At 61.9% G+C, this 57,211-nt stretch carries 49 protein-coding genes and 5 pseudogenes (1 of these 54 cut by a window edge); 30 read left to right on the forward strand and 24 right to left on the reverse strand.

The features are described 5' to 3' along the window. Positions 1 to 442: pseudogene (locus X738_RS88690) on the reverse strand (integrase); the annotation flags it as partial. A 297-nt stretch (positions 443 to 739) separates the two neighbouring features. Between X738_RS88690 and trpS the strand changes: the two are divergent. The 3 genes from trpS to X738_RS45625 all read left to right on the forward strand — a co-directional run bounded on the left by trpS (position 740) and on the right by X738_RS45625 (position 3,374). Continuing rightward, complete coding sequence (gene trpS, locus X738_RS45615) at positions 740 to 1,822, forward strand: tryptophan--tRNA ligase (RefSeq protein WP_023796708.1); 1,083 nt, start codon at positions 740 to 742, stop codon at positions 1,820 to 1,822. 88 nt (positions 1,823 to 1,910) lie between these two features. Further along, the gene (locus tag X738_RS45620) at positions 1,911 to 2,402 is read left to right on the forward strand and encodes a universal stress protein (RefSeq protein ID WP_023796709.1); all 492 of its coding nucleotides are present in this window, start codon (positions 1,911 to 1,913) and stop codon (positions 2,400 to 2,402) included. 402 nt (positions 2,403 to 2,804) lie between these two features. Continuing rightward, positions 2,805 to 3,374, forward strand: a complete 570-nt coding sequence (locus tag X738_RS45625; protein ID WP_023796710.1) for a NifU family protein — start codon at positions 2,805 to 2,807, stop codon at positions 3,372 to 3,374. Between the two features lie 110 nt (positions 3,375 to 3,484). Here the strand turns inward: X738_RS45625 and X738_RS45630 are convergent, their stop codons facing one another. Then, complete coding sequence (locus tag X738_RS45630; RefSeq protein WP_023796711.1) at positions 3,485 to 4,102, reverse strand: L,D-transpeptidase; 618 nt, start codon at positions 4,100 to 4,102, stop codon at positions 3,485 to 3,487. A gap of 226 nt (positions 4,103 to 4,328) precedes the next feature. On the opposite strand from X738_RS45630, the gene cueR reads away from it, so the two are divergent. Next, positions 4,329 to 4,751: a Cu(I)-responsive transcriptional regulator gene (gene cueR / locus X738_RS45635; RefSeq protein WP_023796712.1), complete on the forward strand. Its 423-nt coding sequence runs from the start codon at positions 4,329 to 4,331 to the stop codon at positions 4,749 to 4,751. 39 nt (positions 4,752 to 4,790) lie between these two features. Here the strand turns inward: cueR and X738_RS45640 are convergent, their stop codons facing one another. Then, the gene (locus X738_RS45640) at positions 4,791 to 4,973 is read right to left on the reverse strand and encodes a hypothetical protein (RefSeq protein ID WP_306454924.1); all 183 of its coding nucleotides are present in this window, start codon (positions 4,971 to 4,973) and stop codon (positions 4,791 to 4,793) included. A gap of 1,059 nt (positions 4,974 to 6,032) precedes the next feature. On the opposite strand from X738_RS45640, the gene X738_RS45645 reads away from it, so the two are divergent. After that, a complete protein-coding gene (locus tag X738_RS45645) occupies positions 6,033 to 6,533 on the forward strand; it encodes an MmcB family DNA repair protein (RefSeq protein WP_023796715.1) in 501 nt (166 codons plus the stop codon). A gap of 225 nt (positions 6,534 to 6,758) precedes the next feature. Here X738_RS45645 and nhaA read toward each other — a convergent pair whose 3' ends face one another. The 4 genes and pseudogenes from nhaA to hrpB all read right to left on the reverse strand — a co-directional run bounded on the left by nhaA (position 6,759) and on the right by hrpB (position 12,689). Further along, positions 6,759 to 7,955, reverse strand: a complete 1,197-nt coding sequence (nhaA, locus tag X738_RS45650; RefSeq protein ID WP_023796716.1) for a Na+/H+ antiporter NhaA — start codon at positions 7,953 to 7,955, stop codon at positions 6,759 to 6,761. A gap of 129 nt (positions 7,956 to 8,084) precedes the next feature. Then, positions 8,085 to 8,648, reverse strand: coding sequence for an ActR/PrrA/RegA family redox response regulator transcription factor (locus X738_RS45655; protein WP_023796717.1), 564 nt, complete (start codon positions 8,646 to 8,648; stop codon positions 8,085 to 8,087). Positions 8,649 to 8,711: 63 nt separating this feature from the next. Beyond that, complete coding sequence (locus X738_RS45660; protein ID WP_023796718.1) at positions 8,712 to 10,037, reverse strand: ActS/PrrB/RegB family redox-sensitive histidine kinase; 1,326 nt, start codon at positions 10,035 to 10,037, stop codon at positions 8,712 to 8,714. 32 nt (positions 10,038 to 10,069) lie between these two features. Then, a pseudogene (hrpB, locus tag X738_RS45665) lies at positions 10,070 to 12,689 on the reverse strand (ATP-dependent helicase HrpB). Positions 12,690 to 13,093: 404 nt separating this feature from the next. On the opposite strand from hrpB, the gene X738_RS45670 reads away from it, so the two are divergent. The 15 genes and pseudogenes from X738_RS45670 (at position 13,094) to X738_RS45730 (ending at position 26,519) form a co-directional block, all read left to right on the forward strand. Then, a complete protein-coding gene (locus X738_RS45670; protein ID WP_023796720.1) occupies positions 13,094 to 14,425 on the forward strand; it encodes an ABC transporter substrate-binding protein in 1,332 nt (443 codons plus the stop codon). Positions 14,426 to 14,551: 126 nt separating this feature from the next. After that, a pseudogene (locus X738_RS82035) lies at positions 14,552 to 15,389 on the forward strand (carbohydrate ABC transporter permease). Continuing rightward, positions 15,386 to 16,153, forward strand: a pseudogene (locus tag X738_RS45675) (carbohydrate ABC transporter permease); the annotation flags it as partial. The pseudogenes X738_RS82035 and X738_RS45675, both read left to right, overlap by 4 nt. A 15-nt stretch (positions 16,154 to 16,168) precedes the next feature. Beyond that, positions 16,169 to 16,438: pseudogene (locus X738_RS84445) on the forward strand (carbohydrate ABC transporter permease); the annotation flags it as partial. Then, positions 16,435 to 16,641 (forward strand): hypothetical protein, encoded by a 207-nt coding sequence (locus X738_RS45680; protein WP_027151572.1) that lies wholly within the window; start codon positions 16,435 to 16,437, stop codon positions 16,639 to 16,641. The pseudogene X738_RS84445 and the gene X738_RS45680, both read left to right, overlap by 4 nt. Positions 16,642 to 16,644: 3 nt before the next feature. Next, positions 16,645 to 17,757 carry an ABC transporter ATP-binding protein gene (locus X738_RS45685; protein ID WP_023796723.1) on the forward strand — a complete coding sequence of 371 codons (1,113 nt, stop codon included), beginning with the start codon at positions 16,645 to 16,647 and terminating at the stop codon, positions 17,755 to 17,757. Next, positions 17,750 to 18,769, forward strand: coding sequence for an ABC transporter ATP-binding protein (locus tag X738_RS45690; protein ID WP_023796724.1), 1,020 nt, complete (start codon positions 17,750 to 17,752; stop codon positions 18,767 to 18,769). The genes X738_RS45685 and X738_RS45690 overlap by 8 nt, the downstream gene beginning before the upstream one ends. Positions 18,770 to 18,852: 83 nt before the next feature. After that, positions 18,853 to 19,455: a dihydroxyacetone kinase subunit DhaL gene (dhaL, locus tag X738_RS45695; protein ID WP_023796725.1), complete on the forward strand. Its 603-nt coding sequence runs from the start codon at positions 18,853 to 18,855 to the stop codon at positions 19,453 to 19,455. Next, positions 19,452 to 19,841, forward strand: a complete 390-nt coding sequence (gene dhaM / locus X738_RS45700) for a dihydroxyacetone kinase phosphoryl donor subunit DhaM (protein WP_023796726.1) — start codon at positions 19,452 to 19,454, stop codon at positions 19,839 to 19,841. The genes dhaL and dhaM overlap by 4 nt, the downstream gene beginning before the upstream one ends. A 21-nt stretch (positions 19,842 to 19,862) precedes the next feature. Continuing rightward, entirely contained in the window at positions 19,863 to 20,165 is a 303-nt protein-coding gene (locus X738_RS45705) for an HPr family phosphocarrier protein (protein WP_023796727.1), read from the forward strand. After that, the gene (gene ptsP, locus X738_RS45710; protein WP_023796728.1) at positions 20,149 to 21,735 is read left to right on the forward strand and encodes a phosphoenolpyruvate--protein phosphotransferase; all 1,587 of its coding nucleotides are present in this window, start codon (positions 20,149 to 20,151) and stop codon (positions 21,733 to 21,735) included. Before X738_RS45705 ends, ptsP begins: the two co-directional genes overlap by 17 nt. Positions 21,736 to 21,743: 8 nt before the next feature. Then, complete coding sequence (locus X738_RS45715; protein WP_023796729.1) at positions 21,744 to 22,175, forward strand: hypothetical protein; 432 nt, start codon at positions 21,744 to 21,746, stop codon at positions 22,173 to 22,175. A 35-nt stretch (positions 22,176 to 22,210) separates the two neighbouring features. After that, positions 22,211 to 23,197, forward strand: a complete 987-nt coding sequence (gene dhaK / locus X738_RS45720) for a dihydroxyacetone kinase subunit DhaK (protein WP_023796730.1) — start codon at positions 22,211 to 22,213, stop codon at positions 23,195 to 23,197. A 197-nt stretch (positions 23,198 to 23,394) separates the two neighbouring features. Further along, positions 23,395 to 25,302 (forward strand): propionyl-CoA synthetase, encoded by a 1,908-nt coding sequence (locus X738_RS45725; RefSeq protein ID WP_023796731.1) that lies wholly within the window; start codon positions 23,395 to 23,397, stop codon positions 25,300 to 25,302. Positions 25,303 to 25,436: 134 nt separating this feature from the next. Next, entirely contained in the window at positions 25,437 to 26,519 is a 1,083-nt protein-coding gene (locus tag X738_RS45730; RefSeq protein ID WP_023796732.1) for an acyltransferase family protein, read from the forward strand. A gap of 298 nt (positions 26,520 to 26,817) precedes the next feature. On the opposite strand, the gene X738_RS45735 is transcribed toward X738_RS45730, so the two are convergent. The 6 genes from X738_RS45735 to X738_RS45760 all read right to left on the reverse strand — a co-directional run bounded on the left by X738_RS45735 (position 26,818) and on the right by X738_RS45760 (position 34,504). Then, on the reverse strand, positions 26,818 to 29,199 hold the full coding sequence (locus X738_RS45735) for a polysaccharide biosynthesis tyrosine autokinase (protein WP_023796733.1): 2,382 nt from the start codon (positions 29,197 to 29,199) through the stop codon (positions 26,818 to 26,820). Between the two features lie 251 nt (positions 29,200 to 29,450). Further along, positions 29,451 to 30,347, reverse strand: coding sequence for a UTP--glucose-1-phosphate uridylyltransferase (locus tag X738_RS45740; RefSeq protein WP_023796734.1), 897 nt, complete (start codon positions 30,345 to 30,347; stop codon positions 29,451 to 29,453). A 58-nt stretch (positions 30,348 to 30,405) separates the two neighbouring features. Further along, the gene (locus X738_RS45745) at positions 30,406 to 31,374 is read right to left on the reverse strand and encodes a glycosyltransferase family 2 protein (RefSeq protein WP_023796735.1); all 969 of its coding nucleotides are present in this window, start codon (positions 31,372 to 31,374) and stop codon (positions 30,406 to 30,408) included. Then, entirely contained in the window at positions 31,364 to 32,314 is a 951-nt protein-coding gene (locus X738_RS45750; protein ID WP_023796736.1) for a glycosyltransferase, read from the reverse strand. Before X738_RS45750 ends, X738_RS45745 begins: the two co-directional genes overlap by 11 nt. Further along, positions 32,314 to 33,309, reverse strand: coding sequence for a glycosyltransferase family 2 protein (locus tag X738_RS45755; RefSeq protein ID WP_031253983.1), 996 nt, complete (start codon positions 33,307 to 33,309; stop codon positions 32,314 to 32,316). Before X738_RS45755 ends, X738_RS45750 begins: the two co-directional genes overlap by 1 nt. Positions 33,310 to 33,334: 25 nt before the next feature. Next, entirely contained in the window at positions 33,335 to 34,504 is a 1,170-nt protein-coding gene (locus X738_RS45760) for a glycosyl transferase family 1 (protein ID WP_023796738.1), read from the reverse strand. A 234-nt stretch (positions 34,505 to 34,738) separates the two neighbouring features. On the opposite strand from X738_RS45760, the gene X738_RS45765 reads away from it, so the two are divergent. Together X738_RS45765 and X738_RS45770 are read left to right on the forward strand one after the other, a co-directional pair. Beyond that, entirely contained in the window at positions 34,739 to 36,235 is a 1,497-nt protein-coding gene (locus X738_RS45765; RefSeq protein ID WP_023796739.1) for a lipopolysaccharide biosynthesis protein, read from the forward strand. A 38-nt stretch (positions 36,236 to 36,273) separates the two neighbouring features. Then, complete coding sequence (locus X738_RS45770) at positions 36,274 to 37,296, forward strand: phosphoribosyltransferase family protein (RefSeq protein ID WP_023796740.1); 1,023 nt, start codon at positions 36,274 to 36,276, stop codon at positions 37,294 to 37,296. 125 nt (positions 37,297 to 37,421) lie between these two features. On the opposite strand, the gene X738_RS45775 is transcribed toward X738_RS45770, so the two are convergent. From X738_RS45775 to X738_RS45810, 8 genes are all read right to left on the reverse strand, one after another. Beyond that, positions 37,422 to 38,501 (reverse strand): glycosyltransferase, encoded by a 1,080-nt coding sequence (locus X738_RS45775; RefSeq protein WP_023796741.1) that lies wholly within the window; start codon positions 38,499 to 38,501, stop codon positions 37,422 to 37,424. Between the two features lie 80 nt (positions 38,502 to 38,581). Next, positions 38,582 to 39,031 (reverse strand): hypothetical protein, encoded by a 450-nt coding sequence (locus X738_RS45780; RefSeq protein WP_023796742.1) that lies wholly within the window; start codon positions 39,029 to 39,031, stop codon positions 38,582 to 38,584. Beyond that, positions 39,028 to 40,488 (reverse strand): GMC oxidoreductase, encoded by a 1,461-nt coding sequence (locus X738_RS45785; protein ID WP_023796743.1) that lies wholly within the window; start codon positions 40,486 to 40,488, stop codon positions 39,028 to 39,030. Before X738_RS45785 ends, X738_RS45780 begins: the two co-directional genes overlap by 4 nt. 90 nt (positions 40,489 to 40,578) lie before the next feature. Further along, positions 40,579 to 41,910 carry a UDP-glucose dehydrogenase family protein gene (locus X738_RS45790; RefSeq protein WP_023796744.1) on the reverse strand — a complete coding sequence of 444 codons (1,332 nt, stop codon included), beginning with the start codon at positions 41,908 to 41,910 and terminating at the stop codon, positions 40,579 to 40,581. Between the two features lie 61 nt (positions 41,911 to 41,971). Next, entirely contained in the window at positions 41,972 to 42,841 is an 870-nt protein-coding gene (locus X738_RS45795; protein WP_023796745.1) for a family 16 glycosylhydrolase, read from the reverse strand. Between the two features lie 145 nt (positions 42,842 to 42,986). Continuing rightward, on the reverse strand, positions 42,987 to 43,385 hold the full coding sequence (locus X738_RS45800) for a hypothetical protein (protein WP_023796746.1): 399 nt from the start codon (positions 43,383 to 43,385) through the stop codon (positions 42,987 to 42,989). Between the two features lie 266 nt (positions 43,386 to 43,651). Further along, entirely contained in the window at positions 43,652 to 44,665 is a 1,014-nt protein-coding gene (locus tag X738_RS45805) for a glycosyltransferase family 2 protein (RefSeq protein WP_023796747.1), read from the reverse strand. A 411-nt stretch (positions 44,666 to 45,076) separates the two neighbouring features. Next, a complete protein-coding gene (locus X738_RS45810) occupies positions 45,077 to 45,397 on the reverse strand; it encodes an exopolysaccharide production repressor exox (RefSeq protein WP_245277567.1) in 321 nt (106 codons plus the stop codon). On the opposite strand from X738_RS45810, the gene X738_RS84450 reads away from it, so the two are divergent. The 4 genes from X738_RS84450 (at position 45,390) to X738_RS45825 (ending at position 48,975) form a co-directional block, all read left to right on the forward strand. Further along, positions 45,390 to 45,959 carry a hypothetical protein gene (locus tag X738_RS84450; RefSeq protein WP_156942538.1) on the forward strand — a complete coding sequence of 190 codons (570 nt, stop codon included), beginning with the start codon at positions 45,390 to 45,392 and terminating at the stop codon, positions 45,957 to 45,959. The two genes, X738_RS45810 and X738_RS84450, sit on opposite strands and share 8 nt — an antisense overlap. Further along, positions 45,956 to 46,630 carry a sugar transferase gene (locus X738_RS45815; RefSeq protein ID WP_023796749.1) on the forward strand — a complete coding sequence of 225 codons (675 nt, stop codon included), beginning with the start codon at positions 45,956 to 45,958 and terminating at the stop codon, positions 46,628 to 46,630. The genes X738_RS84450 and X738_RS45815 overlap by 4 nt, the downstream gene beginning before the upstream one ends. 173 nt (positions 46,631 to 46,803) lie before the next feature. Beyond that, positions 46,804 to 48,012, forward strand: a complete 1,209-nt coding sequence (locus tag X738_RS45820) for a polysaccharide biosynthesis/export family protein (RefSeq protein WP_084833596.1) — start codon at positions 46,804 to 46,806, stop codon at positions 48,010 to 48,012. A gap of 204 nt (positions 48,013 to 48,216) precedes the next feature. Beyond that, positions 48,217 to 48,975: a class I SAM-dependent methyltransferase gene (locus X738_RS45825; RefSeq protein WP_031253988.1), complete on the forward strand. Its 759-nt coding sequence runs from the start codon at positions 48,217 to 48,219 to the stop codon at positions 48,973 to 48,975. Between the two features lie 135 nt (positions 48,976 to 49,110). Here the strand turns inward: X738_RS45825 and X738_RS45830 are convergent, their stop codons facing one another. Next, a complete protein-coding gene (locus X738_RS45830; RefSeq protein WP_023796752.1) occupies positions 49,111 to 50,373 on the reverse strand; it encodes an O-antigen ligase family protein in 1,263 nt (420 codons plus the stop codon). Between the two features lie 458 nt (positions 50,374 to 50,831). On the opposite strand from X738_RS45830, the gene X738_RS45835 reads away from it, so the two are divergent. The 3 genes from X738_RS45835 (at position 50,832) to X738_RS45845 (ending at position 54,121) form a co-directional block, all read left to right on the forward strand. Next, positions 50,832 to 51,761, forward strand: coding sequence for a TIR domain-containing protein (locus tag X738_RS45835; protein ID WP_023796753.1), 930 nt, complete (start codon positions 50,832 to 50,834; stop codon positions 51,759 to 51,761). Between the two features lie 209 nt (positions 51,762 to 51,970). Then, positions 51,971 to 52,723, forward strand: a complete 753-nt coding sequence (locus X738_RS45840) for an SDR family NAD(P)-dependent oxidoreductase (protein ID WP_023796755.1) — start codon at positions 51,971 to 51,973, stop codon at positions 52,721 to 52,723. 51 nt (positions 52,724 to 52,774) lie between these two features. Next, a complete protein-coding gene (locus tag X738_RS45845) occupies positions 52,775 to 54,121 on the forward strand; it encodes a glucoamylase family protein (protein WP_023796756.1) in 1,347 nt (448 codons plus the stop codon). 181 nt (positions 54,122 to 54,302) lie between these two features. On the opposite strand, the gene X738_RS45850 is transcribed toward X738_RS45845, so the two are convergent. Beyond that, positions 54,303 to 55,739, reverse strand: a complete 1,437-nt coding sequence (locus X738_RS45850; RefSeq protein WP_031253994.1) for an aldehyde dehydrogenase family protein — start codon at positions 55,737 to 55,739, stop codon at positions 54,303 to 54,305. A 262-nt stretch (positions 55,740 to 56,001) separates the two neighbouring features. On the opposite strand from X738_RS45850, the gene X738_RS45855 reads away from it, so the two are divergent. Beyond that, positions 56,002 to 57,033, forward strand: a complete 1,032-nt coding sequence (locus X738_RS45855) for a hydroxyacid dehydrogenase (RefSeq protein ID WP_023796759.1) — start codon at positions 56,002 to 56,004, stop codon at positions 57,031 to 57,033. 29 nt (positions 57,034 to 57,062) lie between these two features. Here X738_RS45855 and X738_RS45860 read toward each other — a convergent pair whose 3' ends face one another. Beyond that, positions 57,063 to 57,211, reverse strand: the final stretch of a protein-coding gene (locus tag X738_RS45860) for a hypothetical protein (protein ID WP_023796760.1). It continues 337 nt past the right edge of the window; 149 of the gene's 486 nt are visible here — the last part of the coding sequence; its start codon lies beyond the right edge, outside the window — the gene reads right to left on this strand; it ends in the stop codon at positions 57,063 to 57,065.

Genomic DNA, 57,211 nt, shown 5'->3' on the forward strand with positions numbered 1-57,211 from the left:
CCGACAGCGGCGTCAGCCCGGTGACGCCGGCCGACGCGAAAGGCGAGCCATTGTCGCTTCTGAACCGATCCGGCAGGCCATGTTCCTCAACAGCCGCTCGAACACCGGCCAAGCCTCGTCGTCCGCCGTCGAGCCCGTCGCTTCGAGCGCCAAAAGGTAGCGGCACGACGCATCCATCACCGTCAACGGTTCGCAGCGCCACCCGTCACGGGTGCGGAACCAGCCCTTGTGGNGTCGAGGCCGACGGCCAGGCCAACTCGGGAGCGGTGCGCTTGAGCCGCGCCATGATCTTCTTCGGCCCCCACAGCGGGTGTGCCTCCTTCGCCGCAACGATCCGCTCCACCAGATCCACCGCCGTCGCCCGGCCATGATTGAGCGGCGCCCGCGGCCGGTCATGCAGNCCATCGCCGGTCCTCCCGGCGAAGGAGAAAACTGTCACCCATGCAATCAGTCCATTCTGTTACCTATCTATCCGGTTCGGACAGACGGGTCTTTCTCCCCGTCACTATACGGGGAGAAATGCCCGGCAGGGCAATGAGGGGCAGCGCCGACCTGTCAAGCCGAGACAGGCGCTATAGGCGCAGCGCCAACAACATCGAACAAGCAATCCGACCTGAAGCAATCGCTCTGCTGCGATCGCCTACAGCCCCTTGATCGTCTACTCGCTCTCGTCCATAAGCGCGCCGTCGCAAGACTTTCGCCGCGCGCGAAACGGCCCTCCACAAGCCAGGGAAGCACCATGACCGACGCCAATCAGCCCGCCTTCAAGCCCCTCGTTTTTTCCGGCGTCCAGCCGACCGGCAATCTGCACCTCGGCAACTATCTCGGCGCCATCAAGAAATTCGTCGCCCTGCAGGACACCTCCGATTGCATCTATTGCGTCGTCGACCTGCATTCGCTGACCGCGCAGCTTGTCCATGAGGATCTCAAGGACCAGACGCGCGCGATCACCGCGGCGTTTCTCGCCTCCGGCATCGACCCGAAGAAGCACATCGTCTTCAACCAGTCGCGGGTCATGCAGCACGCCGAGCTTGCCTGGATCTTCAATTGCGTCGCCCGCATCGGCTGGATGAACCGGATGACGCAGTTCAAGGACAAGGCCGGCAAGGATCGCGAGAACGCCTCTCTTGGGCTGCTTGCCTATCCGAGCCTGATGGCTGCCGACATCCTCGTCTACCGCGCCACCCATGTGCCGGTCGGCGACGACCAGAAGCAGCATCTGGAGCTGACACGCGACATCGCGCAAAAATTCAACAACGACTTTTCCGACCGCATTGCCGGCCTTGGCGTCGGGGTCGAGATGAAGGTCGGCGAGGAGACCGTGAACGGTTATTTGCCGCTGACCGAACCGATCATCGGCGGACCGGCGGCGCGTATCATGTCGCTACGCGACGGCTCGAAGAAGATGTCGAAGTCGGATCCGTCGGACCTGTCGCGCATCAATCTGACCGACGATGCCGACAGCATCTCGAAGAAGATCCGCAAGGCCAAGACCGACCCGGAGGCGTTGCCTGGCGAATTGGACGGCCTGGCCGGCCGGCCGGAAGCCGAAAACCTGGTCGGCATCTATGCGGGTCTCGCCGAGATATCGAAGGAGGCAGTGCTGAAAGAGTTCGGCGGCCAGCAGTTTTCGGTATTCAAGCCGGCGCTGGCCGACCTTGCCGTGGAAAAGCTGGCGCCGGTCGCCGGCGAAATGCGCCGCATTTCCGACGACCGCGCCTATGTCGACGCGGTGCTCAGGGATGGCGGCGAGCGGGCCGGCCTGCTGGCCGAGGCGACGATGAAGACCGTGCGCGACATCATCGGCCTGCTGCAGGGTTAATCTGCAGCCAATATCGCTACATCCGCCGGTCGCTTGCGGCCGGGCTGTGGCGGTGGCAGATTGCGACCGAAACCATTTGAGGTAGAATATGGTCTCCAAACGCCTCAGCCGCGAAGCCGGCCATCGCCGCAAGTTTTTGGCGATCATCGACGACACGCCCGAATGCGAAAGGGCCGTCGTCTACGCCTCGAAGCGCGCGCAGAGCACCAGCGGCGTGCTGGTGCTGCTCTATGTGATCGAGCCGGACGATTTCCAGCATTGGCTGGGTGTCGAGAAGATCATGCGCGAGGAGGCCACCGCCACCGCGCGCGCCGCACTGGACAGCTATGCCAACAAGGTGCGCCAGAAGCTCGGCATCGAGCCGGAACTGGTGGTGCGCGAAGGCAAGCCGACGGAAGAGATCCACAAATTGATCGAGGAGGACCAGGATATCGCCATCCTCGTGCTGGCCGCCGGCGCCGGCAAGGAGGGGCCGGGCCCGCTGGTCGGCGCGGTCGCCGGCAAGGGCGCCGCCTTCCCGATCCCGGTGACAGTGGTGCCGCAGAACCTGTCAGACGAAGAAATCGACAGCCTGGCCTAAGGTGTGCTGATATTCAGGTGAGGCCGGCCTGCAAACGGCGGCTTCCTGTGCTTACTACAGCGCCGCGCGCCTTGTAGGGCGCGCAAAGGACGCTGTAGAACTCTGATTTTGCGCATGACCTTCCGAAATCAAATTCGATTTCGGAGTCATGCGCGGGCTCACGTACCCAAAAGTACGCTCCGCTCCGGTTCTCGGAAACCGTCATTTTGGTCGCTTCGCGCCCGTCTTCGACTCCGGCTCGGCCTGAGCTGAATCTCAACACACCTCAAAGTAGTTTTAGAAGACCGCAAAAACATTCTCCCAGCCAGCCGTTCCGGCGATGGCTTTCGCTTGAATGTCCTGCCGATAAGGCCTATTTAGAATTATTCCAAACTATATGCCCGAACGGGCTCGGAGACGCCCATGTTCATCCAGACCGAATCGACGCCAAATCCGGCGACATTGAAGTTCCTGCCCGGCAAGGAAGTGCTTGTCGAAGGCACCGCCGATTTCCGCGATGCCGACAGCGCTGCCGCGGCTTCGCCGCTGGCCGGCCGGCTGTTCGAGATCCCCGGCGTGACCGGCGTCTTCTTCGGCTATGATTTCGTCACCGTGACCAAGGACGGCCCCGACTGGCAGCATCTGAAGCCGGCGATCCTCGGCGCCATCATGGAGCACTTCATGTCCGGCGCGCCGGTCATGGCCAGGGCCGGCCCCGCCGCCGAGACCAGCCAGACCGGCGAATTCTACGACAAGGCCGACGAGGAACTGGTCATCACCATCAAGGAACTGCTCGACACGCGGGTGCGTCCGGCCGTCGCCCAGGACGGTGGCGACATCACCTTCCGCGGCTTCGAGAACGGCACCGTGTTCCTGCACATGAAGGGCGCCTGCGCCGGCTGCCCGTCGTCGACGGCGACGCTGAAGCACGGCATCCAGAACCTGCTCCGGCATTTTGTGCCCGAGGTGCAGCAGGTCGAACAGGTCTCTTAAGATCAAAGGACGTCAATTCGCCCCTTCGCGCGACACAAAAAACCGGGCCAAATTGCCCGGTTTTTTGTTTTGGGACGTCAGTTGTTGCCTAGACGGTCCGCGTATGAGCTCTAGAGAACGATGACCTTGGCGCCGACGGAGGTGCGGTCGTAAAGGTCGATGATGTCCTGGTTCATCAGCCGAATGCAGCCCGACGACATCGCTTTGCCGATCGAGTTCCACTCCGGGCTGCCATGCAGGCGGTAGCCTGAATCGCCGCCCTTGTTGAACAGATACAGGGCGCGCGCGCCGAGCGGGTTGGTCAATCCGGGGTCCATGCCCCCGGCAAATTTGGCGAGTTCCGGCTGGCGCTTGATCATCGCCGATGGCGGCGTCCAGGTCGGCCATTCGCGCTTCGCCGCGATGCGGGCGGTGCCGCGCCATTCAAAACCCTCGCGGCCGACGCCGATGCCGTAACGCATCGCCTCGCCGCCGCCCATGACATAATAGAGAAACTTGTTCTGGGTATCGACGACGATGGTGCCCGGCTTTTCATCGCTGTCGTAGCTAACGATCTGCCGGCGGTACTTGAACGGCACCTTTTCGATCGGAATGCGCGGCAGTTGATAGCCTGCGTCGGTCATCGGGCCATAGTTGTTGGTGAAGATCTGCGAGCCGATGGTGCTGCAACCGGCAATTGCCGTCGACAGCGCAAGTGCCGCGACGATTGCGAATGACTTCATGCGCATGAAAAGGTCCGATGCCCCGCCCGAAAGGTAGCGGCACGAGACGGCCGCCTTGTCGCTATCATTCATGCTGGCATTTGCTTTGCTTGCCAAGCGGGCGATGCCTATATGCAGGGGCTTACATGCCGGTAAGTCCACAGCTGTGGCTTTTCGGCAACGGCTCTCATAAGATTATCTAGGAAATTCAATGGGGCGGTCCGCCAGGCCGCCCGAAGTTAGGGAACCAATCATGAATGTCGGAGATGCCGCCCAGCGTTCCGGCCTACCGGCCAAGACCATTCGCTACTATGAGGAGATCGGCCTGATCCGTCCGGCGCGGGCCGGCAACGGCTACCGCGATTATTCGGGCGACGACATCCACCGGCTGACGTTTCTGCGCCGCGCGCGCAATCTCGGCTTTTCCATCGACGACTGCCGCCAGCTGATGGCGCTCTACCAGGACCGCAGCCGCGCCAGCCATGACGTGCGCGAGATCGCCGCCGCGCATGTGAGTGCGATCGAGAAGAAGGTGCGCGAATTGCAGTCGATGCGCTCGACCTTGCAGAAGCTGATCCATGCCTGCCACGGCGATGACCGGCCGGACTGCCCGATCCTGGACGATATCGCGGGGGCGGTTTTGCCATCTGGCAAAGTCGTTCCCGCACAGGTGTGAAGGTTGCGTGGCGTCGCCAGCCGTTTTCCAGGTTAGGTTTCAGCGATCAATCGGCACCATCGATACGCTCAAGGCGACAATCGAGAAGAACGCCGCACGGGCGATTTCCTTCTTTGACGCGTTCGGGTTCCTGGCCGCTTTGATCAATTGCCTGGGTGCCATGTCAGGCGTCACGACCGGATAGGCGTCGGCCACCGCCTGCATCTCGTCCGCGTTCATCATCCAAACTCCCTAAACCCACCCGCATTCGCACAATATCTCATATTACTAATGTATGAAGACGTGAATTATGGGCCATTGTTCTCTTTGTCCGCTCACTGAGTCGAACGCGCTAAACTGTCGGGTCTTTGATCAAATATACAATCACCTTAGGAAAGGCGCTTATTTATTCGACAATACGCCTTGGCACCGGCAACAAATCATGATTCAAGTGCGGTTGTCTTGGGGGAAACACATGATCCGCATAGCCACCGCTATAGCCGTTGCCGTCGGTGCATCGGCATGCACCAGTCAGGCGAACGTTCCTTATGATACGAGTAAAAAAACCTGTCGAATCTATGTTGAGCCAGGGACAGGTGAAAAGCGTGAACTTTGCCTGCCAGACACTCCAAATAAATACTGCGTGCGGGCTTATTATATAAATACACCGGGCGTAGAGCGGATAATGTGCGGCCCACTAACTGTCAAATCACCAACTGCCGCTGGCCGCGCTAGGCAGCTTGGAGGCAACAGATACCCGTAGGAAAAGGCGGGGCGACTATGGGGCTTTGGCAGTTCATCAAACGGCAGTTCATGGCCGTCGACTTGGGTTATGTCTATGTGTCGCTTCGCGGAGCCCATTCGTTTAGGTTCTTCATCAAGCTGGATAGAGCCGACAACAAGAAATTCGTAGAATTCAATTTTGCCATTACGGTGCGGCCGAGGCCCTGTGCAGTTTAAGCGTTGAGGAGTTCAATGACCTGGTTGACGGCGTTCTAAAAGTTAAGGCAGAGCTTGAAACGCCCCTACCCGACAGCGCGACCCAGCCATCGGGGAATGGCAGGGGTAGCGCTTAGGAAACGATGGCTCCTAAAGGAGCCATTTGATAGCTCCTAGAATTAGCACGACGATAGCTGCGATTGCGTATTCCCGCCCTGGCTTAACCTAGGCACGAAGTCGCGGGGAAATCGACCTGCCAGCAGGACGCCAACCCCGCCCCGTTCTGCAATACAGGTTGTCAAATGCACAGCTGCCATCAAGAAACGGGTTCAAACCGTGAACAAAGTCTGGCATGGTGAGCCCATGCCAATCATCTCACCTGTACCCCTCAATCCGCTGATCGACGGCCGCCAGTCGGAGCGCGCGATGCTGGTTCGGCGTGGCGTGCAGCGGCTGCTCAGGGAGATGGGCGCGCATGTGCTGCCGGAACTGTCGCTGGCGACCGGGCGCCGCGCCGACCTCGTCGCGCTGACCCGCCAGGGCGACATCTGGATCATCGAGATCAAATCCTCGATCGAGGATTTCAGGGTCGACCGCAAATGGCCGGACTACCGGCTGCACTCCGACCGATTTTTTTTCGCCACCCATCCCGGCGTGCCGTCGGAGATCTTTCCGCAGGAATGCGGCTTTATCCTTTCCGACGGCTACGGCGCCGAAATCCTGCGCGATGCGCCCGAGCACCGCATGGTGGCGGCGACGCGCAAGGCGCTGATGCTGAGGATCGCGCGGGCCGGAGCAGCGCGGCTGCTGGCGGCGGAACTTGCCGGCGTGGCGGTGCCGGCGCTGGAGGGCGAGAGCGAGTAGAGGGTTTTCGGATCCCCCTGTAACCTTCGACGTTTGCGCTGCCCCTCATCTGCCTGCCGGCATCTTCTCCCCGTGAACGGGGAGAAGGGGCGCTGGCCGCAACCTCTGCACCCTTTCTGCAACGCTGGAGATTGGCGAAATCTTTTGCGAAGGCGTCTTTCTCCCCGTCTCTAAACGGGGAGAAATGCCCGGCAGGGCAATGAGGGGCGGCGCAACGTTCGTCGGCTACTCTTCCTCTTGGTCCATCCCATTCGCTGCCGGCGCCATCAGCAGCACGGCGGCGCCGAGGATGGCGGCGATGAAGGAGCCGGCGAGGATGCCGACTTTCACCGCGTCCTGGAGCTCGACATTGCTGGCGAAGGCGAGCAGGCCGATGAACAGGCTCATGGTGAAGCCGATGCCGCAGAGCAGCGAAATGCCGACCATGTGCAGCCAGCCGGCATTGACCGGCAGATCGGCGAGGCCGAGCCGGATGGCAAGCGCAGAAGAACCGAACACGCCGACCAGCTTGCCGGCGACGAGGCCGGCGGCGACGCCCAGCGTCAGTGGCTCGACCAGGGTGGCAGCACTGAGGCCGGTGAGCGGGACGCCGGCATTGGCGAAGCCGAAGATCGGGACGACGACGAAGGGCACTATCCTGTGCAGGCCGTGCTCGAGCCGGTGCAGCGGTGAATGGTCTGAATCCTGGCTGATGCCGGGGGTGATTTTCAAAGGTATGGTCAGGGCCAGCGCCACGCCGGCGAGCGTGGCATGGACGCCCGATTTCAGCACAAGCACCCACAGCACGACACCAAGCAGGAGATAGGGCAGCAGCGTCAGCACCTTCATGCGGTTGAGCACGATGAGCAGAGCGATGACCGCGAAGGCGGCGCCGAGATAGGCGAGCGACAGGCCGCTCGTATAGAACACCGCGATGATGATGACGGCGCCAAGGTCGTCGATGATGGCGAGCGCGGTGAGGAATACCTTCAGCGACCCTGGCACGCGGCTGCCGAGCAGCGACAGCACGCCGAGCGCAAAGGCGATGTCGGTGGCGGTCGGGATCGCCCAGCCGGACAGGGCGGCTGGATTGTCGCGGTTGATGGCGACATAGACAAGCGCCGGCACCAGCATGCCGCCGGCAGCGGCGATGCCGGGCAGAGCGCGGCGTGGCCAGGTCGAGAGCTGGCCGTCCAGCATCTCGCGCTTGATCTCCAGGCCGACCAGCAGGAAAAACACCGCCATCAGGCCGTCATTGATCCAGTGCGATACGCTGAGCGGTCCCAGATAGGCGTGAAGGGCGTCGAAATAGGTTTCGGCCAGCGGCGAATTGGCGACGACCAGCGCCAATGCCGCGGCTGCCATCAGGACGATGCCGCCTGCCGCCTCGCTGGCCAGGAATTCGCGAAAGATGGAGATCGGCCGCGGCTTCTGGTCCTGCATGTCGTCTCCATCGTATCGCCTACCCGCCGGCAGGGACAACATCACCCTGTGCGATGATGCGCAACCGCCGATGGCAGGGCAGTTCCTACAGTGCCGCGCGACCTTGGGGGCGCATAGGACCGTCAGGCGTTAGCGCGGCGCGCGTTTGGCGAGTATCCGCTGCAGCGTGCGGCGATGCATGTTGAGCCGGCGCGCCGTCTCGGAGACGTTGCGGTCGCACATTTCGTAGACGCGCTGGATGTGCTCCCAGCGCACGCGGTCGGCAGACATCGGGTTTTCAGGCGGCGCGGCGCGTTCGCCCGCAGTGCGGGTAAGAGCCGCGAAAACCTCGTCGGCATCGGCCGGTTTCGACAGATAGTCGATGGCCCCGAGCTTCACCGCCGTAACCGCGGTGGCGATGTTGCCATAGCCGGTGAGGATGACGGCGCGGGCGTCGTCGCGCTTCTCGCGGATGGCGGCGACGACGTCGAGGCCGTTGCCGTCGGCGAGCCGCATGTCGACCACCGCGTAGGCTGGCGGATTGGCGCGCGCCTTGGCCACGGCCTCCTCGACGCTCTCGGCCGTCTCGACCACGAAACCCCTGGTCTCCATGGCGCGGGCAAGGCGCGTGAGGAATGGCCTGTCGTCGTCGACGATCAGCAGCGAGGTGTCCTCGCCCTCAACCATTGCGCCAATCGTTTCGTCGCCATTCATCGTCTTGACATTCCTGCTGCCCGAATTTTACGCAGATATAGTTTTGGAGCGCTATTGTCCAATTCAAGCCGTGTCAAACATGGTGGCCGAAGCCGATTCAGGATTGAGGAAGACGCTGCGCGGCCACGATATCCGCACGACGGCGCCCTCGCCCGGCTCGTTTGAATTGCGGAAATCGAGCGTGGCGCCCGAGCGTTCAAGCAGGGTCTTGGCGATGAACAGCCCCAGTCCGAGGCCGCCGCCGGCCTCGGTGCCCTGGCGTGTCGACATATAGGGCTCGCCGATGCGATCGATAATTTCGGGAGGAAAGCCCGGCCCGTCGTCGGTGATCGAGAAGGTGACCGTTGCCTCGTTCCAGCTCCAGCGCACGGTGACGCTCTTGCGGGCAAAATCGACGGCGTTCTCGACCAGATTGCCGAGGCCGTAGATGACGCCGGGATTGCGCCGTCCCACCGGTTCGGGGCCGATGCGCTCGCCGGGGAGAAGCTTGATCGAGATGCCGAAATCGCGGTGCGGGGCGGTCATCTCCTCGACCAGCGAGGTCAGCGGCAGGCGGGAGAGATGCGCCTCGCCCTCGGAGGACAGGCTGGTCAGGCGTTTGAGGATCTCGCGGCAACGCTCGCTCTGCGAGCGCAGCAGCGTCACGTCCTCGCCGTATTTCGGGTCATTGCGGAGCGCCTTCTCCATCTCCTTGGCAACAAGCGTGATGGTGGCGAGCGGCGTGCCGAGCTCATGCGCGGCGGCAGCGGCAAGGCCGTCCAGCGCCGACAAATGCTGTTCGCGCTGCAGCACCAGCTCGGTGGCGGCAAGCGCGTTGGCGAGCAGCCGGGCTTCCTCGGCCACGCGGAAGGCGTAGATCGCGGTGAAGGCGATCGAGGAAAACACCGCCATCCACATGCCGGCGACGTAAATGAACGGCATCTCCAGCGGCGCGCCCTCGTACCAGGGCAGCGGCAGATGGAAGAACACCAGCAGGCTCGCCGTCACCATCACCAGCGCGCCGAGGATGGCGGTCAGGCGCAGCGGCAGCGACGTCGCCGAGATGACCACGGGCACGGTGACCAGCACTGAAAACGGGTTGGTGAGGCCGCCGGTCAGGTAAAGCAGACCGGCAAGCTGCAGGCTGTCGATGGTCAGGATGGCGAAAGCCTGCAGCGGGGTCAGCCGATGCGCCGCCGGATAACGGAAGGTCAGCAGCAGGTTCATCCAGGCCGAACAGGCGATCAGCGCGAAGCAGAGACTGACCGGCAGCGGGAATTTCAGCCCATAGGCAACGACAAGGACCGTCAGACTCTGGCCAACAATGGCAAGCCAGCGCAGCCTGATCAGCGTGTTGAGGCGCAGCCGCTGGCTTTGCTGGAAGTCGGGCGCCCGCAGGATGTTTATCATGGCCAAGGATTATAGCCGGAAAAGGAGAAAGGCTAGGTCCCCCGCGGTTTGGCGCGGCTGGTGGCGGTGGCGAGAAGCGGGTTCTCCGGCCAGACATGCCGGGGATAGCGGCCACGCATCTCGGCTCGCACATCGGCCCAGGAGCCGCGCCAGAAACCGGGCAGGTCACGCGTCGTCTGGATCGGTCGGTGCGCCGGTGACAATAGCTCGAGCGTCAGCGGCACCGCGCCGTTGGCGATCGCGGGATGCCGGTCGAGACCGAACAGCTCCTGGACGCGGATCGCCAGCACCGGCCATTCACCGTCATAGCGGATCGGCACGCGGCTGCCGGATGGAGGGTCGAAATGGGTCGGCGCCAGCGCCTCGATCCGGCGCTGCAGATCGTGCGGCACCAATGCCATGAGGCCGGCCGAAAGCACGCCCGGATCGATCGCGGCAAATGACGCCGCGCCGGAAAGGAAGGGCAGCAGCCAGTCGTCGAGGCGGTCGATGAGCGCCTCATCGGAAACATCTGGCCAGGGCGCGCCAAGACCGCGATGCAGCCAGTCGAGCCGTTGGCGCAGCGTTTCGGCCTCCTTGCCCCACGGCAGAAGCGCCAGCCCGTGTTGGCGCAGGGCGTCAAGGATGGCGCGATCGGCGGCGATGCCGGCCGGCGCCGGCAGCATCCGTTCGGACAGGGTGATGGCGCCGAGGCGAACGGTTTCACGCACACGGACCGCACGTCTGTCGCGGTCGAAACTGGTTTCGCGGTTTGTCTCGATCTTGTCGGCGAGCGAAGCGCGAATGTCGGCTTCGTCTATCGCCGCCGCTGCCGTAATGCGGGCATTCTGCGCCTTGCCCTGCAGATCGGCGACGACAAGCCAGGTTTCGCCCGCCAGTGGGTCGGCGGCGTCAAGCATGGCGCCTGAACCGTTGGCCAGCACGAAACGGCCGCGCTCTCCGCGCGCCCTGGCGACGCGATCCGGCCAGGCATGGATGAGGAGAGCGCCGGCGCTGCCCTCCCCCCCGAGGGGAGGGTCGGCCAGTGAGCCTTGCCCAGCGAGGCGAGGGAGACGGGGTGGGGTCGGCGATGACGTGCCCGACCCAACCCCACCCCGATCCGCTTCGCGGTTCGACATACCGGGGCGAACCACGGGTCTCGCCCGTCCTTCGGCCCCCCTCGAGGGCGAGGGTGAAGCCTGTTTCGCCAGCCGCTCGGCGAGCTGCCGGGCGGCGGTGGCGCGCGGCGATCTTTCGGATCGGAACCGAATCAGCCGCCGTTCGAGGTCGGCGCCGTCGCCGCCCAGGCCACGCTCGGTGAGCAGCACGGCGAGCATGGCCGCTTCGAACGCCCGGCCGGTGTTTGCCACCTCGGCGACCATGTGAGCCAGCCGCACCGGCAGTGCCAGCCTGCGCATCGCAGCACCCGATTGCGTCAGTCGCCCTGCCTCGTCAATGGCGTCGAGCGCACGAAGCAGCGCCCTTGCCTCGCTGAGTGCCGGGGCCGGCGGCGGATCGAGGAAGCAGAGGCTCGACGGGTCGGCGACACCGAAGGCTGCACAATCGAGCAGAAGTCCGGAAAGGTCCGCCTCGAGGATTTCCGGCGGCGTGAAGGCGGGAAGTGCCGCGGTCTGCTCGGNCGCCCCGCCACAACCGGACGGCGACGCCGGGCTGCGTGCGGCCGGCGCGGCCGGAGCGCTGGTCGGCGGAGGCTTTGCTGACCCGCACCGTCTCCAGCCGCGTCAGGCCGCTGGCCGGCTCGTAGCGCGGCAGGCGCGACAAGCCGGAATCGATGACGACGCGCACGCCGTCGATGGTAATCGAGGTCTCGGCGATCGAGGTCGCCAGCACCACCTTGCGGCGGCCGGACGGCGCCGGCTTGATCGCGGCGTCCTGCGCCTTGTTGTCGAGCATGCCATAGAGCGGCACGATGTCGGTGTCGGCACTGACGCGGCCTTGCAGCCGCTCGGCGGTGCGCTCGATCTCGCGCTGGCCGGGCAGGAAGGCGAGCACGCTGCCGCTCTCCTCGGCAAGGGCCGCGCGGATTGCCTTGGCCATCGCGTCCTCGATGGCGATGCCGGCCGGCCGCTCGTCGTAGCGGATATCGACGCGAAAGGCGCGGCCTTCGCTCTCGATCACCGGGGCGCCGGAAAGCAGCCGAGCGACGCGCGCGCCGTCGAGCGTCGCCGACATGACCAGCAATCGCAGATCGGTCCGCAGCGCACCTTGCACATCGAGCGCCAGCGCCAGACCAAAATCGCCGTCGAGCGAGCGCTCGTGGAACTCGTCGAAGAATACCGCCGAGACACCGGGCAACTCCGGATCGTCGAGGATCATCCGCGACAGCACGCCTTCGGTGACGACAAGAATTCTGGTCCTCGCAGAAGTGCGGTTCTCCATCCGCATGGCATAGCCGACCGTTTCGCCGGGCTCCTCGCCGAGCAGTTCGGCCATGCGGCGGGCGGCTGCGCGGGCAGCGAGCCGGCGCGGCTCGAGCAGAATGATCTTCCCCGTGCCGAGCCAAGCGGCATCGAGCAGCGCCAGCGGCACCAGCGTCGTCTTGCCGGCGCCGGGCGGCGCCACCAGCACGGCACTGTTGCCATGGCCGAGCGCTTCACCGAGCGCCGGCAGGACGGCGGAGACCGGAAGCTCTGGCAAGGGTTTTCTGGTCATTGTTTCAGGGATGCATCCACCCAATCTCGCGGCAGGTCGGTCGCGCCCCGCATATCAGCGGTGGCGGTCGCCGCGCAACTGGGCAACGGACCAACTCAAAGCGGGTCCACCTACTCGCCATAGTCAAAGGCGGAAGCCACCGAGGATGACGCGGCCGAGGAGCGACAGGAAGTCGGGATATTTCCTGATGGAACGGCGCGGCCAGGGCCACCGCCCAGATACAAGCGAATTATGCTGCAGCGCAGCGACGAATTCGCTTGCGTTGTTTAGTAAAAATTGCATCACTAAACAAATTACTAAACATCCGCCGCTTAACCGCGTCGTCATGTTTAGACCCCTGAGGAGGGGGTTTTGAGGTTATTTGAAACCGTCATCCGGGCGCGTTTCGCAAATGGGAGGAAGGCATGAAATCGACCTTGAAACTGACGTTGGGACTGACATCGGCGATGTTTGCGTCGACCGCCGTTTCGAATGTGGCGCAGGCTGAAGATCTGACGCTTTGCTGGGCAGCCTGGGACCCGGCCAACGCGCTTGTCGAATTGTCCAAGGATTTCACCAAGGAAACCGGCATCGGCATGAAATTCGAATTCGTGCCGTGGACCAACTATGCCGATCGCTTCCTCAACGAACTGAATTCCAAGGGCAAGCTGTGCGACCTGATCATCGGCGACAGCCAGTGGATCGGCGGCTCGGCCGAGAACGGCCACTACGTCAAGCTGAACGACTTCTTCGACAAGGAGAAGATCAGCATGGACGACTTCGTGCCAGCGACCGTCGTCGGCTACTCCGAATGGCCGAAGAACTCGCCGAATTACTGGGCGCTGCCGGCCATGGGCGACGTCGTCGGCTGGACCTATCGCAAGGACTGGTTCTCCAAGCCGGAACTGCAGAAGGAATTCAAGGAAAAGTACGGCTGGGATCTCGCAGCGCCGACGACCTTCGACCAGCTGAAGCAGATCGCCGAGTTTTTCCAGAAGCGCGAGATCGACGGCAAGACGGTCTATGGCGCATCGATCTATACCGAGCGCGGCTCCGAAGGCATCACCATGGGTGCCATGGACGGGCTCTACAGCTTCGGTTTCAAATATGAGAATCCCGACAAGCCATACGAGATGGACGGCTTCGTCAACTCCGAGAAATCGGTGAAGGGTCTTGAGTTCTACAAGGCGCTCTATGACTGCTGCACGCCTCCTGGAGCCTCGAACAGCTACATGGGCGAAGGCGTCGACGCCTTCAAATCCGGCCAGGTGGCGATGCACATGAACTTCGCCTTTACCTGGCCAGGCCTGCAGAAGGACGAAAATGTCGGCGGCGACAAGATAGGTTATTTCGCCAATCCCAAGGGGCCCGACGGCGATCAATTCGCCCAGCTTGGCGGCCAGGGCATCTCGGTGGTCTCTTACTCCGACAAGCAGGAGGCTGCGCTCAAATACATCAAGTGGTTCGCCAACAAGGATGTTCAGGCCAAATGGTGGTCGCTCGGCGGCTTTTCCTGCCTCAACGCGGTCGTCAAGGATCCAGGCTTCCCGGCCAGCCAGCCTTATGCGCAGACCTTCCTCGACTCCATGGCCATCGTGAAGGATTTTTGGGCAGAGCCCAGCTATGCGCCGCTGCTGCAGGCGTCGCAGAAGCGCTTCCATGATTACGTCGTCGCCGGCCAGGGTTCGGCCAAGGATGCACTTGATGGCCTGGTCAAGGACTGGACCGAGGTCTTCCAGGACGACGGCAAGATGTAGTTGGGGCAGTATCCAATCGGCTCCTCCCGAGCCACGACCGCGTGTCCCGTGCCACCCTTGGCACGGGACACAGCTCAGATAAATTCCACTGTCGAGACGACCCAAGTGACCGAAGCGGGACTGACCATGCTCAATCGGACTGCGGACAGCGTCGCCCGGGCTACGCCTGAGCCGTTGGCCCGCAAGGTCCGAGGTATCAGCGACAAGGGCCTCGCCTGGCTGTTCATCTCGCCGACGATCCTGTTGCTGCTTGCCGTCAACATCTTCCCGCTGTTCTGGGCGATCTATCTGTCCTTCACCAATTACCGCGCCAACCGTCCCAACGAGGTGGTCAGGAACGTCGGCCTTGCCAACTACAAGCGCATCCTCGGCGACCAGGACATCTGGATCGCCATGCAGACGACGGCGCATTTCGTATTCTGGACCATCCTGCTGCAAACGCTGATCGGTTTTACCCTGGCCTGGCTGATCGATCGGAAGTTTCGCGGCCACGCCTTCTGGACGACCATCATTCTGGTGCCGATGATGCTGTCGCCGGCAGTGGTCGGCAATTTCTGGCGCTTCCTCTACGAGCCGCAGATCGGGCTGTTCGCCTATGCCATCTCGTTCGCCACCGGCATTCCGGNCTTCCGATCTACACGGGCCGCTTGGACGCGCCGAGGTCGACCGCGCCTCCAACTGGCGGCAGTTCTGGTCGATCACGCTGCCGATGGCGCTGCCCTTCATCATGCTGGCGGTACTGTTCCGCGGCATCGAGAACTTCAAGATGTTCGACATGGTCAACCTCCTGACCGGCGGCGGACCGGGATCGACCACCGAGGTCGCCTCGATCACGCTGAAGCGGCAGGCCTTCGAAAGCTGGCGGACCGGCTATTCCTCGGCCTTCGCCATAATCCTGTTCGTTGCGGTGTTCGGGCTAGCCAACATCTATGTCAAGGCGCTCAACAAGGTGAAGCAGAGATGAGCCTGACGTCAGCCCATTCTGTTGTCGCACCCTCCGCGATTTCGAAGCGCGTCGCCGGCACAATTATCGTGCTTTACGCGCTGATCTCGATCGTGCCGCTGTTGTGGATCTTCGCCACCAGCTTCAAGACGCCGCCGGACTCGATCGCCTATCCGCCAAAAATCCTGTTCCAGCCGAGCCTCGAGGGCTACTGCAATCTGTTCTCGACCCGCACCCGGCAGACACCGGAATACATCAACGCGCTGGGACCGGCGACGGACATCTGCGATGAGACAGTGCGCAAGCGCAACATGGTGATCGCCGGCCCGTCCAATTTCATGCCGCGCTTCGTCAATTCGCTGATCATCGCCTTCGGCTCGACCTTTTGCGCGGTGTTCCTCGGCACATTGTCGGCCTATGGCTTCTCGCGCTTCAAGGTGCCGCTGGCCGACGACCTGCTGTTCTTCATCCTGTCGACGCGCATGATGCCGCCGATCGCGGTCGCTATTCCCATCTACCTGATGTATCGCGAGATTGGCCTGTCGGACACCGCGCTCGGCATGATCCTGCTCTATACGGCGGTCAATGTGTCGCTCGCCGTGTGGCTGCTGAAGGGCTTCATCGACGAAATCCCGCGCGAGTACGAAGAAGCGGCGATGATCGACGGATATACGCGGCTGCAGGCCTTCTGGCGCACCGTGCTGCCGCAGGCGACCACCGGCATTGCCGCGACCGCCATCTTCTGCCTGATCTTCGCCTGGAACGAATATGCCTTCGCCGCACTGCTGACCTCGGGCACNGTGCTGCCGGAGGCGGCCACCGGCATCGCCGCGACCGCCATCTTCTGCCTGATCTTCGCCTGGAACGAATATGCCTTCGCCGCACTGCTGACCTCGGGCACGGCGCAGACCGCACCGCCCTTCATCCCGACCATCATCGGCGAAGGCGGCCAGGACTGGCCGGCGGTCGCCGCGGGCACGACGATCTTCCTGGTGCCGATCCTGGTGTTCACCATCCTGCTTCGCAAGCAGTTGCTGCGCGGCATCACTTTCGGCGCGGTGCGCAAATGAGCATGACCCAACCCGCAAAACGCAAGTCGCGCTGGCCGGTCTGGGCGAGGCGCGGATTGATGGAGAATATCGCCACGGTGATCATTGCCATTGGCTTCCTGATGCTGTTCCAGCCGTTCGCGCTGTCGCTCTACACTTATTCGTTCATCACCATGCTGGCCGGCACGGCGATGTTCATCATCGTCTCGAAGTTTCCGGAGTAGACGATGGCGGAGATCAGGGTCGAGCATCTGAGAAAGGCATTCGGCGATTTCGTCGCCGTGCAGGATTCCAACTTCGTCGTCGGGGATGGCGAGTTCTTCGTCATGCTGGGGCCGTCGGGTTGCGGCAAGACGACGACGTTGCGCATGATTGCCGGGCTCGAACTGCCGACCGGCGGCAAGATCCTGCTCGGTGGCGAGGACGTTACCATGCGGCGTGCCCGCGAGCGCGACATCGCCTTCGTCTTCCAGCTGTTCGCGCTCTATCCGCATATGAACGTGCGCAAGAACATCGGCTTCCCGCTGCTGGCGCAGGGCACGCCAGGCATCGAAATCCGCCGGCGCGTCGAAGAGACGGCGAAGCTGTTGCGCATCGACCATCTGCTCAACAAATCGGTCTCCGGTCTTGCCGGCGGCGATCGCCAGCGCGTGGCGCTCGGCCGCGCCATCGTGCGGCGGCCAAAATGCTTCCTGATGGACGAGCCGCTCGGCACGCTCGACACCGAATTCCGCGATCTCATGGTGCATGAACTGCGCGAACTGCACAACCGCATCCACGCCACCACGGTCTATGTCACGCATGACCAGATGGAAGCGATGTCGATGGCCGACAAGATCGCGGTTATGAACCACGGGGTAATCGAACAGTTCGGCACGCCGCGCGAAATCTATGACCGGCCGGCGACGATGTTCGTCGCCGATTTCATCGGCTCGCCGCCGATGAATTTTCTCGGCTTCGGCGGCGGGCTTTCAAAGGGCGCCAAGGAGATTTTGGTGCAAGGCGCCAAGGTGGCAGTGCCGGAGGTGCGCGAGGACATCGCGCCGGCCGACATGGCGCTCGGCATCCGACCGGAACACATCCGCTTCGACGACGCTTCGAAGCTGCGCGGCGCCATCTATAGCACCGAGTATCTCGGCACCACGCAGATCGTTGCGGTGGAGACATCCGGCGGCATCATCAAGGCGCGGGTGCCGGCCGAAATCCGGCTCAATGCGGGCGACCATGTCGGCCTGGCGCTGAGCAGCGCACGGCTGTCGCTGTTCGAGAAGGGCTCCGGCCGCGCGGTGCGAACCGCAATCCATGACGGGGCTTCCCAGGGAAGAGCGCATCATGGCTGACGTGCAGATCAAAGGCGTGACCAAGAGCTTCGGCGAACATGTCGCCGTGGACACTCTCGATCTGCACGTCGCCGACGGCGAATTCGTCGTGCTGCTCGGCCCGACCGGGGCCGGCAAGACGACGACGCTCAGACTTATCGCCGGATTGGAACGGCCGGATACGGGCTCGATCCATATCGGCGGCCGCGATGCGACAATGCTGTCGCCGGCCGAGCGCGACACGGCCTTCGTCTTCCAGCAATATTCGCTTTATCCGCATCTGTCGGTCTTCGACAATTTGGCCTTTCCGCTGCGCTCGCCTGCGCGGCGGCTGAGCGAGGACTCGGTGCGCCGCCGCGTCGAGGATGTGGCCAAGATGGTGCGTATCCACCACAAGCTGAACAACCGCTCCACCAAACTTTCCGGCGGCGAGATGCAGCGCGTCGCCATCGGGCGCGCGTTGGTGCGCAAGCCCTCGATCTATCTGATGGACGAGCCGCTGTCGTCGCTCGATGCCAAGTTGCGCGCCGATCTCCGGCTCGAACTGAAGCGCATCCAGGCCGAGGTCGGCGCCACCATGCTTTATGTCACGCACGACCAGATCGAAGCGATGACGATGGCCGATCGCATCGGCATTCTCGCCGACGGCGTGCTGGCGCAGATCGGCACGCCACGCACCATCTACTCGGAGCCGGCAAACGTTCATGTAGCCGCAAGGCTCGGCCAGCCGGCGATCAATCTGCTGCCGACCGGCCTGCTGCCGGATGGCGACATGCCGGCGGGAACCAAAACGATCGGCGCGCGTACAGAACATCTGTCGATCGGCAAGGCATCGAACGGCCCCGCCGACGGCGTTGTTAACTGGGTCGAGCATCTGGGCGACCAGAACCACCTGCATGTGACGGTGGGAAGCAGAAAGCTGGTGACGCTGACCGAACCCGACATCCAATTGGAAAAAGGCGACAGGGTGATTATCCGCTACCGGGCGCCGCTGTTCTTCGACCAGGCCGGAAACAGGATTGCAAACCGATGAGCCCCGGGACATTGGAAAAGAACGGGATACTGGAAAAGAGCGGGTCACTGGACAAGACTGCGACACTGGACAAGACCGGGACGATGGACAAGCTTGACCTGAAGACGCTGATATCAGTCACCGCCGACACGATTGCCGCTCACGCCGAAGAGCTGACTAAGCTCGACCAGGCAATTGGCGACGGCGACCATGGGCTGAACATGAAGCGCGGCTTCGAGGCAGTGCGCGCCGAGGCGGACACGTTCGCGACAAAGCCGCTGCCGGACGCTCTGAAGGCGATCGGCACCAAGCTGGTAATGACCGTCGGCGGGGCTTCGGGCCCCTTGTTCGGGACGCTGTTCATGGCGCTCGGCAAGGAAATTTCCGTAGAGCCGGATCGCGCCAACCTGATGTCGGCGTTCGGCAAGGCGATCGAGGCGGTGGCAGCCAGGGGCAAGTCGCAGGTCGGGCAGAAGACCATGCTCGACGTGCTGCAACCGGTTCATGACGCCCTGCTGCAGGGAAAGACCGGATCGGAAATCGCCGATGTCGCGGACAGTGCTGCCGATGCCACCGTGCCGATGAAGGCCTTGCGCGGGCGCGCCTCGTTTCTCGGCGACCGCTCCATCGGCCATATGGATGCCGGGGCACGCTCGACCGCGCTTCTGGTGCGGGCTGTCACCGAGACCATCGAGGGGCAAGCATGAGCAATGTCGGCATTGTCATCGTATCGCATTCACCGCTGGTCGCCGAGGGCACGGCCGACATGGTGCGCCAGATGGTCGGCGACGAAGTGCCGCTTGCATGGTGCGGCGGAAACGGCCATGGCGGGCTGGGAACCAATGTCGAGGCGATCATGGGCGCGATCGACAAGGCCTGGTCGGTGGCAGGTGTCGCTATACTTGTCGATCTTGGCGGCGCCGAAACCAACAGCGAGATGGCGGTCGAGATGATCGGCGAGCCGCGCGCGCACAAGATCATCGTCTGCAACGCGCCGATCGTCGAGGGCGCGGTGATGGCGGCGACGGAGGCGTCCGGCGGCGCCTCGCTCAGGGAAGTGGTGGCGACGGCACACGAATTGTCGCCATCGTGAATGAACAGGAATTTTGACTCAATGTCCGCATCCGCAGAAGCCACCGTTCTGATCACCCATGAGGTCGGCCTGCATGCGCGCCCTTCGGTGAAATTCACCAAGCTCGCCAAGACGTTTTCGGCCGAAGTCGAAGTTGCGCTCGCCGCCAACGGTCCTTGGTTCGACGCCAAGAGCATCGTCAAGGTGATGGCGGCCAAGGCGCCGAAAGGCACGGTGCTGCATATCAGAGCCAAGGGCGACGGTGCCGGCGAGGCGGTCGGCGCGCTCGTCGAACTGGTGCGGCGCGACTTCGACGAGGGCGTGGACCATGCCCGAACCGCTTAAGCTGCAGGGGATCCCGGCTTCGGCCGGCTATGCCGAAGGGCCGCTGTTCAACCTCGACCCGGTCGTCGCGCGCTATAAAGGTAAAGCGACCGCCGCTGACGAGAGGCTCGCGCTCGAAACGGCAATCGGCACAGCGACAGGCCGGCTTGCCAAGCTGATCCAGGCAACCGACGGCGATGCCGCCGACATTCTCGAATTCCAGCTCGCCATGCTGGAGGACGATGCGCTGACCGGCCCGGCCTTTGCCGCGATTGCCGCCGGCCAGCCGGCCGATGCGGCATGGCGGCAGGCGCTTGACGCCGAAATTGTCGGCTATAAAACGTCGGATCAGGATTATTTCCGGGCACGCGCCGCCGACATGCGCGACATCAGAGACCAGGTGCTTCGCGCGCTGACAGCGGACAGCGCGGCTGCCGCGCCGACAGGCGCCATCTTCTACGGCGAGGACATCGCGCCGACGCGCTTTCTCGAAACCGACTGGAGCGCCGGCGGCGGCATTGCGCTGAAGGCGGGCAGTACCGCCAGCCACGTCGCCATGCTGGCGCGCTCGCGCGGCGTGCCTATGATCGTGGGGCTCGGTGCTTCGCCGGCTGATCTTGCCGGCGTCGCCCTGCTCGATGCCGAGCACGGCGGCATCGTGTTGAGGCCAACAAGGGCAGAGGTCGAGGCGTTCCGGCAATCGTCGTCGTCTTTCGCGGCACGTCGCGACAGGGCGGAAACTTTTTTGGCTCGGCCGGCGGTGACGAAAGCCGGCACTGCGGTGCGGGTGCAGGTCAACATCGCCGATCCGTCCGATGTCGACGGTATCGATGTCTCGACCTGCGATGGCGTCGGGCTGATGCGGACCGAGTTCCTGTTCGGCAAGACGCTGCCGGACGAGGAATCGCAGTATCGCGCCTACCGCAAGGTGCTCGAATGGGCCGGCGACAGACCGGTGACCATCCGCACCATCGACGCCGGCGGCGACAAGCCGGTGCCGGGTTTCACCGTCGAGGAGGGTAATCCGTTTCTCGGCCTGCGCGGCATCAGGCTATCGCTGGCGAGACCGGAGGTTTTTCGGGTGCAGATCAGGGCGCTGCTGCGCGCCGCCTTGCATGGCAATCTCAAGGTGATGTTCCCGATGGTCGCCGTGTGGGACGAGTATCAGCGAGCAGCCGCGCTCTTCGCCGAAGAGCAGGCCGCGCTTGCCGCGCGCGGCGTCGCGCAAAAAATGCCGCCGCTCGGCATCATGGTCGAGGTGCCGTCGGTGGCGATCGCTCCTGAGGCGTTTGCCGAGGTCGCCTTCTTCTCGATCGGCTCGAACGACCTGACCCAGTATGTGATGGCGGCGGCGCGCGACAATGCCTCGGTCGCGCATCTCAATTCGATCAGGAACCCGGCCGTGCTTCGGCTGATCGCCTCGGTTGCGGCGTTCGGCCGCGCGCAAAAGATTCCGGTCAGCCTGTGCGGCGACGCCGGCGGCGATCCTGCGGCGATCCCGGCGTTGATTGAGGCCGGTCTGCGCGACCTTTCCGTGGTTCCCGCCCAGCTCGCAATGGCCAAGGTGGCCATTGCGGACGTCTCGATCTAGGCACCGGCATGGCCGAAACCAAGAAGACGCCTGAAGCCGGTTCCGAAGAGGCGATCCGCGCCTATAAGACGATCCTGTCGCAGGTCCTCGACCAGCGCCCGTCCGGCATGCGCCAGCGCCTCGCCGACGCGTTGGGCAAGCATCGCAGCTTCGTCACCCAGATTTCCAGTCCGGCCTACTCGATCCCGATCCCGTCAAAACATTTGCCGGCTATTTTCGCCGTCTGCCATTTCAGCCCGGCCGAACGCGACCATTTTCTTGCCGCCTACCATCAGGCGCATCCGGGAAAAATGTCGCTGGCATCCGGCATGCGCAAGACGCGGCATGTTTCGCTGATCGTTCCCGATTTCGGCGACGACAAACAGAACGCGGCGCTCGACAGGGCGGTCAACGATTTCATCCAGAAAATCACCAGCATCGCCGGCAAGGGCGGGACATAGTCGCGCCACGTTCAGCTATTTCGGGAGAGACGGCCATGAAGAAGTTTCTGAATTCTGTGGACACGGTGCTGACCGAAAGCCTCGACGGCTTCGTTGCCGCCCATGCCGACATCCTTGTGCTTGGCGACGAGCATAAATTCGTGCGCCGCAGGACACTCAAGCCCGGCAAGGTAGCGCTGATTTCCGGGGGCGGCTCTGGCCACGAGCCGCTGCATGGCGGGCTGGTCGGGCATGGCATGCTGGATGCCGCCTGCCCCGGCCAGGTGTTCACCTCGCCGACGCCGGACCAGATGATGGCGGCCGCGGAGGCGGTCAACACCGGTGCCGGCTGCCTGTTCATCGTCAAGAACTACGAGGGCGACGTGATGAATTTCGACATGGCTGCTGAAATGTCGGAGGGTGTGATGCAAGTGGTGACCAATGACGACGTCGCGGTCGAGAACTCCTCCTACACCACTGGCCGACGCGGCGTTGCCGGCACGCTGGTGGTCGAGAAGATCCTCGGCGCCGCGGCCGAGCAAGGCATGGCGCTGAAGCCGTTGAAGGCGCTTGGCGAACGCATCAATGGCGCGACGCGCTCGATGGGCGTTGCGCTGACCAGTTGCACCGTACCGGCCGCCGGCAGGCCGACCTTCGATATCGGCGACGGCGAGATGGAATTCGGCGTCGGCATCCATGGCGAACCCGGGCGCCGCCGCGACGCGTTGAAGAGCGCCGACGCCATCGCCGAGGAGATCTGCGCGGCGATATCTGGCGATCTCGGTGACAGGGCAAAAGGCCCGGCGCTGCTTTTCGTCAACGGCTTCGGCGGCACGCCGCTGATGGAGCTCTACCTGATGTACAACAGCGCCCGGAAAATCTTCGAGAAAAACGGCGTGACGGTCGCCCGTTCACTGGTCGGGTCCTATGTGACATCGCTCGACATGGCCGGCTGCTCGATCACGCTGACCATGTTCGACGATGAGACGACCGCATTGTGGGACACACCGGTGCATACGGCTGCGCTGCGCCGGGGGATGTAGCACGGCCAACACCGCGCCACGGCTATAGCAACAGTATTAAGCAAGCAGGCGCTTTCTACGACCTGGCCGGTTGCGGCGATAAAGCGGCGGTCACGTCCATTTCGACCAAAGCGAGGTCGCCAAGACGAATTTGCACGTGCTTGCAAAAACAGCATACGCTATTTCCAAGGACAGAAACATTCCTGGGAGAAAGCTGGATGGCGTCACGCTACCACGAGGTCTATGACGCCTGGAAACGCGATCCGGAAAAATTCTGGGCGGATGCGGCCAAGGCCATCGACTGGTTCTCGCCGTTCGAAACGGTCTTCGATGCGAATGCCGGCGTCTATGGGCGCTGGTTTGGCGGCGCCTCCTGCAACACCTGCTTCAACGCCGTCGACCGCCACGTGGCGGGTGGCCGCGCCGATCAGATCGCGCTGATCCATGACAGCGCGATTTCCGGCACGGTCAGGAAATTCACCTATGCCGAATTGAAACGCGAGGTGGTCGCGCTGACGTCGGTGCTGAAGAACCGCGGCGTCCAAAAAGGCGATCGGGTCATCATCTACATGCCGATGGTGGCGGAAGCTGCGTTTGCCATGCTTGCCTGCGCCCGTATCGGCGCCGTGCATTCGGTCGTCTTCGGCGGCTTTGCTTCGCACGAGCTCGCCACACGCATCGACGACGCCAGACCGAAGCTGATCATTTCCGCCTCTTGCGGCCTGGAGCCCGGGCGCGTCGTCGCCTACAAGCCGCTGCTCGACAAGGCGATCGAGATGTCGCGGCACAAGCCCGAAGCCTGCCTCATCCTGCAGCGCGATCAGCTGCGCTGCGAGCTAGAGGAGAACCATGACATCGACTATGCCGACGCCGTCGCCCGCGAGCGGGCCGCGGGCGCCAATGTCGACTGCGTTCCGGTGCTCGCCACCGACCCGCTCTACATCATCTACACGTCCGGAACGACCGGCCAGCCCAAGGGCATCGTGCGCGACAATGGCGGCCACATGGTTGCGCTGAAATGGTCGATGGAGAACGAGTTCGGCGTCAAGCCGGGTGAGGTGTTCTGGGCGGCTTCCGACGTCGGCTGGGTGGTCGGCCATTCCTACATCGTCTACGGCCCGCTGCTGCATGGCTGCACGACCGTCCTGTTCGAGGGCAAGCCGGTCGGTACGCCCGACGCCGGCACCTACTGGCGGGTGATATCAGAGCATGGCGTGGTCGCGCTGTTCACCGCGCCGACCGCATTCCGCGCCATCAAGGGACAGGACCCCAAGGGCGAATTCGTCCCGAAATACGACCTGTCGAAATTCCGCACGCTGTTCCTCGCCGGCGAGCGCGCCGATCCGGAAACCATCAAATGGGCGGAGCAGAAATTGAACGTGCCGGTAATCGACCATTGGTGGCAGACCGAGACGGGCTCGCCGATGACGATCAACCCAGCCGGATTAGGGCTACTGCCGGTGAAATACGGCTCGCCCGGGGTGCCGATGCCCGGCTACGATATCCGTGTGCTCGACGATGCCGGCCACGAAGTGCCGCGCGGCACGTTGGGCAATGTCGTGGTCAAGCTGCCGCTGCCGGCCGGCTGCCTGCCGACGCTATGGAATGCCGATGACCGGTTTCGCCAAGCCTATCTCGACGAATTCCCCGGCTTCTACAAGACGGCGGATGCCGGCATGATGGACGAGGACGGCTATTTGTTCGTGATGGCCCGCACCGACGACATCATCAATGTCGCCGGCCACCGGCTGTCGACCGGCGCCATGGAGGAGGTGCTGGCCGCGCATCCGGACGTTGCCGAGTGCGCTGTCGTCGGCGTCGCAGATGCGATGAAGGGTCAGGTTCCGCTCGGCTTCGTCGTGCTGAATGCCGGTGTCACGCGTGACAGCGCCACTATTGAGACCGAGGTGGTCACGCTGGTGCGCGAGCGGATCGGCCCGGTCGCCGCCTTCAAGACGGTGGTCACGATCAAGCGCCTGCCCAAGACGCGCTCCGGCAAAATCCTGCGCGGCACCATGCAGAAGATTGCCGACAAGGAAGACTGGACAATGCCAGCGACCATCGACGATCCGGTCATTCTCGACGAAATCACCGCGGCGCTGAAGGGACGCGGAATCGGGCTTTAGCTGCTTTCGGAGCGCGGCAGGCGGATCGCGGCTTCGGACGAATTCACGAATTCATCCTGCACTGCAATCGCCTGTTGTGCAATGCAGCAATTGCCCTTAAACCTTTGCGTGGGGGGCCATTCCGAAGGCACGGCATGGCTCAGCAAAAAACAACATTCGGCGGCGTCGACATCCTGCGTTTTGTCGCCGCTGTCCTCGTGATGGTCTACCACTACGGCTTCTGGGTGTGGGCGTTCCCCGAGGGCGTTTCGGCGCGTGCGACGGGCGGCATCCCGCCGCATCCGGAAATAGGCGGACTGGTCCAATTCGGATGGGTCGGCGTCCAGATATTCTTCGTCATCAGCGGCTTCGTCATCGCCTTCAGCGCCGAGCATTCCACACCGCTGCTGTTTTTCGAGGCAAGGGTGAAACGATTGGCGCCGGCCGCCTGGATCTGCGCACCAGTCACCGCGATGGTGCTGCTTCTCGTCGATCTCAGTTGGCCGACGGACGCTGTCACCACGCTCATACGCACCGCCCTGTTCGTTCCGTTCAACCCCTGGGTCGACAGCGTCTACTGGACGCTTGGCATCGAGATCGCCTTTTACGCCGTAGTCTGGATCCTGCTGCGGCTCGGCCGCTTCGACCTGATGGAAGCGGTGGCAGTTGCGCTCGGCGCGATCAGCACGCTTTTCTGGTGCCTGTACTATCCATTCGACTGGACGGACCTTGCCGAGGCGCGCTGGCTCGACCTGCTCCTGGTGCATCACGGATGTTTTTTCGCGACAGGTGTGCTGTTCTGGCTGATGCGTTTCAAGGCAGTGACGCCCGCCCGCGTTGTCTTCTGCGCCTTGTTCCTGGCTGGCGGCGTGCTGCAGATCATAAGTGCTGTCGACGTCCGCAGCATCAAGGTCGAAGCCGCGATGCCCTACGGGCCGCCGATCGTCCTGTTCCTCGCTGCCATGGCGCTGATGGCGTGGTCGTTACGGCTCGACCTGTCCTGGCGCGGCTGGCGCCGGATCGGCCTGATGACCTACCCTCTCTATCTGATCCATAATGTCGTCGGCGCAGCCATTCTCGGCGCCTTGATGCGTGCGGGAGTGCCATACCTGCTTTCGGTGGTCATCGTCGGGGCAACCATGATCGCCGCGAGCTGGCTGATTGCGATCGAGGCCGAACCGCGCATCCGGCTTCTGCTCGACCACACCATCTTCCGCTACCGTCTCAAGGCGGCGTAACGCGCCAGCGTTGTCACGCCGGTTCCTGGCTGCAAACGTCCTACGGTGGAATGTCCGGCACAAAGCAGGGTGCGAACGCTTTTGCGCGACCCGTCGCGGCTCGGCGACCTGATCAAGCGAGGAAATCGACCGGCACCCTAAGGAACGTCATTCGCCACCGACCCTACCGGCTCGTGCACAGGCTGCCTGTCATGGTCTGTTCGAGGGGCATTCGTCTTCGCTCACGACGGCCTCGGCCCGGTATCGGCCTGACGGCGCAAGACGACGATCTGCTCAATATCGGTCCTACAGACCGGCCTCAGCTGTTCACCTTCGTCCGCGCTTCCGACTTCTCCAGATAGTATGACGAATATCTGTCGAAGAATTTTTCCGAGCCGCCGATCGATCCATACTTCGCCAGCTTCTTCAAATCGACCTTGTTGAGGACGACGCCGACGATCTTGTTGGCGATATAGGATTCCGAACTCAATATGGATTGCACCATCGCACGCGGCGTGCGCCCCCACTCGGTCACGAGCACGAAGCCGTCGGCAAGCGGCGCAAAGGCCTTGGCATCAACCACGGGGCCGAGCGGCGGCAGATCGACGACGATGTACTGGAAGGTCTCCTTGGCATTGTCGATGAAACGCCGCATCCCGGCCGACGACAGAAGCTCGCTTGTGTGCGAGAAATGACCGCGCGGCACGGCGGGGACGATCGCCAGCTTGGTCTGCCGGTCGATCTTGCCGACGGACTGCCAGGTCTGCCCGCTCACCACCGCTTCCATCAGGCCTTGCTCGGCTTCCATGCCAAGGCTGCGGCTGAGGCCGGGGTTACGCAGGTCGCCGTCCACCAGCAGCGTTTTCGACCCGTTGGCGGCAAGCAATCCGGCCAGATTCGCCGCCACGGTCGACTTGCCCTCGCCGGGAAGGACCGAGATTACGCCGATGACCCGGCTGCCCTGCCCTTCCATCACCACGTCGAAGGCAATCTTGGCGCTGCGCAGCGTCTCGGAAAACATCGATGCCGGGGCGTCGATGCTCACCCGCATGCGCGCGCGTCTTTCAGCCGCCGACGCTGATTGGGCGGTTTTGATATCCGCCTGACCGTCATCGCGCTTGTCGTCCTTGGCGACCTTGCTGCCAATGATCGGCAGGTAGCCAAGGAATTTGAGGCCGACGCGATCGCGAACGTCTTCGCCGGTCCTGAAGAACCGCTCCCTGAACTCATTCAGGCCACCAACCCCGGCTCCCAACATCACGCCAAGCACGAGCGAAAGTCCCAGCACTATGGACGTGCGCGGGGTTGCCGCGGACTTCGGCAGCGTCGCGTCCGAGATGACGCGGATCTTGCCGACCGGGAAGGACTGCTGCTGGGAGGCTTCCTCGTAGCGGCCAAGGAACGTTTGATAGAGCGTCGAGAGCGCCGTTGCCTTCTGCTCCAGTTCGCGCAGCTTGACCTGCGACTGGTTGTCGATGGAACTCTTGCCAGCCGCTAACGCGACATTTGCACGGAGCGCCGTCTCGCGCGCGAGAGCGACTTCGTATTCGTTGCGGTAGCTTTCGGTCAATTGCTTCAGCTCGCCGAATATCTGCGCCGATATGTCGGCCCTTTCCTTGGCAAGTGCGACCGCCTGGGGATGCTCAGCCCCGAAATTGGCTTCGATATCCTGCTGCCGCTTGGCGACAGTGAGATAGCGGGTCTTGAGCGTTGAAATGATCGAGTTGCTCGGCTGGTCGGCGGATATGGCGGCGTCCCTGAATGCGTTGTCCGAACCGCTTTCGACGATCGACTTGTATTGCTGGTAGCGGGCGCTGGCGCGGGCGGTGTCGGCCTGCGCCTCAATGAGCTGGCCATTGAGGTCCGACAGTTGCTTGTCACTGATCAACTGGCCGTCATCGACGGCCAGCCCATGTTCGGCCCTGAACTTCTCGACGGCGAGCGCCGCTGCCTGGGAGCTTTCGCGAAGCTCCGTCAGCCGACCTTGCAGCCAGACCGCCGCCCGCTCGGTCGCATCGAAGCTCGCATCGAGCTGATCGGCGAGATAGGCGTCGGCATAGGCTTTGGTAACCGCGGTCGCAAGTGCGGGGTCCGTGGCCTGGTAGGCGATGGAGATCACATAGCTGCGACCGATGCGCTCGGCTTGCACCTCGTCCTGCAGTTTGAGGATTGCGTAATCGCGCCGCGACGAGGCAATCATCGCGTCACGCGTCGCCGGGTCAAGCTGAGTAACATCGGCCGTACCCACGGCGGGATTGGGACGGAAATACCGGACCACGCCGCGCACAAAACCGGCAGCCTTCGACACGGCCGACGTCGGAGGGTTCATGAAAGCGTCGTTCTGATCGAGCTTCTGCTTGTCGACGACCACCGCCGCCAGTCTCGCCGAGTGGAGTATTTCGATCTGGCTCAGAATGGCGGAGTCGGTCTGCATGCTGACCGACGCCGCCGAGACCTCGTCAACGACCTTGTTCAATCCTTCATCGATCAGCACACGGCTCGTAGCCATGTAGGTGGGAGGCGTGGTCTGCAAATAGAGCACGCCCAGAAAAAGTCCGATGGCAGCGCATGCCGCAACCACCTTTGCCTGCCTTGCTGCCATGCCGAGCAGGCGCTCGACATCGATGAAATCGTCGGCGCTGACTGGGTCCGAACTCGGCAATGGTTTCCTCTTGTCGAGAGGAAAATTGGCATAATTCATCTTCGGTCCAATTCAAGTTTGCATCTAAAGCGGCGGTCTCTCAAGTCGAACGCGCCGCCGCTCTATTTTTGTTTGAGCCTCGGAAACCCTGTCTCCACTCGGGTCCGCTGCTCTCGTTTGCAGGCGCTAGAGCGGGAGCATCAGCATATGCCCAACGCAAGCTTCATGCCAGCCACCGCGAGACCTGGGCAGTCAAACATATCGGCATGTCTTGCGTCACCATTCATATGCTTGCTCCCAAAAAATGGGCTTTATGCGGCTTCTACCCGGCGCTCATGCAACCGGACGAACTCCTGAAGCATCTCGAAGATCGGTCCCTTCATGTCGTCGCGCGCCAGCGCGAAGGCGACATTGGCCTGGATGAACCCTTCCTTCGAGCCACAATCGAACATCCGGCCGTTGAAGGGCTGCGCGAAGAAAGCCTGGCTTTGCGCAAGGCGGACCATGGCGTCGGTCAGTTGGATCTCATTGCCGGCGCCGCGCTGCTGATTGCCGAGCAGCCCGAATATTTCAGGCTGCAGGATATAGCGGCCGTTGATGTAGTAGTTCGACGGCGCATTCGCCGGAGCCGGCTTTTCGACCATGGCGGTGACCTCGAAGCCCGAGCCGACATCGGCGCCGCAGCCGACGATGCCGTATTTGCTGGTCTCGGTCGGGTCGCAGCGCTCGACGGCGATGACGTTTCCGCCGGTCTGCGCATAGAGGTCCGCAATTTCAGCGAGACATCCGCGACCGCCGAAGGACACCATGTCCGGTAACAGCAATGCGAAGGGCTCATCGCCGATGACTTCCCGGGCGCACCATACCGCATGGCCCAGACCTTGCGGTGACTGCTGCCGGATGAAGCTCGTCGCACCAGCCACGGGAAGCAGGCTTTCCAGCGCCTGAAGCTGCGCCGTCTTGCCGGTCTGCTCCAAAGTTCCGATCAATTCTGGATGCAGGTCGAAATAATCCTCGATGACCGCCTTGTTGCGGCCCGTCACGAAGACAATGTGCTCGATGCCGGCTTCGAACGCCTCGTCCACCGCATATTGCACGACAGGCCTGTCGACGACCGGCAGCATTTCCTTCGGCATCGACTTGGTCGCCGGCAGGAATCGCGTTCCAAGCCCCGCTACCGGTATGACTGCCTTCCTGACTTTCTTCATTGCATATTCCTTCTGAGGAGATCGACTTCAACCTGTCGCAGGCCGCGAAAACTATTTTTCAGCTGCCTGCACCCTTCACCTCCCCCGCACCCACGGCAAATTGCGCCGCCACCCTTCGCAGCCGAACGGCGATCGGCATGCCCATATGCCAAACCGCCGCCGGATCGCTGAGCGCCGTCCACACCGCCTTGAGTGGGGATCGCGCCTTGATGTGCTGGACCAGAGAAAGGAACGACGCCGCCTTGCGCAGGCTGCGCGTGCGCCTTGCGAAAGCGGCTGCGGCCTTTGCGTCCATCGAATGGGTTCTGGCGAAAACGAGGTCGGCCTTACGCATCGCCTCGACGTGATGAGGTTCGAGCACGCGGGAAATGGAGCCGGTCCGGATATGGTAGACATAGCCGGTCGTCGGCTCGACCACGCACTTGCCGCCCTTGGCCAGAGCACTGGCCAGCAGGATGTAGTCCTCGCCGATGATCAGGCTTTCGTCATAGCGAAGCCCGTTTTCGTTCAGAAACCGGCGCTGGAAGATCGGTTTGAGATAGCCGAGATTGAACCTGGATTCGAAGACCACATTGCCGGCAATATAGTCCGCCAGCGAGATTTCACTCAAACCCTCGAGATAGTCGGCAGGGAACATCGTCTCTTCGGCAACACCGTCCTCGCGAACCACCTGGAGATTGTCGACTGCGATCGCGGCGCCCGCGTTCTCGGCGCGGTCAATCATGGTGCAGATCCGCCCGGGATAGACCGCGTCGTCGGAATCGAGGACTGCCACCCACCTGCCGCGGGCAAGCTCAAGGCCGACATTCCTGGCGCCGCCTGGACCGCGGTTTTGCTCAAGTGCGACGACGCGCACGATGTCTTCGGGGTAGGATCGCGCCAGATCGAGCGTCCGGTCGCGCGACTGGTCGTCGACGACGATCACCTCCACGCTCACATCGCGCTGGGCGATGGCGCTGGCGATCGCCCGCTCGATGGTCAGCTCCGAATTGTAGGCGGCAATGACAAAGGTGACGTCAGGCTGCACGCTTGCCCCCTTCCTGCGGCGAGGGCAGGCCGTATTGGCGGATTTCACGCACGCCGACAAGACCGCTCACGACGCCGACATGCATGATGCCGCGAAGCACGCTGCGGTTCCTGCGCACGGGACTGATGGCGACCGGGATTGCCGATGCGAAACAAAAAACCGCCTTTGCCGAGGCGAGGCCGACTTGCCTGACCAACGCGAGGCCATGCGCGTCGCGCCCCAGCAGGTGCCCATGCGTCTGCCCGACGCGGAACCGGCGGCGACGGAGCCAGTCGAAAGCCGCCCTGGCGCGCGGCACCACTTCATCGACCCAGGCCTGCGGCGAAAAGGCGATGCGACCGCCGGCCTTGACCATATGGTCGAAGAATTCGGTGTCCTCGCCACCGGTCTGACCACGCGCCAGGCTGAATCGCCGGCCGCGGAGGCTGTCGGCGCCCATCCTGAGCAGGACGTTGCAGGTGTAGCCGGTGCGGATCTCGCCGCCCACCCAGACGGGCAGTGTGGAGTGAAAATCGCCGCGGCGCATCCAGTTGGGCGCATCCGGCCGATAGCGCGCCCGCACTGGCCCGAGCACGGCGGCAGCGCCACTCAAGTCCGCCGTCGCAACCAGTTCGACTAGCCATCTGGACGATGCCGTTTCGTCATCGTCGAGGAAGGCGACGAAATCCGCCGTGCTGGCGTCGAGGCAGGCATTGCGGGCGATCGAGATGTTGCGTGCCGGGCAATGACGATAGCTGATCGGCAGCTTCAGCGTCTCCGCCAGCGTCGCCACCAGCAGTTCGGCCGTCGGACCGTCATCATTGTCGGCGACGATGACTCGGATGTCGAATCCCGAAGGCACGTCCAGGGCGGCTACCGAGCGAAGCGTGTCGGCAAGCTCCGGCCGCCGAAACGTGCAGACGCAGACGTCGACGCTGCGGTTTTTTTCGGCCACACCCACTATGCCACCCTCCTACGCTGCGATCGCGGTCCGAGCAGTTGCAGCCAGAAACCGACGGACCAGCCGAAATGCATGACCATTGCCGAAATCCCGGCAAGGGCACTGTCCGGATTGCGCTGGCTGATCGCAATCCACACGCCATAGCCGAGACAAACCGACGCCCACACCAGAATCGGCATGACTGCCAGCCAATGCACGAAGAAAAAGGCAGAGAGAAGGACGACAGGGAACACCAGGAGCGGCACCATCTGCCGGACCTTCGGTATCATGCGGTGCTTGAGAACGTTCTTTGCCCGGCCGCGGCCATAGCCGAGATACTGGAAATAGAGGCCGGCGAGCGACGAGCGCGGGTAATAGATCATTTGCGTCTTGCCGCTCATCCAGATCCGGTAGCCGGCCTTGCGCAGCCGGTAGTCGAGCTCCGCATCCTCGTTGTGGCTGAACGTCTCGTCATAGCCGCCCACCGCCTTGAACGCCGAAATCCGCATCAGCGCATGGTGACCGTGGTCGACCCACTCTCCCGCCGAGAGATGCCGGTGCTTGGAGCCGCCCGTCCCGAGCTTGGAATTCTGTGCAGCCGCAACCGCGTTCTGCACTGTGCCGCTGCCGCTGGTCAGCATCGAGACGACGACCGAATCGGCGCCGGTGGCCAGCGCCTCTTCGATCAGCCGATCGCAATAATCCGGAGGGTAGCCGCCATGCGCGTCGATGCGAATGAAATATTCAGCCCCATCGCCGTACCTGGCGACGGCGAGATTGATCGCCGCGCTCTGGAGGCGCTTTTCATTGTCAAGAAGGATGATCCTAGGATCCTTCCTGGCGATCTCCTCGACGATCGCCCTGGTGCCGTCCGTGCTACCGCCATCGGCAACGATGATCCGGGCGCCGAGCCTTTCGGCGGCCGGTCGAAGCTCGTGAGCAAGCGCACCGATGTGAGCCGCTTCGTTCAGGCACGGAATCACGATCAGGTTGGACGGCATTTCGGTCTGCATCATCGACCCATCTCCTTCCATAGCCATCCTAAGCCAGTGCCTCGGCAGCATATGAACCGGGCGCGACCGTCAATCCGCGAAGCTTCTCGACGAGCGCCCGGCAATCGCTGCGATCGTGGCTCCAGGTTCGCGGATTGCGGGCAAGAACACGCGCCCGCAATTTCCCGAAACGATGCTCCTCCAACTCGCCCAAGGCAGCCTCGAGTGCCTCGGGAGTGGCTTGAGGCAAGAGAACACCGATTCCCTGCTGGTCGAGGAACCGGCCGGTTTCGGTGTGGCCCATCGAGATCGGCACGGCGCCGAAGCGGCAGCCCTCGTAGAGGCGGTTGGGCAGCAGCCATTCAGAATTCAGCCCCTGCTCGAAAAAATCGATGGCCCAGGAAAAATGAACCTCACGGTAGATCGTCGCCATATCTTCGGGATTCCGATAGGGTCCGCCAAACGAGAGCCAAGGCTCAGATTCGACGAAACCGTGGAAATCCGGAAATTCGGAAAGCGCCGGACGGCCCCTGAGGATGATTTCGAAGCGGCCCTCGAGTCGTCGGGAAAATTCGGCCAGTAGCTCCAGGGAGCGGCGGCATCGGAGCGCGCCGAACCAGCCGATCCGCCAAGGCGGAGCGACGGGCTCCGCCGCCATGCGATCATTCAGCGAAACCGCGGCAGGCTCGAAATATTTGTTTTCGAGCAGTTCGACCGGCGCGGCAATCTGCCCGAACGGCTTGAAATAGTTTGCGATGAAGGCCGGCGAACTGGTGACTAGCAGCTTTACATCCCTGGCCAGATAGCGCTCCGCGCCGCGCATCGCCTTGCCCAGAAAATCGTCGCGAAGCATCAGACGATGGATGTCGAGACACTCATAGACGATCGGCACGGTTGCCTGGAATGCCGATTTGGCACGCCGGGCAAGCGCCAGCATTTCCAGATTGCGCGCGATGATGAGGTCGGGTCTCGGCATCGAACCGAGTTTCGACCCGATCGAAACCGCCGCCTTGGTGACCGCTGCCAGCCGTTGGGCGAATCGGCCGTCGCGCGTCGCGCCAAGATCGATCGGCCGCAAGCCCTCGACATCGGCGATCGGGCTTACAGTCCGACGGAAGCCCGCCAGTGTGACCTGGGCGCCGCCTGCCTTGAGCATTATGATCCGCCGGCGCACTGCCGGGTCGGAGACGTCGTGTACCAAGTACAAGACATGCAGCATGAAAAACTCGACCGCTGTTGGCCCACCCGAAAGAATCCTAGTACAGCTCGTGCTGCATCGCAACATTTTTGTACAGCTCGTGCTGCATCGCAACATTTTTGGTGCAGCGTAGCAGGGATCGACGTTTTTGTGTCGACGTTTTTTGTTGCGCTGCAAAATTATTGCCGTAGTTTGATGGCAGCATCGGGCATGGGTCGGGACTCCGGGACCGGCACGAAATCAGGGACCCTGAATTTGCAAGCCAATGCATTCGACCCGCCAGAGGGCTCTCTCCGCAGATCGGTCGGACGCGGCGCTATCATTACGGCTTTGGCGCAATCGGTGCGGGTTGCGACGCAGATCGTCTCCGTCATCGTGCTGTCGCGCTTGCTCTCGCCGCAGGACTTCGGCGTCGTGGCGATGTGCGCGCCCGTGCTGGCTTTCATCGCGCTGTTCCAGGATTTCGGCCTGACCCAGGCGACGGTTCAGAAAAGCGAAATCAAGCATGAGGAGGTCAATTACCTCTTCTGGGTCAATGTCGCGGTTAGCGCATTGCTCGCCTGCGTGCTTGCCGGCGCGGCGCCTCTGGTCGCCGCCTTCTATGGCGAACCGCGGGTGTCTGGTCTGGTGGCAGCACTCGGGCTGCAGATCATAGCCTATGGGCTGGGCGGCCAGCATCTGGCGCTGCTGACACGCCGAATGCAGTTCGCCCGTTTGGCCATCATCGACGTCGCAAGTGCCATTGCCGGCCTTGCCGTATCGATTGCCTGGACTTTCATCGACCGTTCCTACTGGGCGCTTTTTGCCGGCACCCTGACAGCAGCCGTACTGCCCACGCTTTGCTACTGGGCAAACTCGCGATGGCGCCCCAGCCTGCCGCGCAAGGTCAACGGCATTAGCGAGCTGATCAATTTCGGCGCCGGCATCACCGGGTTCAACTTCGCCAACTTCTTTGCCCGAAATCTCGACAATGTGCTGATCGGAAAATACTGGGGCGAAGCGCAGCTTGGACTCTATGACCGCGCCTACAAGCTGCTTCTGTTTCCGTTGAGCCAGATCACCAACCCGCTGTCGAAGGTCATGGTGCCGGCTCTTTCCAGGCTGAAGGACGAGCCGGATCGCTACCGCAGCGCTTACCTTCGCGTCATGCCGCTGATATTGCTGGTCGCACTTCCAGGTGTTGCCTTCGCCATCGCCATGGCCGACGTGCTGATACCGTTCGTGCTCGGCGAGCAGTGGCGGCAGAGTTCCAGCATCTTCCTGGCGCTCGGTTTTGCCGGGCTGCTGCAGCCGCTCAACAACCCGGCGGGATGGCTTTTCATCAGCCAGGGCCGCTCGGGCGATTTCATGCGCTGGGGCATCATAACAGCCTTGACGTCGGTGCTGGCCTTCCTGATCGGCCTGCCCTATGGCGCGCTGGGCGTGGCGATCGCCTATGCGGTCAGCGAGTATCTCAGAACGCCTTTTCTGTGGCTGTATATCGGAAAGACCGGGCCGCTGCGGGCAAGCCATATGCTTCGCGCGGCAACGCCCTTCGTGCTTGGCGCGCATCTGGCGCTTGCTGCGATCTGGTTCGCCAAGCCGTTGCTGCCGCAACAGCACATCTTCGCGATGGCGAGCGCGGTGGCGCTGTCCTACATGATCACGGTCATGACCGCGCTGGCGTTTGCTTCCGGCCGCGAGGCGTTGCGGGAGGCCCTAAGACTGTTGCCGGCACGGGCGCCTAAGGCAGCGCCAAGCGAGGCAAAGTAACTTGCACGGACATCCATACGAGGACCAGGTCTGATCCCATGCACTACCGATCGATCTCCGACATGAATGACGCGATTGTCAGGAACCTTCACCGGTTGCCGCGCGACATCGACCTGGTGGTCGGGGTCCCGCGAAGCGGCATTCTCGCCGCCACCCTGCTCAGCCTGACGGCGAACATTCCGATGACCGACCTGGACAGTTTCCTGGCCGGAAAGATCTATTCTTCGGGCGTCACCAAACGCCGCGCCGCGCTCGACCGCCAGGCGACCGATATGCGCAAGGTCCTGGTGATCGACGACAGCGTCAGCGGCGGCGCTGCCATGAGAGAGGCGCGCAGCCGGGTAGAGGCCGCCGGCATCAAGGCGGACTTCACCTTTGCCGCGGTGTTCGGCCTGCTGCCCCAACACGAGGAAACCGACATCGTCCTCGAGGTCGTGCCGCATCCAAGGATGTTCCAATGGAACTTCATGCACCACAAATTCCTCGCGCAAAGCTGCGTCGACATTGACGGCGTGCTTTGCCTGGACCCGACCGAAGCAGAAAACGACGACGGCCCCGCCTATGAGAAATTCCTGGGCGAAGCGCTGCCTCTGTTTGGCCCGACCCGCAAGATCGGCTGGCTCGTCACCAGCCGGCTCGAGAAATACCGCGCGCTTACCGAAGCATGGCTGGCAAAGCACGGCATAGAATACGACAAGCTGATCATGCTTGACCTGCCGAGCAAGGCAGAACGGCAACGGCTTGGCGTGCATGGCAGTTTCAAAGCCGATTTCTACCGCAAATCCGATGCCATCCTGTTCATCGAAAGCGAGCACCAGCAGGCCCTCAAGATCGCCGAGCTTTCCGGCAAGCCGGTGCTGTGCGTTGAAACGCATCTGGTAATTTATCCCGACACGCTGTCACTTCCGGCACTTGGACAGGCGGCGCGCAACCTTCCGGGCAGGTTAAGGCAGATCAGTTCGCCTGACGGGCGCAAGACGGCAATCAAGACCGTCGCGCGCACGCTGCTTGGCGAACGCGGTTACGAGACGCTCAAAAGCCGGGTCAAACGACCGGCTTGAACCCGGTTTCGGGACTTAAAGCGCGTCACGCGACGCGCGCTTTAATTTTTTTTATGCGGTCGTTGTCGCAAAACCGCTACGCACCCCCGGGTCAGGCCCGAGCGCATGCTTTTGGGCGACATGCGTTAGGCGGCTTGCCGCGAAGGCTGTTGTGTCGCCCTCTCCAGCATCGAGAAGAAGGTCGCGAATTGACCCGCCGGATCGAGTTCCGGGCGCTCGGAGAATGCACGCGCCGCCGCTGAAAGCCGCCCATATTCCAGGCTGTCGGTCCACAGACGCCTGACCACTGCCACCCAGTCGGCGAGTGGGGCATCGTAATCCAGCACCACGCCACCGGAGCCGATCGCTTCGGGCAGGCCGCCACGACGCGAGCCGACGACTGGAATGCCGCTGCAATGGGCTTCCGACGCCACCCGACCCCAGGCCTCTTCCCATTTGCTGGGAGCCAGCAGGATTTTCGTGCGGCCGTAGACCGTCTTCATGTCGTTGGTCCGGCTCTCCAGCGTGACGTTGCCGAGCGGCGCGATCGTCTGCTCGATCCGGGCCCGATGATCATCGTCAAGCTTCCAGCTTTCGACGAACAGGAACGGGATTTCAGAGCAGGCGGCGGCGATGCGCACCGCAAGCTCGAAACCTTTTTCCTCATAGGGGTTGATCAGCGTGACAAACTCGCCTGTCGTCGGCGTGCGGTAGAGCGCGGGATTGATGGTCGGCGGTATAACCGTCGAATCGATATCGAATTTTGCCTTGTAGGTGCGCGCCGTGAACTCGGAATTGGCTATGTAGAGCGCCGAATGCAGCTCGCGCAGATCGCCGCCCAATTCGTGGAACTCGACATTCCTGAGATAGACGACCAGCGGCACGCCTTCGGCCTGCAGCGCCTTGCCGATCGGAACCGACTTGTGGCACTGGACCACGGCGACATCCGGCCTCAGCTTTTCGACGGCGAAACCCGCCGCCTCCCAGGGAAACCAGGCGCGCACGACCGGATAGCCCGGAAAGCTGTCGATGACAGCGCGCTGCCTCAAAAGCTTCATCTTGGCGCGCGCCTTGTAGCCGAAGACGCCCTGGCCGAACAGGGCGGCGAGCACCGAAGCCTCATGCCCGTGCTCGCGCAACTGTTCGGCAAGGTGATGGGTGCTGGACTGGACACCGCCGCTGAACTGGGGCGTGTAACCGTTACCGCCTGCAAAAAGCACTTTCATGGTTTCGGCTCCTTGTCGCATTCTCAAGTTTACGGGCAATGACGCACGGCTTATTTACGGATGCTGGCTTGCGACCCGCTTCAAGCATCCTGCTGCGTCTCCAAATTGGCGAACGGATTGGTACACGGCTGCCATCCGGTGAACCGGACCGGGTCGGCTGGCGAACTGCGCCGGGCGTAGTCGGTCAGCATATGGAACTCGGCAATGACCCAGCGGTCGAAATGCCTCAGGTCCTGTTTTTTCTGTTCAGGCAGAAACCGGCGTGCGGCGCCCAATTTCAGCGCCTCAAGCACAGTGACAGCATCGCCCAGCTTTGTGTTTGGAAATATCCAGGGGTTCCGCTTCTGGAATTCCAGGACGAACTGCTGCAAATGTTCGATGCGCATGTTCAGCCTGCCGAAATATCTTTCGAGCGTGACGCGCACCAGGTCTTCGTCCGAAAGCGAGGAAACGGTGGCGTAGGCGATGCCGGTCGAAGCAACTCCGCCAGCCATGATGGCCAGTGCCGCGCGTCGCGAAACCTTGGTCATCCGGCCATTTCCTTTCCTGCTATCCGGCTCGCCGCCCGCAGGGAGAGGGCTGCCGCCGTCAGGCTCGGGTTGGCGCAGGAACAGCTTGGATATGTGCTTGAGCCGACGACAACCAGGTTCCTGAGCTGATGGTGGATCATGTCCCGATCGACCACCGAATCCGCCGGGCTCGAGCCCATCCGCAACGTGCCCTGGACATGCGACTCGGTGCGCCGGATGCCGCGATCGAAGATTTCTTCGACCGGCAGCGGCGCCAGAAGCGCCGCCAATTTCTCCTTTGCCCGCGCCATGCCCTTGACCGCATAGTCGGATGCTCCCGCGAAACTGACGAAGGCGTTTTCATCCTCGTCGAGAATCACGAGATTTTCCGGGTCGAGCAGGTCTTCGGTAACAATGATGATGGGAAGCGTCTGACGGACACGTCCCTTCTCAGGGCGCATCCCGTGCTGCCAGCGGTTTTCGAAATAGACCAGCGCCGCCGCATGATCCGATCTGTGAGCGCCGTCATAAAGGCCGAAATTCAAGCCGGTGGTGATGGTGCTTCCGTCGAAATTATCGACACCGTCGAGATAGGCTTCGAAATTCCATCCGTAGGATTCGTGCAGGCCGCGCCCGACGAATTCGCCCGACAGGCCGGACCGCAACATGATCGCCGGGCTCTGGATGGCATTGGCGCCCAGTATGAAAAGATCGCCGCTGACCGAATATTCCTTGCCCTCATGCACGAATGCGACCGAACGGACCGAACCGCCGATATGGTCGAGCCGGCGCACTTCAGCGCCAAGGCAGACCGAAACGTCGGGATGCTCGAAGACGTGCATCAGGCCATTGTTGGCGGTGAATTTGGCATCGACCGGGCATAATCCGCACCGCAAGTTGGCGCAGCAAGAAGACCGTTGCGCGGTCGGCACGCGCGCGCGGGCTGTCGGCATGACAAAATGCTGGTCCGGCTGCGCCGCTTTCATCATCCGGTCCGGCGTCGACATGTGATGCGGTGGCTGGGGAAATGGCCTGGAACGCGGCATCATCGCCGCCATGTCGGGGTCGCCTGAAATCGACATGACGTCCTCTGCATCGCAGTAAAACGGCTCGAGCTCGTCATAGCTGATCGGCCAGTCGTTACCGACGCCGTAGAGGCTTTTCAGCCTGAAGTCGTTCGGGTGAAAGCGCGGCGTCTGGGCGAACCAGCAATTCGTTCCGCCACCCAATCCGATGGTGTAATTCCACGGCTTGTCAGAGTTGGTCTTGTAGGTGGTCTTGTCCTCGATGTCGGTGTTGACGTTCTGCTCGAGCTGCCATTCATGCGTGTTGTGCCCGCCCCATTCCAGAACCAGAATGCGTGCCTTTCGCTGCTTGGCGAACGCATGCAGGAAGAAGGCCGAACCGAAACCGGAACCGACTGCGACAAGATCGAAATGCTCGTTGCCGATCTGTTCCGGCCTGATGCCCAGCACCATCAGAGAAGACCCCTTGTTGACACGAGCGCGTTCATCGAAGCCTTCGCGATCGTCCTTGATGTCCTGGCCACCGGCCTGTCCCGCCTGATCTCACGCCGCCATCCTGCCGATCGAGTGATATTCGATGCCGTAGCGAGCGATGACCTTGGGGTCGTAGAGGTTTCGACCGTCGAAGATGATCGGCGTGGACAGCGCATCCTTGATCGCGTCGAACGACGGTGCCTTAAAATTCTTCCACTCGGTGGCGATCATGAGCGCATCGGCGCCACGCAGCGCTGCCTCCTTGGTCCCGCACAAGAGCAGATCCTCGCGCAGTCCGTAGACGGCCTGGCATTCCTGCATCGCCTCGGGATCGTAAGCCTGCACTTTGGCGCCGGCCTTCCAGAGCGCTTCCATCAAGACCCGAGCCGGCGCCTCACGCATGTCGTCGGTATTGGGCTTGAACGCCAGGCCCCACAGCGCAAAAGTCTTGCCCTTCAGATTGCCGTTGAAACAGCGGTTCACCTTATCGAACAGGACCGATTTCTGTTCGTTGTTGCGTTCCTCGACGGCGCGCAGCAGCTTGGCATCGAATTTGACGCCTTCGGCGGTCTTGATCAGGGCGCGCACGTCCTTGGGGAAGCACGAGCCGCCATAACCGAGGCCCGGATAGATGAAGTGGTAGCCAATGCGCGGATCGCTGCCGATGCCCTTGCGGACCTCCTCGATGTCGGCGCCGAGTTCCTCGGCCAGATTGGCCATTTCGTTCATGAAGCTGATCTTGGTCGCCAGCATGCAATTGGCCGCGTATTTGGTGAACTCGGCGCTGCGCACATCCATCACGATCATCTTCTCGTGGTTGCGGTTGAATGGAGCGTAAAGCTCACGCATCACCGCCTCGGTGTCCTCGCTGCCGGTGCCGACGATAATGCGGTCGGGCTTCATGCAGTCGGCCACCGCGGAGCCTTCCTTGAGGAATTCCGGATTGGAGGCGACGTCGAAAGTAAGATCCTCGCGGCCCCGCGCCTTCAGCGTCACGGCGATCCTGGCCTTAATCTTTTCGCAGGTGCCGACCGGCACGGTCGACTTGCCGACGACGATCTTGGGCGCATCCATCTCCCGGCCGATGGCCTCGGCAACCGCCAGCACATATTTGAGGTCGGCCGAACCATCCTCGCCCGGAGGCGTGCCTACAGCGATCATCTGGATCTGGCCATGCTTGACGGCGGCCGCGGCGTCGGTGGTGAACTTGATGCGGCCGGCCGCATGGTTCTCCTTGACGAGGTTTTCGAGCCCGGGCTCGAAAATCGGAATGAGGCCCTGATTGAGCCGCTCCACCTTTTTCACGTCGATGTCGACGCATAATACCTGATGGCCGACTTCGGCAAGCACCGCCGCTTGCACCAGACCGACATAGCCGATTCCAAAGACCGTCAAATTCATTTGATTTCATTCCTGTTCAAGACTTCGGAGCGCTTTCGGCCCGGCCGGTTCAGATTGGTCTTTATTTAATGCTGCATGCCAGCGATTCCGGAAACTGGCATGGCTGGCCGAGCGCCGTGAATGCGATGCGATCCACTTGCAAGGTAAGCTTGCGACCCGGATCCGAAAACGGCCCCAGCCATTCCTTCATCGTGTCGCTGCCCCAGAGGCTAAAAAATATCTTTTGCGCATGGCTGGGCAGCTTTGCCGGATCGGTGATCGTGTTCACCAGCTCGCCATTGACGTACCAGCGCAGCCGGTCCTTCTCCCAGACGAAGGCGTAATCGTTAAAAGCCTTGTCGGTGCCGCCAGCTACATCCACCACTTTCTCGTTATTGCCCTTGCCGGCGATGTAGGCGTTGACCTGCACTTTGGAGGTGTCCTTGGTCAGCACCTCGAAGTCGATTTCATCCCACGGCTGCTTATCGGTGGGGCCGATGTAGGTGAAGAAGGAGGCGTTGATGCCAGAGCCCGAATCGGTTTTCATCCGCGCCTCATAGGTGCCATAGCCGAAGCGCTGCTTGGATTGGACCTCGCCGCAGGCAAAGTCGCGATCCTTCACTTTCTGCTTTTCGAAACCGAGCGTCAGCATGCCATTGGAAAGCTTGACCTGCTTTTTGGACCAGATGCAGTTCTGATACTTGCCGTTCGCCCAGCCGTCGGCAATGTACCAACGCGCCCGGTCGAAGCTGGTGAAATCATCGACGAACGATGGCGCAGTCGGGATGTCCTGCGAACGGGAAGGGGTCGGGCCCGCAACCAGGCTGCCGAGTGCGACCAGCAGAAACGCTCCGCCCGAACATAGCTGCCTCAGTTTCCCTTGCCTCATCATGTGCGTGAACGGCCGGTCGCCGGTTGCTCGGGTGGACGTGCTTTTCGAATCCGCGTTCATACCAAACTCACCTTGTGCTGTGCGCCCCCCCAACCCAAATCGATGTTCAAAACCATGACGAAACGAGCTGATCTTGACCTTCTGCCGGTAGCTTCCCCGGTTGCCTGCTTCTTGCCCAGTGGCGCCACCCAGGCTCTTTGAAATTTCACCCCGCGCCGGCGGCCGGGTTGGCGAAATCGGCCTTGTTGGCCGAGCCAGGTTGGGCGCTTTCGTCGAAGATAGCATCCAGCGAATGCCGGAGACCCTTCATCAATTCGTTCTGGCGGGCGAGCGCCGCGATGCGCCGCTCGTAATTCAGGATCGACTTCGTCAGTTCGCTGACCTCGGAGGATCTACTGGAGGAGGCCGCGCCATTTTCGATCGCCTCGACCAGGAAGGCGGCGTTGGTGGCCTTTGTCCGGTAGCGATTCTCAAGCCCGTTTTTCTCCGCCTCGATCTCGGCTGCGATCTGGTCAAGCAGCTTTGCCAGGCGGTCAAGGCGCGAGATATCGGTCTGCCTGTCTCGAGCCGGATCCCTTGATCTGAAGCCAAATATGGAGGCCATGCGCTCAGTTTCCTGTCATAGCCGGCCTAAGCTGTCCCTTGTGCCCGGCCGGGCCAAAAAAGTTCTTGTCGCATCGTCCAGCTCCTCTCACAGGCGGACATTTTCGGCCGATTCAAACAGCCAATCAAAATTGCTGCACCGCAACATACATGCCATTCCCAAAGCGAGTAGGCAACCACCTAGTGCGGCGAATCGGAAATTCGCATCGTTTTGAGGCAGGGTAAGGACCTGTTGACATGATCGGTGTGGCGCGCCGGCGGACCAGCTCAAGCCTCGCCGACCGGGCTGGTTGCGGCCATGAGAAAGCGCCGCGACGGCACAGGCTGTTTCGAGCCAAAGCCGGCGCGGCGAAACAGCGCATCCAGCTTGTCGGCGGCCACGCCGCGAACGATGGGGATGAGATTGGATTGGCTGGCCAGGGCGTAGCCCGCAGCCGCTGTCAGCCCTCTCTCGTTCTTCACGTCGAGGAAGTTTCGCAATCGATATTTGTCGCGCACCTGCCGTTCGTGCTTTCTGAGCACGGCCTTGGAGCCTTCCGGCAAACTGTCGATCGCCAGCAGCGCCAGATCCGCGTCGGCCAGACGCTTGAGATCCTGCGTCCTGTGCTGGCCGCTCAGCGAATCCGCGCGAACGATCGCTCCGTAGCCGCAGGACCTGATGACCTTGAAGCGCGCCCCGCAAGCAACTGCGCGCGCGTAGAGTTCATAGTCTTCGCCCAGCCGCAGGTTTTCGTCATAGCGCAGCCCATGCCGGTCCAGAAAAGCGCGGCTGATCACCGGCTTGAGGAAACCCAACTCACCTCTCTGCACACGACGACTGGAGATGTTGCCTTCGATGAAGCGCTCGAAATCGAGAAATTCCGGATCGGCCGCAAACCGCGGAGCGGTGATTTTCGAAACGTCGGTCGCCGCATCGTCCCTGATCATCATGATGTTGTCGGCAGCGAAATCCCAATCGGCGCTGGCGAACAACTCGCGAAATCTGCCCTCGAGAAAAAAATCGTCGGCGTCCAGAATGCTGATGAACGGCGATTTGGAGCTGGCGATCGCGGCGTTGCGGGCCAAGGAAGGACCGCCGTTGACGTCGAGCCGGATGACGGAAAGCCTGCCGCTGCCATCGTCGGCCGCCCGAACGACTTTCGCGGTATCGTCAGTGGAGGCGTCATCGACGACGACGACTTCGGCCACCTCCGGCTCGCGCAAGGCCGATGCGATGGCAACCGCAATTGTCCGCGCCGCGTTGCGAGCAGCAATGATCACGCAGACTTCCGGTTCTGTCATCAATTCGCCTCTCGACTGCACAGGTAGCTCCGAATTTTCTCCCCCAATGCAGCTCTCGTTCTCACTGACTGCCCGGCTGTACGAAACATCAGCCGGCGCTTATGCTGCGAGTGCGAAGCATCGTTAAAATCACTCGCTCCGTCCAGTCTTTCCTTTCGGGGTCGTCATGGCGCAAATCGACGGGCGGTGAAATGCCAGCGGATAGGCGGGCCGCTTCGCACACCGTCCCTGCGCATTCTGGATGGGGTCAGCGCACTCGAATCGCTGATCACCAGGTCGATCGACAGGGTTTAGGCAGTGGTGGCCGAGTCAGAGGATCCGAGGCTGAAGGGGAAATCACAAGTCGGTTGCCCAGGATGCTGTCGGGCGAGCAGTGCGCCAGGGACCCGGCCGACGCTACCTGCCGTCAGGTCAGTGGAGGCTTCTCCTGGCACTGAACTTCTCGCCATCGGCCGCTTCGGTCGAACTCAGCCTTCGTTCGACGTCGCGAATCTTGTCAGCCGACGTCGGGGTATTTCTGGCAACCATGGCGAAAACGAGCAGAAAGTAGCCCAATTGAATGACAATGGCGCAGGCTATAGCGCGAAGTAGCGTTGCGCCTAGCGAAGCGCCGTCGAGATAAGACCAGGCGACCACGATCGCCAGCGCGAAAATCATGCCGATAATGAATTTTGGTAGCGACATACCCGACAGCCCGTCAACCTGCTCGGGCAAAAATCGATGATTGACCATCCCGAGCCTCCCTTCGCCATGCGAGCTTGTTGAGGCCACCCGCTTTTTTTTGGCCGGTTGCTTCCAGCCTTCCCACGCTGTCCATACTCTGACAGAAACAATTTGCAACTCTATTAAGGTGTGCAATAGCGGGCAAGGCCAGCCGCAAATTGTTTTGCATAAGTTCGGGGGATCGACTCTGCCATGTTGCGACGCACACCCCGGTATCACGACCAATCACCCGGTCTGGACTCACTTCAGTAAGAACAACAATATTAACCCAGTATTTTACTATAACAGCGCGCTATATTTTACAAAGCTACAGCGCGATATTTCTCAAGCACGCGGCACAAAGAGCGATGCGCCCAAAATCAGCCTCAAAAAGGCACTAAATTTTTCAAGGTTGCCCATAATTTGTCACGAACGCGCCATAAAAGGCCAAAATTTGCGCAGGATCGGTTTATTATTTAACCAATGCATGACGCGATTATTTCAGGCGCTCAACGAATTGTGTGTTGCGATGCAGCATTTTTTTGGTATCGTGCGGCAAACCATCCGTTCAACGTATGGAGTTTACGCATGAGGGACGTAGCCAAGCCGGCCGACGCGAATTTTCCGCAGGCCGGTATCGACTTTCCACCAATCGGCGGCCTGCTTAAACGCAGCTTCGATATCGCCGGTTCACTGATTGGCCTGGTTGCTCTCAGTCCGCTGTTTGTGATGGTCGCGCTGCTTGTCAAGTTTTCCGACGGCGGCCCGATTTTCTACGGTCACAGCCGGATCGGGCGGGGAGGACGGATTTTCCCGTGCCTCAAGTTTCGGACTATGGTACAGAATGGCGAACAGGTGCTGGCGGCATACCTTGCCGCCAACCCGGAGGCCAAGGCCGAATGGATAGCCACCCGCAAGCTCAAGAACGATCCACGCGTCACGCGTGTCGGGGCCGTGCTGAGGAAGCTCAGCCTCGATGAACTGCCGCAGATCATCAATATCCTTCAGGGTGACATGAGCCTTGTCGGTCCTCGCCCGGTGGTGCGCGACGAGCTCGAAATCTATGGCAGTTCGGCCGTCTATTACCTGAAATCGCGCCCTGGCCTGACCGGGCTCTGGCAGGTCAGCGGCCGCAATGACGTTTCCTATGACAGCCGCGTCGCATTCGATCGCCACTATGTCGAGAACTGGTCGCTGTTCGAGGACATTCGCATTATCATCAAGACCGTGCCTGCCGTCTGGATGTCGCGGGGCTGCTATTGACGGGCCGGGAGCCGGTTGTGTGCGGAGGAGTGACTGTCCAGACGCCAAGCATTCTTGCAGCAAGCTTCATCGGGCCGGGCTAAAGCGAATCGGAAAACGTACAGTTGAAAACAAACATCTTCGACATCTCCTGGGCCGGCACGGTTAGCAATCGCATGCGACGGATGCGGCTTATGACCACTTGCCTCGCGCTGGCGCTCGCCGTTCCCCAACTCGCCGCGGCCGACGAGTACCGGCTTGGATCCCAGGACAAGCTGACCATCCGCGTGGCCGAATGGCAGACCGTTGAAGGCACGTTCCGCGACTGGACGGCCGTCAACGGAGAATACACGGTCGGCCCGTCTGGAACATTGTCCGTGCCGTTCGCCGGCGAAATGCCGGCATCCGGCAAGACCACATCCGAGATCGCGGCAGCGATCAGCCAGGCGCTCCAGCGCAAGCTCGCTCTGGCCGACCGGCCGGAAGCCTCCGTCGAAATGGCGCAGTACAGGCCGTTCTACATTTCCGGGGAGGTCCAGACGCCGGGCCAGTATCCCTACGTGCCCGGCCTGACCGTCCTGAGGGCGATGAGCATCGCCGGCGGCGTCCGGCGGGCCCCCGAAGGACAGCGGTACGCCCGCGACATAATCAACGCCAAGGGCGAGTTTGACGTTCTCCAGGACCAACGGGTCCGACTGATCGTTCGGCGCGCGCGCATCGAAGCGCAGATTGCCGACAAGCCGACATTCGACGTGCCGAAGGAGGTGGCCGAGGATCCGAAGCTGGCAAGCATCGTTGCCGACGAGATGGCGATCCTGACGGCCGATCAAAAGAATCTCAAACTGCGCCTTCAGGCGCTCGACGAATTGAAGAAGCTATTGCAGAGCGAGATCGATTCGCTGCAGAAAAAGATCGTCAACCAGCAGCGGCAGGTCGACCTGGCAAAGGAACAGCTCAGCGGCATCGGTTCGCTTGCGCAAAAGGGCCTTGTCGTCAACACTCGGGTTCTGACTTCACAGCAAACGATCGCCGACCTGGAAGGAAAAATCCTGGATTACGAAACGGCTATCCTCACCGCCAGGCAGTCGATCAGCAAGGCCGACCAGGACGCCATCGACCTGGAGAACACCCAGAATGCGGATCTCGCCACCGGCCGGCAACAGGCAGAAGCCGATCTCAGCGAAACAATGCTCAAGATGAACATGCACACCGGCCTGATGGCCGAAGCCATGTCGGGGAGCCCGGCGCTACAACGCTATCGCGACGGCGAAGAGCCAACGATGTCGTTTGGCCTGGTTCGGGTTGTCGACGGCAAGACCAGCGAAATCGCTGCCAGCGAAGATACGCCCGTGCTGCCTGGGGACGTGATCAAGGTGAAGCTGGTGCCAATGGCAAGCCAGTAGGCATTGGAGCGATCGGCCGATCCGACCGCGCCGTACAGATTCGATCTGCAAGGAGTTCGACCCGGACGAGTTCGACCTTGAACTCGTCGACACTGTGCTCGCCGCCCCGACAAGCTGGCCTACCGCCAACTCGGGACGTGAGTAATTGCAGCGCAAGGAGATGTTGTGCTTTAGTTGCAACTTAAATCCGAGGAGGACTTCGTCATGCACAGTGAAAGGGACGAAATCGTCAGTCGAGAAAGAGAATTTCACAATCTCAGATTCAGTCAGGAGGAGGATCCAAGAGGAAGCCTGGACAAGTGGTATCGAACAATTCGTCACGGCGCTGAACGTCAAGACGAGCAGATAAAACGGCTTTCGAAAAACGCAGACGTGCTCGAGTACGGTTGCTCCGATGGGGGGTGGTCTCTGCATTCCCTGCACCTGCCCGATCTTTGTCGATCTCTGACGGGGATCGATATTTCGGATGTAGCAGTAAACAAGGCGAACGAACGGGCGAGCACGCTTGGAAGCACGAACGCTACATTCCTGGCGATGAATGCGGAAGCCATGTCGTTCGAGGACAACAAGTTCGACCTGGTGTATGGACGCGGGATCATCCATCACCTGGACCTGGACCGGTGTTTTTCCGATGTGGTCCGTGTCCTGAAGCCGAACGGCGTGGCGTCCTTCTACGAGCCGATGGGACACAATCCGCTCCTGAATGCCTACAGAAATCGGACACCCCTCATCCGCACCGCTGATGAACATCCCTTGCTAATTTCGGACTTCGCTTTGGCCCGCCGCTATTTCAGCAATGTCCAGGTGGACTATTTCGGCCTGTGCTCCGTAGGAGGCGCGCTGATGCCGCGAACCATCTCGGAGACCGTCTACAAAGTTGGCAAAGCTGTCGATTCAGTACTTTTGACGCTTCCCTTTGTGAAGCGGTTCGCATGGTATGCGCTCCTGACCCTCAGGGCCTGATCAATAGGCAGCAAACCCAACTCGGGCGAGGCTCGCCTGCTGCCTGTGAGATGAAATGATTGCTTGGCCTTGGCGCTGTCAGGCGGCGTTTTTGTGCGCGGCACCAAAAATCTAGGTAATATTTTAGCCCTTTGCTTAGCGCCCCGCGGTTTCTGGTTCCGCGAGGTCGGCCGCGGTCCATCTGGGACGGGCGACATGCACCCTGACCAGCCTGAAGTAGCTGTAATACAGGAGGAAGGAGCCCATGATGTAGGGGTTGAAGGTGTCGATCTCAACGAAGGACCGGATGAGCAGAAGCACCATCACGCCGCCAAGAATCACCGACTCGGCTTGCCATGTCCTGAATATCAGGGCCGATATATGGCCCCATAGCGTGCGCACGATGATCAGCGAAATCATCGTCGCCCCGACATAACCTAGCTCGACGAGGGCTTCGATATAGGTGTTGTGGAAGTGGAAGCCGCTTCGGGTGGTGATGTAGAATTCGTTCCAAAGCCGCTCGGCCTCGGCGAACCCCTGCACCCAATAGGCCGCGTAGCCGACGCCGAGGACTGGCGCCTGCTGCGCCGCTTCCCAGCCCTGCTCCCAGAGATAGGTCCGTCCGGTGAGCGTGGAATCCTTTCCGAAGGCGCCAAGGACGAAATCCAGAAGTCCTGCAAAGGCAACCGCGGTGACCACGACCAGCCCGCATGCGCCGACCACGAAAATCACCCGTCGGTAGCGGAGTGGAAGCTTTTTGGCCATGGCAAGCAGAGCCACCAGAGCGAGAACTGCCGGTATCGAAGCCGTCGAGGTGGCGGAATGCGCCATGATCAGAAGATAGGCCGATAGGACGAAGATGGGCGCCGTCAGGATAAAGCCTATCCGGCCGCGCCTGAGAAAGACCAGGAAGACAATGCAAAAATAGATGCCAAGGGAGGCGACAAAGCCGAGCTGGTTCTTGGAGCTGAATGCGCCGACGAAATTGTACGTCCCGTCGAGCATATCATAGGAATATCCCCCGACCTTGAGCGAATAGAGCAGGACGACAAAAATCCCGATCAGTGAGCCTATCGTCAACGTCCGAACGCTGACGGTGCGCGCGGCGATGTAGGCGCAGGCGATATGGGAGCAATACTGGATTGACGTCCTCAACGTGATGCCGGGGGCATCCGACCAGAACACCGAGAGGCAGACATAGAATGCAAACGCCAACGGCAGCCACGCGCTGGAGGCATGTCGCAACAGCCGCCGGTAGTCTACCAGAACCAGGGGAAGCCAGACCGCATAATAGGCCAGGATCAGGATCGGGCCGAAAACCGAGGAGTAGGAGAACGCCCAAATGGAGATGGCAACAGCAAATGCGCCGTAGACCGTGCTCTTCTCCGGGTCGACCAACAGAGATTTTGGAATCTTCATCTCGGTAGCGAATTCCCGTCCATGCAGTTCAATGCCGATTCGCCGCCGCGCCATGCGCGAACGCTTCTATTGTGCAGTGCAATATAACCCATCCCCCGCAGCGTGTCACCCAAATGAGGCAAAAACAGTCCTAAGGCGCCCCGGGACGGCGGCAAAAGGCCACGACAGGCGGTGCGTGCGGCAAGAACCCGAACATCCCGGCGCAGGGCTGGGCATCGCCTTCGGCGCCGTCAAAAACCATCGCCGCCGCATTTAACGAGAGGCTCGGCATCACCACCGCGCGGAACTGTTTTTGCAGTTCTTTCAGCACCGGACCGAAAAATGGCAGTCGGCATGCGTTGCATCCGTTGCAATGAATGAGGCCCTCCGCGTACGCTATCTCGGGGGCAACCAGACGATGGCCACACCAACAACTGGCAGGCCCTGGTCGTCCCCGTCTGCTGGGTTGGAGCAAACGGATGGACAAACCTCGAATCTTCCTGGGCTCGTCGGGGAAGCAGAAAAAACTGCTGCAGGCGCTGACACGCGGTCTTGAAGAGATCGCGCATGTGGAACCCTGGACGACGTCCTTCAATCCGGGGACAACCACCCTGGGGCGCCTGCTCGAGCTTACGCGGGAAGTCGACTTCGCCGCTTTCGTCTTCGCCCAGGACGACTGGACGAGTGTAAGCCTGCCAGCATCATCTGCTTCTGTATCCGCTCAAGCTTCTCCGCGAGACAATGTCGTCTTCGAAGCCGGCCTTTTTGGCGGAGTCCTTGGAATGCGCCGAACGTTTATCCTTCATGCCAACGGTTCCAAGCTTCCAAGCGATCTCCTGGGCCTGACATCCGTGAGGTATGGCGAAGCGGCGACCGCCGCGGAGATGAGAGCGGTCAACCAAAAGCTGCGAAAAGCTATTGAAAATGAAGGCCGCGTCGCCCGAATAGAGGGCCTTTGGTGGCAGTTTTCCCTGTCGGAGCGGACCGTAAAGGAACCTTCCGCCGTGAGCCTCCTGCGTATCTCGCGAGACCGCGATGGTGCGCTGGAGTTGGCCGGCCGCTCATGGCAAGAGAATGGCAGCCTGTCAGCCAGATACTGGAGCGAGGCGGTAAAGGAGAGAAAGGAGCCTGCCGGCATCTTCTACTTTTGGAATGGAGAACGGCCCTTGGATGCGAACGCGTCGCGGTTGTACGGGACGGGAGAGATCCGGCTGGAGTCCGCCGATCGCGCGTCCGGGTACTTTACCACACGCGCCGACACACAGCCAAAACTGAACGCGCGCACCTCAGGCGTCTACTTGCGCGCCGAACCGGAGGACTTGAGCATCCTGGACGGGCGCGACAACCAGCGACGGGTGGAGTTGATCGCGGAGCGGCTGAGCCATTGGAAGTCGATCAAGAACGTTTGAACTGTGCGCGTGGAAGTCGCCTTGCAGCGACGGCAGCATCGAATGGACAGGTCGTATAGCCAAGAGCGGCTCTCAACCGCCTGCTGCTGGCCCGCCATGAACCTGTTCGAGGCTCCAATCCCCGGCTTGAACTTCTCCGCCGTTGACTTCACATTCGCCGCCGGCGGTGCCGCCAGCGCCCGTCGGGACGGGCAATGAGGGAAGACCATATGCCAATGAGTTTTGCGGGACGGTTTGCCGGACGATCGGCCGTGGTCACCGGTGGTGCCTCAGGCATCGGCCTGGCCGTCGCGCAAAGAATCGTTGAAGAGGGCGGGCGCGTCTGCGTCTGGGATCGCGACTCCACCCAGATCGAGCAGGCGAAGGCTGTCATCGCCGACTTGCACGGCGTGACCGTCGACGTCGCCGATCCCGTAGCGGTCGCACTGGCCTCCCTGCAAACGATCGAAGCCCTTGGCGCGGTCGATATCCTGGTCACCAGCGCGGCCATCACCGGACCGAACATGACGACCTGGGACTATTCGGTGGAGGATTGGCATCGGGTCATCGACATCAACATCAACGGCGTCTTCTACTGCAACAAGGCGCTGGTTCCGCACATGCTCGAGCGCAATTACGGCAGGATCGTCAACATCGCTTCGATCGCCGGCAAGGAGGGAAACCCGAATGCCTCTGCCTACAGCACCTCCAAGGCGGCGGTGATCGGCCTGACCAAGTCGCTGGGCAAGGAACTGGCGAAGACCAAGGTGACGGTGAACTGCGTCACGCCGGCAGCGGTGCGCACCGCGATCTTCCAGCAGATGAGCCAGCAGCACATCGATTTCATGCTGTCGAAAATACCAATGGCGCGGTTTGGCGAGGTCGAGGAGGTGGCGGCGCTGATCTCGTGGATCGCTTCCGAGGAATGTTCCTTTACGACGGCTGCCGTTTTCGACGTTTCCGGCGGCCGGGCGACCTATTGAAGCAACTGGAACGATTTGCAACCACGGACGCCAGACTGGAGTTCCCGTCGTTTGCTTAGGATCGAACCTCCACAGTCCGACGAAGAACTGCTCGACCGCTTCCAGCGCGCCGCCTTCGGCTATTTTCTGGAAACCGTGAATGCGGAAAACGGACTGGTTGCCGACACGTCGCGGCCAAATTGGCCGGCAAGCATCGCGGTCGTCGGCTTCGCCCTGTCCTGCTATCCGGTCGGGGTCGAGCGCGGCTGGATAGCACGAGACGCAGCCGTGAAGCTGACGCTTGCCGCACTGCGTTTCTTCTGGAACAGCCGGCAAGGCGATGGCGACGACGTCACCGGCCACAAAGGCTTCTACTACCATTTCCTCGACATGCGGACCGGCCTGCGCGCCTGGCGATGCGAGTTGTCAGTGGTTGACACGGCGCTGCTGATGGCCGGCGTGCTCACGGCTAGCGCCTATTTCACAGGCGACACTGACGACGAAACCGAAATCCGCGAGCTGGCGGAAATGCTCTACCGACGCGTCGACTGGCGATGGATTCAAGGCAGCAGACCGATCTTGCGACAGGGCTGGANGAAGCCGAAGAGCGGTTTTCTGCGTTATGGCTGGGAAGGCTACAACGAAGCGACGATCCTTTACGTCCTGGCAATGGCCGCCCCCGACAAACCCGCCTCGGACGACAGCTATGCCGGCTGGACGGCGACATATCAGTGGGAAAACATCTACGGCTACGACGTGCTCTATGGCGGCCCGCTGTTCATGCACCAATTCTCGCATGCCTGGATCGACTTCGATGGCATCCGGGATGCGTTCATGCGGGACAAGAACTCGGACTATTTCGAAAACAGCCGCCGCGCGACCTACCTTCACCGGGCCTATGCGCGGCACAACCCCTCTGGCTATGACGGCTACGGCGAAGCACTTTGGGGACTTTCGGCGGGTGACGGACCCGGCAAATTCCGCGCGCGGATCGAGCGGCGGCCGCGCAAATTTTCCGGCTATGCGGCGCGTGGCGCACCGTTCGGCCCCGATGACGGAACGATTGCGCCGTGGTCGTATCTCGCATCGCTGCCCTTCGCACCGGAAATCTGCCTGCCTGCGCTGCGCCACCTCAGAGAACGCCACCCTGAGGTGGTCGACGGTTTCAGGATGCCGAGCGGCTTCAACCCGACGCTGGCGAACCGGCGGAAGTTCGGGCCGAGCGGCTGGATATCGGATGCGCACTATGGACTGGACCAAGGCATCGTCGTGCTGATGATTGAAAACCACCGCTCGCGGCTGATCTGGGAGCTGATGCGGTCGAGCCCGCATATCCGTCGCGGCCTGTGCAAGGCCGGGTTCTCCGGCGGCTGGCTGTCGCAGCCGGCGAGCCCTCCGCGCAAGGACCCTGCTGAATGACGGCTAAAACGCGCCGCGTTTGACCGGCCTCCTGCGACGCGCTTTAGGTTGCTGTTTCATGCATGTGCGCGACATGCATTAGCGCCCAGTGGTCGCTGTCGTTTCGGCCACGAAGACGTTCGCCTTCCCGGCAACTCGCGCCCGCCGGGAAGGCCGTTCGATTTCGTCTGGCTTGATTTACTTAGCCGGCGAACGTGTAGGCGGTCTTTACCGTAGTGTAGAATTCCGCTGCGTAGCGGCCTTGCTCGCGCGGGCCGTAGCTCGATCCCTTGCGTCCGCCGAAAGGCACGTGGAAGTCAACGCCCGCCGTCGGCAGATTGACCATCACCATGCCGGCCTCCGAGTTGCGCTTGAAATGCGTGGCGTGCTTGAGGCTCGAGGTGCAGATGCCCGACGTCAGCCCGAACGGCGTGTCGTTGGCCATCGCCAAGGCCTCGTCATAGTCCTTGACGCGGATGACGTTGGCGACCGGCCCAAAAATCTCCTCGCGTGAAATGCGCATGGCGTTGGTGGCTTGCGTGAACAGCGCCGGTTGCAGGTAGAAGCCGCGGGTTTCGCGATCGAGCCGCTCGCCGCCGAAGGCGAGATCGGCGCCTTCCTGGCGGCCGATGGCGATATAGTCTTCGTCCTGTTTCAACTGGCTCTGGTCGACGACGGGTCCGATCTGGGTTTTCGCATCGAGGGCGTCGCCGACGACCAGCTTGGCGAGGCGATCTTTCATCGCATCGACGAAGCGGTCATGGATGCCGTCCGTCACGACCAGGCGGGACGACGCCGTGCAGCGCTGGCCGGTCGAGAAATATGCGCCATTGATCGCGCAGTCGACGGCGACGGCTAGGTCTGCATCGTCGAGCACGACGAGCGGGTTCTTGCCGCCCATTTCGAGCTGGTACTTGCGCATGTGCTCGACGCTGGCGGCAGCCACGCGCTTGCCGGTGCCGACCGAGCCGGTGAAGGTGATGGCATTGAGGTCAGGGCTGTCGAGCATGGCCTGGCCGACTACCGAACCCTTGCCCATGACGAGATTGAGCACACCCTCAGGCAGGCCGGCGCGGTGCAATATGTCGACAATGGTCCAGGCGCTCTCCGGAACCAGCTCGGCCGGCTTGAAGACGATGGTGTTGCCGTAGGCCAGGGCAGGAGCGATCTTCCACGCCGGGATGGCGATCGGGAAATTCCACGGTGTGATGATGCCGACGACGCCGACCGCTTCGCGTGTGATCTCGACACCGACGCCGGGCCGCACGCTTGGAACCAGCTCGCCCGACAGGCGCAGCGTCTCACCAGCAAAGAAATCGAATATCTGGGCGGCCCGCACGGTTTCGCCAATTCCCTCGACCAGCGTCTTGCCCTCCTCGCGCGCCAACGCCCGGCCGATTTCATCTTTCCGCGCGGTGATCTCGTCCGACGCCTTCCTCAGCACCGCATGGCGTGCCAGCAAGCCCGATCGGGACCACGCAGGAAATGCCGCTTTCGCCGCCGCGATGGCCTGCCGCGCCTGCTCGGCGTCGCCCGACGCATATTCGCCGACCACGTCGTCGAGATTGGAAGGGTTGATGTTGCGGGAGCCGGCATCGCCCACCCACTCGCCATCGATGAGGTTCTTTCGAAACGGGATCATGTCGCTGTCTTCCTTGTCCTTCGATTGCCGTCTATCTGGACCACCAGCCGCCACACCGCAAGGCCGCCAGCGGCAAAGTTCTGCTCCTCGACAGGCATGTGCTAAGCAGATTTCGGAAAAGTGTTCGATGGTTTTCCGATAAAAACCTGCGACAAACACAAACCCAGCAGGCGAAGCCCCGCAAGCCTGCTTGGGTGTCGAGGTGGTAAACCATGATTCTAGTGCGGCGCGACGCGGATCGCGCCAGGAGGAGGCTGCCATGTCCGACAGCGCGTTGCCGCTGGTGATCAGCGCGCCCGAGCCACGCACGCTCGACCTGATTTTCACGCCCGAGGCACTGGCGAGATTCCGCGCCAGATACCGTATCGTCGAAACGTCGCCAGGAGGCGTCGCGGCCCTGCCACACGATGTGCTCGCCGAGGCGCGTTACATCGTCGGCCAGCCGCCGATCGCGCCGGAGACGCTGGAAAGGATGACAGCGCTGCGTTGTGTCTTCAATGTCGAGAGCAACCTCATCAACAACATGCCGTATGAAACGCTGTTTTCGCGCGGCATCCATGTCGTCACCACCGGCATGGTGTTTGCCGAGCCGGTGGCCGAGCTCGGTCTTGCCATGGCGCTCAACCTCGCCCGCGACATCGTCGACGCCGATCTTGCGTTTCGTCAGGGCAAGGAGCTGTGGGGCGGCGAGGGTAACCGGGCGGCGCGGCTTCTCTCCGGCGCGGATGTCGGTATCATCGGCTTCGGCGATCTCGGCCGTGCGCTCAACCGGCTGCTGTCGGGCTTTCGCACGCGGACCAAGGTCTTCGATCCGTGGCTGCCGCCCTCGATCCTGATCGAGAACGGCGTCGAGCCGGCTTCCCTCGACACGGTTTTGTCGAGTAGCGATTTCGTCTTCGTCGTCGCTTCGGTGACCAGCGAAAACCAGGGTTTTCTCGGCACTGAGGCCTTTGCCAGGATGCGCAAAGGAGCCGCCTTCATCCTGCTCAGCCGTGCCGGCGTGGTCGATTTTCCGGCGCTGATGGATGCAGTTCGCAGCGGCCACATCGTCGCCGCCAGCGATGTGTTTCCGCAAGAGCCGCTGGCGCAGGACCATCCTGTCCGCACGCTGCCCGGCTTCCTGCGCTCCGCCCACCGGGCCGGCGCGCTCGACATCGCTTTCAAGCGCATGGGCGACATGGTGCTGGAAGACATGGACCTGATCGACCGCGGCCTGCCGCCAATGCGTTCGAAGCGGGCCGAACGCGAGACCGTTTCGCGCATGCGCTCGAAGCCGGTCGACAAGAACTGAGCCGTCAGGCCCAGCGGCTGCGAGGTTTCTCAGATGGTGAACGACCAGAACAGGCAGGCGAGCGTCGCTGCGGCGAAGACGACAAAGAACAGGCTTCTCAGCAGGATATTGCGGCGCAGTTCGTTCATGAAGAGATGGCAGCCGACGACGGCCACGACAAACAGGAACCGCCAATTCA

This window comes from Mesorhizobium sp. L48C026A00, from assembly GCF_000502375.1.
Lineage (GTDB): Bacteria > Pseudomonadota > Alphaproteobacteria > Rhizobiales > Rhizobiaceae > Mesorhizobium > Mesorhizobium muleiense.

What these genes read in the sequence shown, in the direction of transcription:
- X738_RS45715 (WP_023796729.1), top strand. Translation starts at nt 21,744, where the DNA reads ATGGCCGAAACCAAGAAGACGCCTGAAGCCGGTTCCGAAGAGGCGATC.
- X738_RS45680 (WP_027151572.1), top strand. Translation starts at nt 16,435, where the DNA reads ATGAGCATGACCCAACCCGCAAAACGCAAGTCGCGCTGGCCGGTCTGG.
- X738_RS45825 (WP_031253988.1), top strand. Translation starts at nt 48,217, where the DNA reads ATGCACAGTGAAAGGGACGAAATCGTCAGTCGAGAAAGAGAATTTCAC.
- X738_RS45645 (WP_023796715.1), top strand. Translation starts at nt 6,033, where the DNA reads ATGCCAATCATCTCACCTGTACCCCTCAATCCGCTGATCGACGGCCGC.
- X738_RS45830 (WP_023796752.1), bottom strand. Translation starts at nt 50,373, where the DNA reads ATGAAGATTCCAAAATCTCTGTTGGTCGACCCGGAGAAGAGCACGGTC.
- ptsP (WP_023796728.1), top strand. Translation starts at nt 20,149, where the DNA reads ATGCCCGAACCGCTTAAGCTGCAGGGGATCCCGGCTTCGGCCGGCTAT.
- X738_RS45670 (WP_023796720.1), top strand. Translation starts at nt 13,094, where the DNA reads ATGAAATCGACCTTGAAACTGACGTTGGGACTGACATCGGCGATGTTT.
- X738_RS45790 (WP_023796744.1), bottom strand. Translation starts at nt 41,910, where the DNA reads ATGAATTTGACGGTCTTTGGAATCGGCTATGTCGGTCTGGTGCAAGCG.
- X738_RS45815 (WP_023796749.1), top strand. Translation starts at nt 45,956, where the DNA reads ATGAGGGACGTAGCCAAGCCGGCCGACGCGAATTTTCCGCAGGCCGGT.
- X738_RS45725 (WP_023796731.1), top strand. Translation starts at nt 23,395, where the DNA reads ATGGCGTCACGCTACCACGAGGTCTATGACGCCTGGAAACGCGATCCG.
- cueR (WP_023796712.1), top strand. Translation starts at nt 4,329, where the DNA reads ATGAATGTCGGAGATGCCGCCCAGCGTTCCGGCCTACCGGCCAAGACC.
- X738_RS45810 (WP_245277567.1), bottom strand. Translation starts at nt 45,397, where the DNA reads ATGGTCAATCATCGATTTTTGCCCGAGCAGGTTGACGGGCTGTCGGGT.
- X738_RS45785 (WP_023796743.1), bottom strand. Translation starts at nt 40,488, where the DNA reads ATGGTGCTGGGCATCAGGCCGGAACAGATCGGCAACGAGCATTTCGAT.
- X738_RS45800 (WP_023796746.1), bottom strand. Translation starts at nt 43,385, where the DNA reads ATGGCCTCCATATTTGGCTTCAGATCAAGGGATCCGGCTCGAGACAGG.
- X738_RS45795 (WP_023796745.1), bottom strand. Translation starts at nt 42,841, where the DNA reads ATGAACGCGGATTCGAAAAGCACGTCCACCCGAGCAACCGGCGACCGG.
- X738_RS45770 (WP_023796740.1), top strand. Translation starts at nt 36,274, where the DNA reads ATGCACTACCGATCGATCTCCGACATGAATGACGCGATTGTCAGGAAC.
- X738_RS45685 (WP_023796723.1), top strand. Translation starts at nt 16,645, where the DNA reads ATGGCGGAGATCAGGGTCGAGCATCTGAGAAAGGCATTCGGCGATTTC.
- X738_RS45735 (WP_023796733.1), bottom strand. Translation starts at nt 29,199, where the DNA reads ATGAATTATGCCAATTTTCCTCTCGACAAGAGGAAACCATTGCCGAGT.
- X738_RS45835 (WP_023796753.1), top strand. Translation starts at nt 50,832, where the DNA reads ATGGACAAACCTCGAATCTTCCTGGGCTCGTCGGGGAAGCAGAAAAAA.
- X738_RS45780 (WP_023796742.1), bottom strand. Translation starts at nt 39,031, where the DNA reads ATGACCAAGGTTTCGCGACGCGCGGCACTGGCCATCATGGCTGGCGGA.
- trpS (WP_023796708.1), top strand. Translation starts at nt 740, where the DNA reads ATGACCGACGCCAATCAGCCCGCCTTCAAGCCCCTCGTTTTTTCCGGC.
- X738_RS45840 (WP_023796755.1), top strand. Translation starts at nt 51,971, where the DNA reads ATGCCAATGAGTTTTGCGGGACGGTTTGCCGGACGATCGGCCGTGGTC.
- X738_RS45630 (WP_023796711.1), bottom strand. Translation starts at nt 4,102, where the DNA reads ATGCGCATGAAGTCATTCGCAATCGTCGCGGCACTTGCGCTGTCGACG.
- X738_RS45620 (WP_023796709.1), top strand. Translation starts at nt 1,911, where the DNA reads ATGGTCTCCAAACGCCTCAGCCGCGAAGCCGGCCATCGCCGCAAGTTT.
- X738_RS45625 (WP_023796710.1), top strand. Translation starts at nt 2,805, where the DNA reads ATGTTCATCCAGACCGAATCGACGCCAAATCCGGCGACATTGAAGTTC.
- X738_RS45705 (WP_023796727.1), top strand. Translation starts at nt 19,863, where the DNA reads ATGTCCGCATCCGCAGAAGCCACCGTTCTGATCACCCATGAGGTCGGC.
- X738_RS45855 (WP_023796759.1), top strand. Translation starts at nt 56,002, where the DNA reads ATGTCCGACAGCGCGTTGCCGCTGGTGATCAGCGCGCCCGAGCCACGC.
- X738_RS45805 (WP_023796747.1), bottom strand. Translation starts at nt 44,665, where the DNA reads ATGACAGAACCGGAAGTCTGCGTGATCATTGCTGCTCGCAACGCGGCG.
- X738_RS45740 (WP_023796734.1), bottom strand. Translation starts at nt 30,347, where the DNA reads ATGAAGAAAGTCAGGAAGGCAGTCATACCGGTAGCGGGGCTTGGAACG.
- X738_RS45755 (WP_031253983.1), bottom strand. Translation starts at nt 33,309, where the DNA reads ATGATGCAGACCGAAATGCCGTCCAACCTGATCGTGATTCCGTGCCTG.
- X738_RS45660 (WP_023796718.1), bottom strand. Translation starts at nt 10,037, where the DNA reads ATGATAAACATCCTGCGGGCGCCCGACTTCCAGCAAAGCCAGCGGCTG.
- dhaK (WP_023796730.1), top strand. Translation starts at nt 22,211, where the DNA reads ATGAAGAAGTTTCTGAATTCTGTGGACACGGTGCTGACCGAAAGCCTC.
- X738_RS45775 (WP_023796741.1), bottom strand. Translation starts at nt 38,501, where the DNA reads ATGAAAGTGCTTTTTGCAGGCGGTAACGGTTACACGCCCCAGTTCAGC.
- X738_RS45730 (WP_023796732.1), top strand. Translation starts at nt 25,437, where the DNA reads ATGGCTCAGCAAAAAACAACATTCGGCGGCGTCGACATCCTGCGTTTT.
- X738_RS45690 (WP_023796724.1), top strand. Translation starts at nt 17,750, where the DNA reads ATGGCTGACGTGCAGATCAAAGGCGTGACCAAGAGCTTCGGCGAACAT.
- X738_RS45760 (WP_023796738.1), bottom strand. Translation starts at nt 34,504, where the DNA reads ATGCTGCATGTCTTGTACTTGGTACACGACGTCTCCGACCCGGCAGTG.
- dhaL (WP_023796725.1), top strand. Translation starts at nt 18,853, where the DNA reads ATGGACAAGCTTGACCTGAAGACGCTGATATCAGTCACCGCCGACACG.
- X738_RS45820 (WP_084833596.1), top strand. Translation starts at nt 46,804, where the DNA reads ATGACCACTTGCCTCGCGCTGGCGCTCGCCGTTCCCCAACTCGCCGCG.
- dhaM (WP_023796726.1), top strand. Translation starts at nt 19,452, where the DNA reads ATGAGCAATGTCGGCATTGTCATCGTATCGCATTCACCGCTGGTCGCC.
- X738_RS45640 (WP_306454924.1), bottom strand. Translation starts at nt 4,973, where the DNA reads ATGATGAACGCGGACGAGATGCAGGCGGTGGCCGACGCCTATCCGGTC.
- X738_RS45655 (WP_023796717.1), bottom strand. Translation starts at nt 8,648, where the DNA reads ATGAATGGCGACGAAACGATTGGCGCAATGGTTGAGGGCGAGGACACC.
- nhaA (WP_023796716.1), bottom strand. Translation starts at nt 7,955, where the DNA reads ATGCAGGACCAGAAGCCGCGGCCGATCTCCATCTTTCGCGAATTCCTG.